Source organism: Pseudomonas sp. NA-150 (assembly GCF_044336365.1).
Lineage (GTDB): Bacteria > Pseudomonadota > Gammaproteobacteria > Pseudomonadales > Pseudomonadaceae > Aquipseudomonas.
In genome coordinates this window covers 3,982,128-4,038,636 of sequence record NZ_CP172305.1, presented here as the reverse complement: position 1 = coordinate 4,038,636, position 56,509 = coordinate 3,982,128, and the positions used below count along the sequence as shown (strand labels likewise).

Here is a 56,509-nt window from a genome sequence, read left to right as displayed (position 1 = left end):
GGGTTTTGCACCGGGAATGGCTGGGCTGGTGGCTGTTGTGCTCATGGCGCAGTCGATCCCTTGGCAGCAACGGCAACGGCAACGGCAGGGGCCTTGGACTCGGTGGCGTGGTCACGTTGGGTATCAACTTCAGCGATCACCGACAGACCTGGGCGCAAATCACCCAACGAGCTGTCCGCTGGGTCGAGGTGGACGCGAACCGGCACCCGCTGCACGACTTTGGTGAAGTTGCCGGTGGCGTTTTCCGGTGGCAACACGCTGAACTGCGAACCGGTGGCCGGCGCCAGGCTGTCCAGATGACCATGAAATTCACGACCCGGCAGCACGTCAGCTTTGATGCTTACCGCTTGACCTGGCCGCATGTGCTGCAACTGATCTTCCTTGAAGTTGGCATCGACCCACAAACCAGTCGCCGGCACCACCGCCAACAGTTGCGAGCCAGCGGACGCATAGGCGCCGACCCGTGCCCGACGGTTGCCGATCACGCCATCCACCGGCGCGCGCAGTTCGGTATAACCCACGTTCAATTTCGCCAGGTCGCGCTCGGCCTTGGCCTGTTGCAGGGCGGCGCGGGCTTGCAGTTTCTGGGTGTCGATCACCGCGATTTGCCGTTGGGTGGCGAGCATCGATGCTTGGGCCTTGGCGCCGTTGGCCTGGGCGGTCTTGAAGGTGGCATCGGCGCGTTGAGCGCTTTCCACCGACACCGCTTGCTGGCCCACCAGCTTCTGATAACGCGCCTGATCATCACGGGAGCGCACGGTTTCGGCGCTGGTCGCGTCGATGGCCGCCTTGGCCTGGCCGATCACCGCGTATTGCAGTTGCTCGGTGGCGTCGAGGTTGGCCAGCAAGGCTTCCTGCGCGGCAACCGAACCTTCGGCTTTATTCAGGGCGGCCACGTAATCCCGATCATCGATCTTCACCAGCAGATCGCCGGCATGCACCACCTGGTTGTCGGTGACGTTCAGTTGGGTAATATAGCCCGCCACTTTCGGCCCGATCACCGTGACATCGCCGCCCACATAGGCATCGTCAGTGGATTCAATGAAGCGCCGGACGGTCCACCAATGCATGGCGAACATCGCGGCCAACACCAGGGCTACGGCAATGACCACCAGCAGCAACAAACGCTTCAGTCCACTTTTCTTCTGGGCGACGGCGGTGTTGGTTTCGCCGATGTCGATTGAGCTATTCATTGCTGGAGTACCCGTTGCATACAGTGGAAGTGGAGGTCGATTCGCGCTCGACCAAAAGGCGCTGGCGGCCTTGTTCCAGGCGCCGACGCATGTTTTCAGTGGCCGCTTCACCGGCCTGGACCGCGTGTTCTTCGCGATTGATGAACTTGCCGGTGTTGGCGTCCACTAACCGCAGGTCCACCGCCTCACCGGTGTTCTCGTCGGCGAGAAAAACCTGAGTGCCTTCGGGGGAGAAGTGCTTGTTGCCCCAGTTCATCAAGGTCAGCAACACGGGGCGGAAATCGCGACCGCGCTGGGTCAGCACGTAGTCGTAACGCGGTGGTTTTTCGCTGTAGAGCCGACGTTCGAACAAACCACCGTCTACCAGATCGTTCAGGCGGCGGGTCAGTGTGGTCGGGGTAATGCCCAGGCTTTTCTGGAACTCATCGAAGCGGGTCAGGCCGTAATAGGCGTCACGCAGGATCAGGATGTTCCACCACTCGCCGACATGCTCAAGGCTGCGAGCAATCGGGCACGGCATGGTTTCAAAGCTTTTTCTCTTCATGACCGTCGCCTCCACAAGGCAGGGCTCATTAAATGATGATCACAATATAAAGGAGTGACTTGCATGATGCAAGTCACTCGAACAGCCATCGGTCAGCGAGGAAAAAAGGGCGCAGGGCCGAGCGAGAGGACTTGAAAGCCAGCGCTGGCAGCGAGGATGATGCGAAGGCGTTTACGGCGTCGATGATCGGCGCACCACCCTGCGAGGAAAGTGACATGAGCATGACCACGGAGTACGCCACCAGCGAACCGACGCGTGAGGCGGTGGATGCACTGCAAGGTCCGGTGTTGATCGAGTTCGGCACCTCGTGGTGCGGGCACTGCGCGGCGGCGCAACCGCTGTTGGCGAAAATCATGGCGGACTACCCTCAGGTCCAGCACCTGAAAATCGAAGACGCGGCGGGGCGCAGGCTGGGTCGCTCGTTTCAGGTCAAGCTGTGGCCGACCCTGATCTTCTCCCGTGATGGCAAAACCTTATCGCGCCTGGTACGGCCAACCAGCATCAGTGAACTGGAAGAGGCGTTTGAGCAATTGACCGGCGAGTGCTGATCTGCCCGGCTTTGCGCTGCCTCCTCCAGCCGGGCCTGCCCCGGCTTTTTTCCGCCCGCACCGATTGTTATCAAAAAAGCAGACAGTCTTTGTCGCAGTTGGGTCTGTAACCGGCGACGGGGTCGGCTTATTATTCTTCCGTCAACCAAGTTAACCCCGGCAAACAACTGATCTTTCCGTACCTGCACACGACTGTGCGACGGACTCGGCTGCTTATTAAATCTTAAGTAAGAGGAATATCAAAATGAAAGTTTCATTGTTAGTGTTGTTGATGGGCATGGGCGTATCGTCACTGAGCATGGCCGGTGAGATGCAACAACAAGGCGCGGAACAAAGTGCTGCTGCAGAACAAAGTGCAGCCACTGCCAATGTCGAACATTACAGCTACGGCGCGCCGATGGACGTGTCCAAAGTTATCTCGGTCACTGACGTTAGCGCTGTCTGTGGTACTACCCCGGTTAAAATGAATTACCTGGACTCGGCCGGTCAATCGCACACGGTTGAATACCTTGTAGTCGGCGGTGGCTGTGCTCAAGGTTAAAACTGAATGAGAAGAGAGGTTTTAATTGCGAGCAATTAAAATAATACCGATCAAAGGCCCTGTCATGCAGGGCCTTTTTTTATGCCTGTGATTTACGCAGACAATTCGCTTGAACGCTGGCTGCACGCGTCGTCAAAGGCCACGTACAAACGTTCGGCGATCTGGCTCTTGATGGTCTTGCCACTTTCCAGCCCCAGCACAAACCCTTCGGCCTTGCCGCCGGCGCGGTTCAATTCATCGGCGGTACCCGCCTGGGTGATGGCGTCCAGCAGTTTCTCGGCGTCCGGGCCGACGCCCTTGGGCAGCACGATTCCGTCGAGGCTCATTGTGCAACCCCTGTGAGTGAAGGCATGCGGTGTTGATGGGTCATGGTCAGTTCCTATAAACGGCTCGGCACTGCGTTAAGCCACAGACCGGGGGGCGATGGTAGGCCAGGTGGTAGCGTCCTGTCTTGAAAAACAGGGTCTCATTTTACCAGCACCTATGACTGTGAGGCGGCGTTGCTGCGCCTTGCCATTGCGCAGAAAAGCCTTGGATCGATTGTTACCAAAAAAGCAGACAGTCTTTGTCCGAACAGTGGCTGTTTGTAGAGACGGTCGTCTCTTAATATTCATTTCACCCACTCAAACAACGCCGACCCACAGATAAACAGTCAAGCGTGCAAGAAACTTGCGATGAATTCGGCTGCTTATTAAGTCTCTCGAAACAGGAATACTGAAATGAAAACATCACTGCTGTTAATCCTCTTAGGCGTGTCTGCCGTCAGCATGGCCAGTGAACGTCCAGAACACACTTCGGCGCTTGAGCAATACAGTTATTCAATGAAACTGGATATCGCTAAAGTCACCTCGATGACGGATACCTCGGCGGTGTGCGGTGTCACTCCGGTGAGAATGGACTATCTCGATTCAGCGGGTAAACCGCATTCGCTTGAGTACCTGGTTGTCGGTGGCGGTTGTTCCAACGGATAAGGCAGGAGGTTTTATTGCGAGCCATAAACTGGATACCTTGAAAAGACCCTCAATGAAAGAGGGTCTTTTTTTTGCTGTACGAATCCTGGATCTCGGGAGTGTTTTCTCCACCGCCTTCGCCAACAAATTGGCCCACAGGACCGCGCCAGACTCAAATTTGTAGGAGCTGCCGAAGGCTGCGATCAATTGATTTCGCGAAGGCCGTTCCGGCCTTATCGCAGCCTGCGGCAGCTCCTACAGTGGTTATGTGGATTGCTTGAAGACATAGAATCTTCCACAGGTTCCAGGTGGGCCATAGATGATGAATTCACCAAAACGCGCGCAGATAATTAATCGGCGAATGATCCGCCCATTCCCGCAAAAACACGTTGCGCTCATCCACGGCATAGCGGGTCAGGTAATCAAACCGGGCCTTCTGCTGATCCTGATGTATCGAATGCGCCGAAAAAGCTTCCTGGCGATTGCCATAACGATCGATGTAGCCCAAGCCGTGAACATGCTCGAAACCCAGATTGGCCGGCACCAATTCCGTGACCACGTCACAGCAATCCACCAGCCGCATCACCCGCAGGTGCTGGTTGGCGCGCAAGTGCTCGCTGAAGTCCGGATCACCGACCCGGGGTGAACCCACTGCCACCAGAAAGTCAGCGTTGGCCGGCTCTGCCAACAAGGTGGCGATGGCCGCGCCGAGGCTGTGCCCGGTGATGGTCAGCGAAGTGCGCCGGTGGGCGGTGCTATTCAGCCAATGTTCAATCGACGGCCACAATCCCAGCGCCGCCTTGGCAAAGCCGCAGTGGACCTTGCCGTGGCCCAGTGGCCAGCGCATGCGCACCACTTGGGTTTCGCTAATCACGTCCTTGATATGGTTGATCTGCGACCCGCGCAAGGCCAGCAGCGCACTGCCATCCTGACGCAAGGTGCCAAAGCCGGCGCTGTCGGTAGGCGCATGGCGAAACAAGGTCGGCGCAGCAAATCCCTGGACCGCCAGTAATGAGGCCAGGGTCGGCTTGCCAGGTTGCAGATCATCGAAACGCAGGTAGGCCAGCCGGGCCGCCTCGACGGCCAACGTCAGCTCATCATGGGTTGGTACGGCACCAAACAGCGAAGGTTGTGTTTCCGGGTGGAAGAGGGCAGCTTGCGAGGGATCATAATCGAGGGCCATGGCAGGCACTCCTGGCTGAACTCAGGCAGGTCTGCCAGGTTCAACTTCTTGTACAGCGGGTACTTCGGGTGAGGCGCGACAGCAAAACGGGCCAACTCTTGGGCGTTCGAGGCTGAGGTCACACGAACGCCTACTCAAATTAGCCTCAATTGAAAAAAAAGCTACCGGCACGGTGGAAAATGTCATCGATTGGAGGGGTTAAAAACACCGCTGTTTCACGCAGTGAACACATTGCGCACTCACTGCGTGGTTTTCCGCGGACTAACCGCCATCAGTGTTGATATCCGAGTCGGTTTCAATGCCTTGTTCACGACGTTGACGCGCGCGTTCCTCCTCGCTGTCGGCGGCCGGAATGGCATCCGGGGAGAACGGGTTCTCGGCCGCTGCGTGCAATTTATCGAGTTCCAGCTGGGCCTTGTCGGCTGCCAGTGGGGCGTCTTCATTGAATTTCGCGCCGTCATCCAGATCCTCGTCGACACCATCGGGATCAATGGCCGGGTCGTTTCGATTCAGGGTTTTTTGATCAATAGCCATAGGCACCTCTCAACAGGTTCTTGGGATCACCCTGTTTCGAGGACGGGCCATTGGCGACGTTCGATCAATCTGCCGACCGGCTGTCCGTCAGCTGTCGCGGTGCGCACCATTGACCGGCAGGCGGCTGCCCAGGCGGTAGCGCGAAGAAGGGTGGATCAGGCGCACGTAGGTGACGATCTTGCTGTCGCTCCAGGTGCGGCGCATCAACACCAGGCAGGGTTCGTTGCTGTCGATCTGCATGTGCCGGCTTTCATCGATGCTGGGGTGGCTGGCTTCGACGATGTGTTCCATTTCGTCGGGGCGGATCACGTCGAGCAGGTATTTGGCCGGTTGCAGCTGTTCGCCGAACGGCTGCTGGAGGAACTCGGGCACCAGTTCGGGATTGACGTAGCGGTCTTCCAGTTGCACCGGCACGCCTTCTTCACAATGCACACACAGCAGATGAAACACCGAGGTGCCGGTGGGCAAGGCCAGCGCGGAGGCGACCGCCATCGAGGCCGCTTCCCGACCCATGTGCAACACCTCGCAGGAATAGCGATGGCCACGGGCGATGATCTCGTCGGAGATCGCCGTGATGCGCAGCAGGTTGGATTGCGGCTTACTCTCGGCGACAAAGGTGCCGACCCCCGACACCCGCACCAGATGACCTTCCTCGGTGAGCTCGCGCAAGGCCCGGTTGACGGTCATGCGCGACATGCTCAGCTCCTGCACCAAGCGGTTTTCCGAGGGGATCAAGTCGCCGGGCTTCCATTCGCCGGAACGCAGCTTGCCTTGCACAAAGTCCTTCGCTCGCCGGTACAGGGCTTGCGGTGCGGGTGTGATCATCAGGCGCTCCGCGTCTGTTGCGTGGCGAGGGCGTTCGCCAGCGCTTCGAGGAACAGGTCATTGTCTGAGGCGCTGCCCACCGACACCCGCAAATAATCGGTGTAGCCAGCTTCGCGCCAGGGCTTGAGGATTACTCCCTGACGCAACAATGCCTGGTTGATCGCCTCGGCATTGAATGGCGTCGAGAAGAACAGGAAGTTGGCCATCGACGGCACGCAGTGGATGTCCATCGCCTGCAATGCCGCAGCCATGCGTTGTCGTTCGCCGGCGACGTGTTCGAGGGTCGCGTGCAGGTGCGCCTCGTCGGCCAGCGCGGCGACAGCGGCGGCCTGGGCCACTCGGTTGACGTTGAACGGTGTGCGCAGGCGGTCGATCAGGTCGGCCAGCAGCGGGTCGCTGACGATGCCATAACCGATGCGCAGACCGGCCAGCGAATAAGCCTTGGAAAAGGTCCGCAACAAAATGAATGGCCGGCCGCTGGCCTGGATCAGGCTCAGGCAGTCCGGGTAGCCGGCTTCGAACTGGGCGTACTCGTAATAGGCTTCGTCGAACACCATCAAGCAGTGCGCGGGCAAGGCGTCGAGCAGTTGCTGCAAGCCCTCGGCGCCGAGGGTGGTGCCCACTGGGTTGGACGGCGAGGAGAACATCAACAGCCGGGTGCGCGGTGTCAGGGCGGCGATCATCGCCGGGACATCGAACTCGCCGGCGGCGGTCATGGGCACGCCAATCACCTGCGCGCCAGCGGCCAGCGGGTAGATGAAGTGCAGGCCAAAGGACGGCACCACGGTGACCACCTGATCGTCGTGGTCGAGAAACACCCGGCTGATGATGCTCAGCAAATCTTCCGAGCCGTTGCCGAACACCAGGTGCTCAGCCGGCACGCCCAGTTTGGCCGACAGCGCCGCGCGCAGGGTTTGGCAGCTGGCATCCGGGTACAGCGCGATTTCGCTGCACGCTTGAGCCATGGCCGCGGCTACTGCGGGGGCCGGGCCCAGCGGGTTTTCGTTGCTGCCGAGCTTGGCGATGCGGGTCAGGCCAAAACGCTTGCGCACGGCTTCAGAACTGAGGCCGGCATTGTAGCTGGCGAGGTCGCGCACTTCGGCGCGCGCCAGCAGTTGCAGATCGGACGTCTTCATGCCGGGCTGACCTCTTGTTTGTTGTCTTGCCAGAACGCATTGCGGTCCAGGTAGTTCTGCAGAAACTGCTGCAGGCGCGGGTGCTGGGCGTTGTGGAAAATCTCGTGAGGCGTGCCTTGGGCGACGACTTGCCCCTGATCGAGGAACACCACCGAATTCGCCACCTGCGCGGCGAAACCCATTTCGTGGGTGACCACCACCATGGTCATGCCTTCTTTGGCCAGGGTCTTCATCACCTGCAATACCTCGCCGACCAGCTCCGGGTCGAGGGCTGAGGTGGGTTCGTCGAACAGCATGATGTGCGGTTCCATGGCCAATGCGCGGGCGATTGCCACCCGCTGTTGCTGACCACCGGACAGCTGCGCCGGGTAAGAATCACCTTTATGCGCCAGGCCGACTTTATCGAGCATCGCCATCGCCCGTTTGCGCGCTTCGTCGCCGGACAGCTTGCGCACCCGCAGCAGCGCTTCGCAGACGTTGCCCAATGCCGTCATGTGTGGCCACAGGTTGAATTGCTGGAACACCATGCCGACGTTGCTGCGCACTTTGTTGATCTGCGATTGCGCTGCGCGTTTGCGGCCTTTGCCATTGTCCGGCATGAAACCCAGCAACTGGCCTTCGATATAGACCTCGCCTTCGTCGTACTCCTCGAGGAACGCCATGCTCCGCAACAGGGTACTTTTACCGGAGCCGGACGGGCCGATCAGGCACACCACTTCGGAGTGATTGACCTGCAAGTCGATGCCTTTGAGCACGCGCAGGGTGCCGAAGCTTTTGCCGACGCTTTTCAGTTTGAGCATCGGTTCGAGGTTGTTGGAAAGTGCCTCGGGCGTCTTCATCGGTTCACCTGTTTCTTGTGATGCGTGTAAGGGCTGAGCGGAGTGTGGCGCGACCATTGGCGTCCGTACGGCGGGCCTGGAGCGTGGGTCTACATCGGGAAGCAGGAAATTATTCATCGTGGTTGCTTCTGCATGAAACGGCCGACACGCACTTCAAGCAGCATACCCAGACGCGAGCTGGCTTCCACCAGGATCAGGTAACCGATGCACAGCATCGACAGGGTCTCGACGAAGGCGAAGGTTTCCGAGCCGATGCCGGTCACCACCATGGTCAGTTCGGGGATGGTAATGATCGACAGCACGGCGGTTTCCTTGCACAGCACGCTGACCAGATTGACCAGCGCCGGCAGGATGATCACCAGCATTTGCGGGATCTGGATACGCAGGATGCATTGCAGACGGGTGATGCCCAGGCAATCGGCGGCTTCCAGTTGGCCACGACTGACCGATTCGAAACCGCTGCGGAAGATCTCGGCGAAGTACACGCTGCCATAAATGCCCAGTCCGAGAATCCCGGCCGGGATCGGATCGAGACTGAGGCCGAACGACGGGCCGCCGTAATACACCAGGAACAGCTGCACCAGAAACGGCGTACTGCGGATGATTTCGATGAACACCCGCAGGGGCGCGCGCAGCAGGTTATTGCCGAACAATTGCGCGACGGCAATCAACAGGCCGAGAAACAGCCCGAGTACCACGCCGGAGGACCAGGTGCCCAGGGTGACCAAGAAGCCAGAGCCGATATCACCCAGGTGGTCGGTGATGATCTTGGGATCGAAAATCATGCCGCGCGCTCCTTCAGATGGCGTTCCAGCAGGCCGCCGAGGAACGCCAGCGGAATGTTGATCAGGCAGTAGAAACCGGCCAGCATCAGGTAGTCCTGAACGAACATGTAGTCACTGGCGGCGATGTTCTGCGCAGTGCGGGTCAGGTCGGCGAGACCGACCACCGACACCAGCGACGAGGCCTTGATCAACAGGATCATTTCGTTGACCAGCCCCGGCAGGGTCAGGCGCACGGCTTGCGGCACGCGGATGCGCACCAGCATGTGCGTCGAACTCAAGCCGAGCATGCTGCCGGCTTCCAGTTGGCCGCCGGGAATCGCGAGGAAGCCACCGCGCATGATTTCCGCGATGTACGCGCCGGCCGCCAACGACAGCCCGGTGATCGCCGCCGCCGTGGGCGAAACGTTAGGCAGGCCGATACGCGGCAGGAAGTAATAGATGAACAGCAATTGCACCAGCAGCGGAATGCCGCGGAACACAAAAATATAGGCGCCCCCCAGGCGCTTGAGCGCGGGGATGGGCGACAGCCGACAGCTGCCGATGATCACGCCGATGACAAAGCCGATGCACAGCGAGGCAGTGGACACTTCGAGGGTGACCAGCAGGCTGTCGAGCAACAGCGGCAGGTTTTGCAGCAATAGGGGCCAATCGAACATCGTGTCACTCCACCTTGATAGTCGCCGGCTCCGGGGAGCCGGCGATTGTCACAACCAACGGCTTACCAGGTAGGGTCGAAGTCAGCCTGTGGCACGTCCATTTCGGCACCCAGCCATTTTTTCTGCAGGGCAGCGAGTCGGCCGTCCTGGTGCATTTTCAGCATGGCGGCGTCGAGGGCGGCGATCAGGCTGTCAGCGTCGGCATCCTTACGACCCAAGAAGGCGAAGTAGGACTTTTTGCCGAACGGAGGCATGACCACTTTGTAGAGGTTCTTTTTCTCTGCGGCGACATACGAGATGTTCGGCAGGGAGTTGGCCACGGCGACAATACGTTTGGCCGCCAGGTCGGCGTAGGCCTGGTTGTTGTCGACGTATTCGCGGATGGTGACTTTTTCCGGCAGGGTCGCGGCGAAGGTTTTCAGTTCTTCGAGCTGTGCCGAGCCTTTGCCAGCGCCGACAGTTTTGCCGGAGATGTCTTCAGGCTTTTTGATGGTGTCGTCTTTGGCGCCGATCATCAATGCAACGGTCGCTTCGGCAATCGGCATCACGAAGTGATAACGCTCTTTACGCGCCTTGGTGACGATGATCGGGCCGGCAACCATGTCGAACTTCTTCGCTTCCAGCCCTGGCAATACCGACGGCCATGGCAGGTCGAGGAACTTGACCTTCACCCCCAGTTCTTTACCCAGTTGCTCGAACAGCTCGGAGTTCATGCCCTTCTGCTTACCGTTGTCGGTGAAGTCGAAAGGAGCGAACTGCAGTTCGGTGCCCACAACCAGTTCACCGGCTTTCTTCACATCGGCCAGTTGGTCGGCATGGGCCGCCATTGGGACGATGGCCAGAGCGATCGCAGCGCAGAGGCCGCTAAATGTCTTACTGAACAGAGAATCGAGTTGCATGGGGTAACTCCTTCATCAGATGCAGTGAACGCTGGTGGTTTGTTGTGTTGGTTCTTTTTATCCTGGGATGTCGCAAAAGCTACACCCTGTGGCGCCTTTTAGACTGCAGTTAGCGTGCCATACTCGTATATACAACCCTTTATCACTTGCCTCAGAGAATCTTGCCCGGATTGAGAATACCTTTGGGGTCAAAGCTGTTCTTGAGTTGCTGCATCGCCAGACGCGCTTCGGCGCTCACTGAATGGTGCAGAAACTCGCGCTTGAGCAGGCCGATACCATGCTCGGCCGACACCGATCCGCCCAGTTCCCCTACTGCGGTATAGACCAGTTCTTCGATCTCAAGGATTGGCGCCGGCTGAGGCAACGAATTGCAATCCACCGTCAGGTGCAGATTGCTGTCACCGATGTGGCCGAAATACACGCTGTGGTTACCGGGCCAGCGTTGATCGAGGCGCTGACGACACAATTCGGCGAACTCGCCGATCTGACCGATGGGCAAACTGACGTCGAAATTCAGTGGGCTCAAGCGCAGCGGGAACTCGCCGGTGGCCTCGCGAATCTTCCACAGCGCGCGGGCCTGAGTGTGCGAGCTGGCCATGATTGCATCGAGCACTTCACCGGCTTCAATGGCCGCCTCCAGGGTCTGCTCCAGCAGCTCGCGAGGGCCGGCGGACTCGAACAACACATACAGCGGATGCTCGTCCGACATCGGCGCCACCGGGTTCTCCAGCCAGGACACTCCGAGGCGAAAGAAGTCCTGCCACATCAACTCGTAGGCTTGTGGCGTGCCAGCGCTGCGCTGCACCCGACGCAGCAAATTGACCGCGCTGCTGTAGTCGGGCAAGGCGCAGAGCAGGGTGGTGGTTTCACCAGGCTGAGGTGCGAGCTTCAAAATGGCGCGGGTGATCACGCCAAGGGTGCCTTCGCTGCCGATGAAGCACTGTTTTAGGTCATAACCGCAGTTGTTCTTGATCATCTTGTTCAGCAGATCGAGCACCCGGCCGTCGGCCAACACCACTTCGAGGCCGAGCACCAGATCGCGGGTCATGCCGTAACGAATCACCGCATTGCCGCCGGCGTTGGTCGCGATATTGCCGCCGATCTGGCACGAGCCACGCGCGCCCAGATCCAGTGGAAACAGAAACCCGGCGTCGAGCGCGGCCTGCTGAATGTCCTGCAACGTCGTGCCGGCCCAGACGCTGATCGTCGCCGCCGCCGCGTCGATTTCCTCGATGCCGCGCATGCGCTCCAGCGACAAGGCAATGTCAGTGGTGCGCGGCACGGCACCACCGGCCAGACCGGTCATGCCGCCTTGAGGCACCACGGATTGCCCTGCGTCATTGCAGATGCGCAACGCATCGGCCACCTGTTCGGTGGTGCGCGGCAACAGCACCGCTGGCGGGGCAGGCCGGAGCGTGGCCGGTCCAGTCGCTGTAGTGGCGCTGGTTGATCGCGGCGCCGGTAATCACGGCACTGTCACCCAAAGCGGCGCGCAGTTGGTCGAGGGTCTGTTGCAGATCGTTCATCGTTCAGCTCACGGTCAAAGGTGAAGAGGTGGTCAGGAGCACGCCATGACGGTCGAGTTGGCTCAAGTCGGGTTGTCCGAGCAAGGACAGGGCCAGACGCAGCTCCTGAGCGAGAAGATCCAGCGCGTGCCCGGCGCCTTGCTGGCCGCCGACCGCGACGCCATACAAGGTCGCGCGGCCGAGCAGCACCGTATCGGCGCCCAGCGCGCAGGCCTTGAGAATATCGGTGCCATGGCGCACGCCGCTGTCGAGCAGGATCGACAGCTTACCCTTGGCCACGGCGGCAATCGCCGGCAGGCAATCGATGCTGGCGGGCACGCCGTCGAGTTGGCGTCCGCCGTGGTTGCTGACGACGATGCCGTCCAGCCCGAAGGCGATGGCTTTCTCCGCGTCGGCCGGGTGCAGTACACCTTTGAGGATCAGTTGGTGCGGCCATTTTTCGCGCAAACGGGCCAGGGCCTGCCAGTCGAGGCCAGTGTCCATTTGTGAACCAATAAAGTGCGCGGCGCCGGCAATGGTGCGCTGTCCTTCGGGCAAATAGCGCTCGACGTTGCCAAGAATCGGCAGGCCATTGGGCCACAGTGCTTGTTGCATCCAGCGCGGATGGCGCAGGACGTCGAGTTTGTTGCGCAGGCTCAGTTGTCTGGGGCGGACGAAATTGCGTTTGTCCCATTCGCGATTGCCCAACAACACGGCATCACTGGTCAACAACAGGGTTTTGCAGCCGACGGCCTTGGCCCGTTGCAGCAGATCGTGCTGCACCGCCGGGTCGCGCAGGCAATACAACTGGAACCACAGATTGACCTCGGGCACGGCGGCGACCACCTGCTCAAGCGAGCTGGTGGACACGGTGCTGAGGGTGAACGGCAGGCCGCGCTCGGTGGCAGCCTTGGCCAGATGAAGGTCGGCATCGCGGTAGAGCATGCCGTTATAGCCGGTGGGGCCGATGGCGATCGGCAACGGTAACTCGGTGCCGAACAGTGAGCGCTGGGTATGGGTTTTCAGGCAAGACACCAGCGTCCGCGGTAACAGGCCGATATCGGAAAATCCCTGGCGATTGCGCGCGAGGGTCAATTCCTCTTCGGCGCCACCTTCCAGGTACTCCCAGGCGAAGTGCGGCAAGCGTCGACGGGCCATTGCAGCCAGTTCAGCAATGCTGTGGGCGCGACGAAAATCAGTGCCGGAGTGATAGCGACGCATAGGATTCCTAGAGTTGCAAAAAAACGTGAAGCAACCATAGGCGTTCGCCGGGCGAAATGCCCAGCGAACGCGACACGCTTAGCCGTGCAGGCGTTGGAACGGCAACCACTGGCCAAACACACCGTCTTCAACCCAGGCGCGGGCGGCAGCGATGTCGGGGGCAAAGTAACGGTCTTCGTCGTAGTGCGGCACTTCTTCACGCACCATCGCCATCACTTCGGTGAGTTTTTCCGAGGTCTTCAGCGGGGTCAGCAAATCGATGCCCTGAGCGGCGGCCAGTACTTCAATGGCGACCACGGCGCTGCTGTTGCCGGCCATGTCCAGCAGACGGCGCGCGGCGAAAGTGGCCATCGACACGTGGTCTTCCTGGTTGGCGGACGTCGGCAGGCTGTCGACCGAGGCCGGGTGCGCCAACGTTTTGTTTTCCGAGGCGAGGGCTGCGGCGGTGACCTGGGCGATCATAAAGCCGGAGTTCAGGCCGCCTTCGAGTACCAGGAACGCTGGCAGACCGGATAGGGCAGGGTCGACCAGTTGTGCAATGCGACGCTCGGACAGCGCGCCGATTTCCGAGATTGCCAAGGCCAGTACGTCAGAGGCCATCGCCACCGGTTCGGCGTGGAAGTTGCCACCGGACAGCACGTCGCCGTCTGCGCTGAACACCAGCGGGTTGTCGGAGACCGCGTTGGCTTCGCGCAGGAATACGTTGGCGGCGAAGCGCATGTGATCGAGGCAGGCGCCCATCACCTGTGGCTGGCAGCGCAGCGAGTACGGGTCCTGGACGCGGGCGCAATCGCGATGGGATTCGCGGATTTCACTGTGCGCCAGCAGCTCGCGGTAGAACACGGCGACGTCGATTTGTCCCGGTTGGCCGCGTACTGCCTGGATGCGCGCATCGAAGGGAACGTCGGAGCCTTTCAGCGCTTCAACGCTCAGGCTACCGGCGACGACGGCGGCGCTGAACAGTTTTTCGGTGGCGAACAAACCGCGCAAGGCGAGGGCGGTCGACACCTGGGTGCCGTTGATCAATGCCAGGCCTTCTTTCGGGCCAAGTACCATCGGCTCCAGGCCGGCCAGGGCCAGGCCTTCGACCGCGTCCATTTCGCGGCCTTGATGACGCACACGACCGATACCGATCAGCACCGCCGACATGTGCGCCAACGGCGCGAGGTCACCGGACGCGCCCACCGAACCTTGCGACGGAATGCACGGGTAAACCTTGGCGGCGTAGAGTTTGCTCAGCGCCTGAATCACTTCCCAGCGAATCCCGGAGAAACCACGGGCCAGCGAACCGACCTTGAGCGCCATGATCAGGCCGACGCTGGCGTCGTCCAGCAGCGGGCCAGTGCCGGTGCAGTGCGACAGCAGCAAGTTGCGTTGCAGCTTGGCCAGCGACTCAGTCGGAATCGAGGTGCGCGCCAGCAAGCCGAAACCGGTGTTGATGCCATACACGGTGCGTTCGTTGGCGATGATTTCATTGACTGTACGGGTGCTGGCGTCCACTGCCTCACGCGCGGCAGGGTCGAGTTCAAACGGCGCCTGTTGTTGATAAACCACGCGCAATTGTTCGAGGGTGAATTGGCCGGGGGTGAGTTGCAGAGTCGCTTGCATGGGATCGGTCCTGGTGTAGTGATCGTGGATTCGTCGAAAACAGGTAGGCATATAAGCCTGTATATACAGGTAAGGCAAGATGCAGGCCAATTAATCGACGAGAGGCGGTAAACAGCGGGATTGAGCCTGTCTGTCAGGTTCGCCGGGGTCGGGCGGTCGACACTGCTACCGATGCCTGTCACCGAAAGTTGCACCGATTGGGGTCGTGCTGCCCACTGCTGGGGCAAAGGGAAACCCCGTGACAGCGGGGGTGAAGGCTCGGTACAAGGTCGCCAATCCTCCCGACAGGCTTTGGCCCAAAGCTTTTCAGCAGGTGCCGGGCTCGGCGGCACAGTAAATGCTAATGCCTGTATATACCGGTTCGTCAGCCTGTCGCCCGAACCTTCATTTCGCCCGCTGTAATGACCGCAAACAGGAGTGAGCATGACCGCTAGCGCCAATCTCCCCTTGATCGATATGTCCGGTGTTCGTGAAGGTGACCCGGCGAGCATTCGTCGCGCCGGTGAAGCGATTCGCCAAGCCTGCGTCGATATCGGCTTCTTCTATATCGTCAATCACGGTGTGCCCCAGCCGGTAATCGACCGCGCCATGGCCGCTGCCGCGCAGTTCTTTGCCTATCCGGCCGAGACCAAGCGCCAGGTGGCGGTCAACAAACGTCACCGTGGCTGGCACGCCTTGGGTGGCGCGACCATGTATGAGGCGACCAAGCCGGATTTCAAAGAGTTCTTCAGCATGGGCCTGGAACTGCCGGAAGACGATCCCTCAGTGCTGGCCGGTGAAGCCCTGCGCGGGCCGAATCAGTGGCCAGACTTCATGCCGGAAATGCGCGAAGCGCTGGCGGAGTACTACACGGAAATCGGCAAGGCGGGTGCGGACCTGCTCAAAGCGGTGGCAGTCGGGTTGGGGATCGACGTCGATTTCTTCAGCAGCAAATACCAGAAAACCCTGCAGCGCACGCAGATGGTCTATTACCCACCGCACCCGCCGATGGCCGAGGCTGATCAATTCGGCGTAGCGCCGCACACCGATTACGGCTGCATCACCTTGCTCTATCAGGACAACAGCGGTGGTTTACAGGTGCGGGAATTGAGCAGCAATAGCTGGATCGATGCGACGCCGATTGCCGGCAGTCTGGTGGTCAATGTCGGGGATTTGCTGGCGCACTGGTCCAACAACCGTTTCCGCTCGACCTTGCACCGGGTGATCAATAAATCAGGGCACGAACGCTATTCCATCGCGACCTTTTTTGATCCGACCTACAGCGCGGTGGTGGACCCGTGTGATCTGGGGATCGATGCAGCGACCAGTCGGTATCAACCGGTGGCGGCGGGGGATTACATCTTGAAGCGGATCGATGATTCGATGGCGTATCGCAAGAAGGCGCAATAACAGACAGACACAACACTTGTAGGAGCTGCCGAAGGCTGCGAAAACTTTAAATCGCGAAGGTCGTTCCGACCTTATCGCAGCCTCCGGCAGCTCCTACAGGGATGTATGAATAACCGATCAGATCACCTGAACAATCGCCTTGGTCACCACATCGATGTTGCTGTTATTCAACGCAGCCACACAGATACGGCCAGTGTCGAGGGCATAGATGCCGAACTCGCTGCGCAGACGCACGGCTTGCTCTTTGGTCAGGCCCGAGTAGGAGAACATGCCGACCTGACGCCCGACGAAGCTGAAGTCCTGGGTAGTCAGCGCCGCCAGTTTTTCAACCATGGCCACGCGCATGCCACGAATCCGCAGGCGCATTTCCGCCAGTTCCTGCTCCCACACCGCGCGCAGTTCCGGGCTGTTCAGCACCGCAGCGACGATGGTTGCGCCGTGGGTTGGCGGGTTGGAGTAGTTGGTGCGGATTACGCGTTTGACTTGCGACAGTACGCGGGAGGTTTCTTCTTTCGATTCGGTGACGATCGACAGTGCGCCCACGCGTTCGCCGTACAGCGAGAACGACTTGGAGAACGAGCTGGAAGCGAAGAAGTTCAGGCCCGACTCGGCGAACAGGCGCACAGCGGCCGCGTCTTCGTCGATACCGTCGCCGAAACCCTGGTACGCCATGTCGAGGAACGGCACGTGACCTTTGGCTTTCAGGACTTCGAGGACTTTTTTCCAGTCGTCTAGGGTCAGATCAACGCCGGTCGGGTTGTGGCAGCAGGCGTGCAGGACGATGATCGAGCCGTCCGGCAGGTTTTGCAGGTCTTCCAGCATGCCCACGCGGTTCACGTCATGGGTGGCGGCGTCGTAGTAGCGGTAGTTTTGCACCGGGAAGCCGGCGGTTTCGAACAGCGCGCGGTGGTTTTCCCAGCTCGGGTCGCTGATGGCAACCACGGCGCCTGGCTTGAGTTGCTTGAGGAAGTCGGCACCCAGTTTCAGCGCGCCCGTACCGCCCACGGCTTGTACGGTCAGTACGCGACCGGCAGCGATCAGCGGCGACTCGGCGCCGAACAGCAGTTTTTGCACGGCCAGGTCATAAGCGGCGATCCCGTCGATGGGCAGGTAGCCACGCGCGGCATGTTGAGCGACGCGAATGGTCTCGGCTTCGACAACGGCACGCAGGAGTGGAATTCGCCCCTCTTCGTTGCAGTAAACCCCTACACCCAGGTTAACTTTGTCAGTTCGGGTATCGGCATTGAATGCTTCGTTGAGGCCCAGGATAGGATCGCGTGGTGCCATTTCGACAGCGGAGAACAGGCTCATTTTTGCGGGGGCTCTGATAGGGAGGACTGATGGGGTACAACGCTCCGGCCGAATGCACTAGAGCGGTGCACAAACGGGGAGTTAGTATAGAGAGCATCGTTCAGAGCTGCGATAGGTTGTTACGGGTTTTTACAGGATTTCTGTATATTTTTTCGAACACCCTTAAAAAATATCGATCAGTGCCTCCTGACTTGTAGGATTGAGCGCTTGAAAGGTGGCGTTCGCGACTCCATCTGTAGTCTTTCGTCGACTGTTTCGGTCGTTCGTGGTTTTCTCGTGACGGCAGCGTCCTGCATGTCGGAACGAACCCAGAGGTAGCTTATGTCCGAGTTTCAGCTCGTCACCCGTTTCCAGCCTGCCGGCGACCAGCCGGAAGCCATTCGCCTGATGGTCGAGGGGATTGAAGCCGGGTTGGCGCATCAGACATTGCTAGGCGTGACCGGTTCGGGCAAGACCTTCAGCATCGCCAACGTGATCGCGCAAGTGCAGCGCCCGACCCTGGTGCTGGCGCCAAACAAGACCCTGGCGGCGCAGTTGTACGGCGAGTTCAAGGCCTTCTTCCCGAACAACGCTGTGGAATATTTCGTCTCGTATTACGACTACTACCAGCCGGAAGCCTACGTGCCGTCGTCGGACACCTTCATCGAGAAGGACGCCTCGATCAACGACCACATCGAACAGATGCGGTTGTCGGCGACCAAGGCCCTGCTGGAGCGCAAGGACGCGATCATCGTCACCACCGTGTCGTGCATCTACGGTCTGGGCAGCCCCGAGACGTACCTGAAAATGGTGCTGCATGTCGACCGTGGCGACAAGCTGGACCAGCGCGCACTGCTGCGTCGTCTGGCCGACCTGCAATACACCCGCAACGACATGGATTTCGCCCGCGCCACCTTCCGTGTGCGCGGCGACGTGATCGATATCTACCCGGCGGAATCCGATCTGGAAGCGATCCGCATCGAGCTGTTCGACGATGAAGTGGAAAGCCTGTCGGCGTTCGATCCGTTGACCGGCGAAGTGATTCGCAAGCTGCCGCGTTTCACCTTTTACCCCAAGAGCCACTACGTCACCCCGCGTGAAACCCTGCTGGATGCCATCGAGCACATCAAGGTCGAGTTGCAGGAACGCCTGGAATACCTGCGCAGCAACAACAAGCTGGTGGAGGCGCAACGACTGGAACAGCGCACCCGTTTCGACCTGGAGATGATCCTCGAACTGGGTTACTGCAACGGCATCGAAAACTACTCGCGCTACTTGTCGGGGCGACCTGCCGGGGCGGCACCACCGACTTTGTACGACTACCTGCCGGCCGATGCGCTGCTGGTGATCGACGAATCCCACGTCAGCGTGCCGCAAGTGGGCGCGATGTATAAGGGCGACCGTTCGCGTAAAGAGACCCTGGTTGAATACGGTTTCCGTCTGCCATCGGCGCTGGACAATCGGCCGATGCGTTTCGATGAGTGGGAAGGCGTCAGCCCGCAAACCATTTTTGTCTCGGCCACGCCGGGCAACTACGAAGCTGAACATGCCGGGCGAGTGATTGAGCAATTGGTTCGCCCGACCGGCCTGGTGGACCCACAGATTGAGATTCGTCCGGCACTGACCCAGGTCGACGACCTGCTGTCCGAGATCGGCAAGCGCGCGGCGTTGGGTGAGCGGGTGTTGGTGACCACCCTGACCAAGCGCATGTCTGAAGACTTGACCGACTACCTGGCCGACCACGGTGTGCGCGTGCGTTATTTGCACTCGGACATCGATACCGTGGAGCGGGTCGAAATCATCCGCGACCTGCGTCTGGGCGTGTTCGATGTGCTGGTCGGGATCAACCTGCTGCGCGAAGGCCTGGACATGCCCGAGGTGTCGCTGGTGGCGATTCTCGATGCCGACAAGGAAGGCTTCCTGCGCTCCGAGCGCTCGCTGATCCAGACCATCGGCCGTGCGGCACGTAACCTCAACGGTCGGGCGATTCTGTATGCGGATCGCATCACCGGCTCCATGGAACGGGCGATTGGCGAAACCGAACGCCGTCGCGACAAGCAGATCGCGCACAACCTGGCGAACGGGATTACCCCCAGGGGGGTGGTCAAGGACGTCGCCGACATCATGGAAGGCGCCACCGTGCCAGGTTCGCGCAGCAAAAAGCGCAAGGGCATGGCCAAGGCCGCCGAAGAGAACGCCAAGTACGAAGCCGAACTGCGCTCACCGAGCGAGATCACCAAGCGCATTCGTCAGTTGGAAGAGAAGATGTACCAACTGGCCCGCGACCTGGAGTTCGAAGCCGCGGCGCAGATGCGCGACGAGATTGGCAAGCTGCGGGAGCGGTTGTTGGCGTTGTGAATGACGGCATGAATCCTTGTAGGTGACGGGGCAGACAACCAATCAATGCGCAGCCCCGGCCTTCGCCCCCATCGGCAAGGCCTTGGTCAGCAACACCGCAATCATGCTCACCCCCAGCGCAATTCCGACAAAATGGAACGCATCGTTGTAGGCCATGATGATCGCCTGCTGATGGGCGATTTCACTGAGCTTGCCCAGCGCCGCCGTTTCATTGCCCAGCTTGTCGGTGAGCAGCGCCATGCGCTCGGCCACTTGCGGATTGCTCGGCACAATCGACTCGCGCAGGTAATCGAAATAGACCTTGGTCCGCGCATCCAGCAGGGTCGAGAGCAGGGCGATGCCGATCGCACCGCCTAGGTTGCGCAGGATGTTAAACAGGCTCGACGCCGAACCGGCGTCCTTGGGCTGGATATACACCGTGGCAATCAACGAAATGGTGACCATGATCATCGGCTGCCCCAGCGCGCGGACGATCTGGATCTGATTGAACTGCGGTCCGGCAAAGTCGAGGTTGAGCACGCCGGAGGCAAAGCTGGCGAAACCAAACAGCCCGAAGCCCAGCGCGCACAACAGCTTGGGCGGCATCACCTTCATCAACTGCGGCACCAGCGGAATCAGGAACAGCTGCGGGATGCCCATCCACATGATCACTTCGCCAATTTGCTGCGAGTTGTAACCCTGAATCTGCGCCAGATACAGCGGCAGCAGGTAGATCGAGCCGTACAAACCCACGCCCATGCCGACGCTGGAAATACTCGACAGGCCGAAATTGCGTTCGCCAAGGATTCGCAGGTTGATCAGCGGCTCGGGCTTGGAGAGCTGGATGATGACAAAGGTCAGCAGACTGACCAGAGCAATGCTGCCCAGGCTGACAATCAGCGACGATTCAAGCCAGTCTTCGCGATGACCCTCCTCAAGGAACACCTGCAAACAGCCCAGCCCGACCGCCAGGGTGACGATGCCGGCGTAGTCGGTGCTTTTCAGCAATTCCCAATGCGAGTCCTTTTTCTCCAGCCCATACAGCAGCCCGGCGATCATGATCAGGCCCGGCGGGATGTTGATGTAGAAAATGTATTCCCAGCCGTAGTTCTCGGTCAGCCAACCGCCGAGGGTCGGGCCGATGGAAGGGGCGAAGGTGGCGGTCATGGCGAACAAGGCCATGCCCTTGGCGCGATGGTGGTCGGGCAGCTTGATCAGGGTCAAGGTGAACGCCAGTGGGATCAGCGCGCCGCCGGTGAAGCCTTGCAGGGCGCGGAACACGATCATGCTGTTCAGGCTCCAGGCCATCGAACAGAGCATCGAGGCAATCAAAAAGCCGCACGACACCCACACCGCCAGACGCCGCGCCGAGAGCAATTGCACCAGCCACGCGGTAAGCGGAATCATGATGATTTCCGCGACCAGATACGAGGTGGAAATCCACGAGCCTTCTTCCAGCGTCGCCGACAGCGCGCCTTGAATGTCCTTGAGCGACGAGTTGGTGATCTGGATATCCAGCACCGCCATGAACGCGCCGAGCATCACGCTCATGACCGCGATCCAGTCCCGTCGGCTGGGCTCGCCGACGGGGCGGATCAGTTGATCACCGGCCACTGCTGTCGCCGTCGGCTTTGATGTGGACTTTCACGGTCACCGACATCCCGGGGCGGATCTTGCCGTGCAGCGGGTTGTCGGCAGCGAAGGTCAGCTTGACCGGAATCCGTTGCACCACTTTGGTGAAGTTGCCGGTGGCGTTGTCTGGCGGTAGCAGGCTGAACTGCGCGCCAGACGCGGCGAACAGGCTCTCGACCCTGGCGTTGATCGGTGTGTCGGCAAAGCTGTCGAAGGTCAGCTCGGCGTTTTGTCCCGGCTGCATATGGCCAATCTGGGTTTCTTTAAAGTTGGCCTGGACCCAGATGTCTTCATCCGGCACCACCGACAATAAGTAGGCACCGACCTGCACGTACTGACCATTGCGCGCGCCACGCAGGCCGATGGTGCCGCTGATCGGTGCGTGGATCTCGCTGCGTTGCAGGTTGAGTTCGGCTTGCGCGAGGTCGGTGCGAGCGTTGGCGATCTGCGCGTCAAGGCGTTTGGTTTCCGCCACCAGTGCGACCACTTGTTGCTTCTGCGCCTGGGCGTCGGCTTGCGCCTTGGTCACCTGCGAGCGGGCGATGTGGCTGTCGGCGGAGAGGGTGGTCACCCGTTCTTCGGAGATGAACCCGGGTTTGCGCAGAGTTTCGGCGCGGGTCAGGTCGATCTGGGTGCGACCCAGCGTGGCTTGGGTGGACGCCACTTGTGCTTCGGCCGAAGCGATCATGCTGCCTTGCTGAGTCAACTTGCTCTGGGCCTGCACCCGTTCGGCTTCGTGGGTGGCGAGCATCGCTTTGGCGCGGTCAACAGCCATCTGGAAGTCGGCCGCGTCGAGCTTGATCAGCAACTGGCCTTTTTCCACGTGCTGGTTGTCCTGCACCAACACTTCTTCAACCCGCGCGCCCAATTGGCTGGAGAGGCGGGTAATTTCGCCCTGCACATAGGCGTTGTCGGTGGTCTCGTAAAAACGCCCCTTGAAATACCACTGCGCAAAGAAGGCGAGGGCGATCAGCAGGACGATCGCGAAGAACACAAACAGGCGGCGTTTAAGTTGGGCGGGCATGGGTAGTCTGAATGAGTAGAGATGTCCGCAAATTTAACAGGTGATGGACTCTGGCAACTAGCCAGCGTCGGAATAATGACCGCAGTTGATGTTTGGGTATTCATTTAGTCCGTTATGCCCTGTATCTGGCGACGGCGTGTTGTTTGTCCCCGCGCTGGAGCCGCAGGGGGTGCGCCTGTTAAGATTCGCCGCTTGTTCGACCTATTCGAGATCTTCCATGACCACCGTTCGCACCCGAATCGCGCCATCGCCGACTGGCGACCCTCACGTTGGCACGGCGTACATCGCTTTGTTCAACTACTGCTTTGCCAAGCAACACGGCGGCGAGTTCATCTTGCGTATCGAAGACACCGATCAACTGCGTTCGACCCGTGAGTCGGAACAGCAGATTTTCGATTCTCTGCGCTGGCTGGGTATCGAGTGGAGCGAAGGCCCGGATGTTGGCGGCCCGCATGGCCCGTACCGGCAGAGCGAGCGGGGCGAGATCTACCAGCAATACGTCAAGCAACTGGTGGACATGGGCCACGCCTTCCCGTGCTTCTGCACTGCCGAAGAGCTGGACCAGATGCGCGCCGAGCAAATGGCCAACGGCGAAACCCCGCGCTACGATGGCCGCGCGCTATTGCTGTCGAAAGAAGAAGTCGCGCGTCGCCTGGCTGCCGGCGAGCCCCACGTGATCCGCATGAAAGTGCCAAGCGAAGGCGTCTGCGTGGTGCCAGACATGCTGCGTGGCGAGGTCGAGATCCCGTGGGATCGCATGGACATGCAAGTGTTGATGAAGACCGACGGCCTGCCGACCTACTTCCTGGCCAACGTGGTCGATGACCACCTGATGGGCATCACCCACGTGCTGCGCGGCGAAGAGTGGCTACCCTCGGCACCGAAACTGATCCTGCTCTACGAATACTTCGGCTGGGAAAAACCGGCGCTGTGCTACATGCCGCTGCTGCGTAACCCGGACAAGAGCAAGCTGTCCAAGCGCAAGAACCCGACGTCGGTGACCTTCTACGAGCGCATGGGCTTCATGCCGGAAGCCATGCTCAACTACCTGGGGCGCATGGGCTGGTCGATGCCGGACGAGCGCGAGAAGTTCTCGCTGCAGGAAATGGTCGACAACTTCGACCTTTCCCGCGTCTCTCTCGGTGGGCCGATTTTCGACATCGAGAAACTGTCGTGGCTCAACGGCCAATGGCTGCGTGAGCTGCCGGTGAACGAGTTCGCCAGCCGCCTGCAGACCTGGGCACTGAACCCTGAGTACATGATGAAGATCGCGCCCCACGTTCAAGGGCGTGTCGAAACCTTCAGCCAGGTCGCACCGCTGGCCAGCTTCTTCTTCGCCGGTGGGGTGAACCCGGACGTCAAACTGTTCGAAAGCAAAAAGCTGTCGCCGGATCAAGTGCGGCAGGTAATGCAATTGATCCTGTGGAAGCTCGAAGGCCTGCGTCAGTGGGAGAAAGACACCATCACCGCCAGCATCCAGGCCGTGGTGGAACACCTGGAACTGAAGCTGCGTGATGCCATGCCGCTGATGTTCGCCTCGATCACCGGGCACGCCAGCTCGGTGTCAGTGACCGATGCGATGGAAATCCTCGGCCCGGACCTGACCCGCTTCCGCCTGCGCCAGGCCCTCGACCTGCTCGGTGGCGTGTCGAAGAAAGAAAACAAGGAATGGGAAAAGCTGCTGGGCGCGATTGGCTGAAACGGAAGGTAGATGGATTGATGGCCATTGTGTGTCCTCATTAGAGGGCGCACAGTAGCCATCCAACCCCCGAATTTACGGGGGTTGGACGGTAAGTGATTGTTATGCCGACGAAAAAGTTTAAAAAAAGTCGAAAATAAATTTGACAGCTTAGTCACTCGGCCTTAACATGCGCCCCGTCCACTGATGTGGGGCTATAGCTCAGCTGGGAGAGCGCTTGCATGGCATGCAAGAGGTCAACGGTTCGATCCCGTTTAGCTCCACCAAATTGTAGAGTTCAAGGTCTGGCCACACTGGCCTTGAATTGATCAGGTTAAGCCCGATCACGTTGTCTAGAAGGTTTGTGTCCCCTTCGTCTAGTGGCCTAGGACACCGCCCTTTCACGGCGGTAACAGGGGTTCGAGTCCCCTAGGGGACGCCAGTTTCAAGAAGTAACGCTTTAACAGGTTGCTCCGCCGCGAGGCGATAAATCTGGGGCTATAGCTCAGCTGGGAGAGCGCTTGCATGGCATGCAAGAGGTCAACGGTTCGATCCCGTTTAGCTCCACCAATTTAGTACAGTTCAAAGTCTGGCCACACAGACCTGAACCGATCAGACTCAGCCTGATCACGTTGTACAGAAGGTTTGCGTCCCCTTCGTCTAGTGGCCTAGGACACCGCCCTTTCACGGCGGTAACAGGGGTTCGAGTCCCCTAGGGGACGCCACGATTACCCGTTCTACGGGACCAAGGGTCATTCAATTATTGAATGGCCCTTTTGTTTTTTTGGCGTACTGATTTTTCCTTCCTGTCTCATACCCTTCTGATCAAACCCCCAACTACCTTGCTGCCTCCGCAGCCCGGCTTGCCGGCGTCAGCGATTTCACCAGCGCCATCTCCGGCAAGCCGGACTGGGGGATGTGTGCAGCGTTCTTGATCTTGATCTTGATCTTTACGATCCAGCTGACGAAACCCACTATCGCCCCGTTCCCAGCAGGCCGAACGCCGGTCCTGTTCCGGGGGATGCTCGACATGGATGTCGAGCAAGCCGCGACCCCCGCCAGGGATGGCGGGTCGCGGCGCGCCCCCGGAACAGGACCGGAGTGAGGACAGTCCGAGCCTAAGCGAGGACCCGTATGGCGGGGCAAGGACCTTTTGCTTACTTTTGGGTGGTCCGGCATTCCGGCTGTTTGCAAAAAGTGAGCCGCCGTAAGGGCGGAACCATACTAAAAGGCCCACACAAACAATGGATATAAACACCAACCCAAGCTCCCGAAGAAACAGCGTCAGCCAATCGTACAGCCGCCATCGCCGGCAAGCCGAACTGCTACGGATCTAAGTCCTGACTAGCGGCGCAAACTTTCGCTTGCGTATCCTTATTGTGAGGATAATATTATTCCCATAATATTGGGAGACTGTCATGAACGACAAAAAAGCGTTAACCCGCGAACGGATTCTCCAGGCCGCCAGTTCCGCATTAATCGCCCGTGGGCCAGTCGAACCCAGCGTCAATGACGTGATGGGCGCTGCCGGGCTGACTGTCGGCGGCTTCTACGCACACTTCGACAGCAAAGACGCCTTAATGCTCGAAGCCTTCAAGGCGCTGCTGACGCGCCGTCGTCAGGCGTTGGAGGACCTCGGCACCGAGCTGCCGGGCCAGGAGCGCCGCGCCCTACTGGCAGCGTTCTACCTGTCACGCAAGCACCGCGACGTTGAAATCCAGGCCTGCCCGATACCGTCCACGGTGGGCGAGTTGTCGCGCCTGCCAGAACCGTTTCGTGAGGCATTGGCCGAACACATCGAACTGATGACCGCACAGTTGTCCGCCAGCCCGGAGGAGGCCGATATCGCCCTGGCTGATCTGGCGCTAATGCTCGGCGGCCTGGCGCTGGCGAGAGCCTTGGGCCCGAGCGATTTGTCCGACCGTGTGTTGCGTGCCGCAAAAAGAGCGGTGCGTTGACTGAATACACCCTTTGCACCCGGCCATTCAGGCTGGCAGGAGATAAGCGATGAGCAGTTTAGGCTGGGTTCGCGGTGTCAATGGCACGCTGGGTCGGATAGCACCCAGCACCGTGGCGGCAAAAATGCGTCTGGTGTTCACCACGCCGCGTACTCTGCCACCCCGTGAGTGGGAATTGCCGCTGCTGGGGCGTGCTGAGCGCGTTACCTTGCGTTTCGGTTTGTCGGCGCTGCGCTGGGGCTCGGGCCCGACCGTGCTGTTGATGCACGGCTGGGAAGGGCGGCCGACGCAATTCGCCAGCCTGATCGACGCGTTGGTGGCGGCCGGCTACAGCGTTGTGGCGCTGGATGGCCCCGGCCACGGTCGTTCGCCGGGCCATGAAGCGCACGTGGTGCTGTTTGCCAGAGCGCTGCTGGAAGCCTCAGCCGAGCTGCCGCCGCTGCGGGCGGTTATCGGTCATTCCATGGGCGGCGCCAGCGCACTGCTGGCGACGCAAATGGGTCTGCGGTGCGAGACCCTGGTCAGTATTGCCGCGCCCAGCCGGATCATCGGCGTGCTACGGGGCTTTGCCCGGATGGTGGGGTTACCGCCGCTGGCGCGCTCTTCGTTTATTCGTCAGTTCGAGGAAAAAGTCGGCATGGCCGCCTCGGCGCTGGACGTCAGTCGTTACGAGTTGAACATGCCAGGGCTGATCGTCCACGCCGAAGACGACACCATGGTGCCGTTCAGCGAGTCGGAGCTGATTCACGAGGCGTGGTTCGACAGTCGTCTGCTGCGCCTCAAAGAGGGCGGCCATCAGCGCGTGCTGGCCGATCCGAAGCTGATCGACGGGGTGTTGGCGTTGCTCGCCGGGAGTGAGCACGCGCGGCGCCAATCAGCCTGATATTTGGTTACACTGCTCGCGAAACGACTTCCATGAAGGAGCGAGCATGAGCTGGGATCTGGCAACGCCATTTGTGATGGACCTGATCGTCACGGCGGACGATATCGATGGACTGGGGCACGCCAACAACGCGGTCTATGTTACCTGGCTCGAGCGCTGCGCCTGGCGGCATTCGCAGCAGCTCGGCCTGGACCTGACCGAATATCGGCGCATCGACCGCGCCATGGCGGTGGTGCGCAACGAGATCGATTACCTGGCCAGCGCCTGAAGATGACGCGCCGCTTTCAAATCAAACGCCCCAGCGACGGCCTGACCCTGCTGCGCGCGCAGACCACTTTCTGCTGCATCGAACTGTCCACCGGCAAGCCCAAGCGCATGCCCGTCGAGTTCATCGAAGGCTATGGCCCGGCGCTGCACAGCCAGCCGGCGTGATGCCAAACAGCGCATAAGCGTTCCCAATCCGGCAGTACCCCAGTAAACTGCCGGACTTTTTTTCGAGTGTGACCCATGCAAATTGCCTTGGCGCCCATGGAGGGGTTGGTCGACGACATCCTGCGCGATGTGCTGACTCAGGTTGGCGGCATCGACTGGTGTGTGACCGAATTCATCCGGGTGTCCGAGCGGTTGATTCCGGCGCACTATTTCTACAAGTACGCCTCGGAACTGCACCAGGGCGCGAAAACCGACGCCGGCGTGCCGTTGCGCGTGCAACTGCTGGGTTCCGACCCGGTGTGCCTGGCCGAGAATGCGGCGTTCGCCTGCGAACTGGGTGCGCCGGTGATGGACCTGAACTTTGGCTGCCCGGCCAAGACTGTCAACCGCTCGCGAGGCGGTGCGATCCTGCTCAAAGAGCCTGAACTGCTGCATCGGATTGTCGAGCAGGTGCGGCGTGGCGTTCCGGCGCACATTCCGGTGACGGCGAAGATGCGCCTGGGCTACGAAAGCCCGGAGGGCGCGCTCGATTGCGCACGTGCGCTGGCTGACGGCGGGGCCGAGCAGATTGTGGTGCACGCGCGGACCAAGGTCGACGGCTACAAGCCGCCAGCCCATTGGGAATGGATTGCGCGAATTCAGGAAGTGGTCAAGGTGCCGGTGGTGGCCAACGGCGAGATCTGGACCGTCGACGACTGGCGCCGCTGCAAGGAAATCTGCGGCGCGCGCGACATCATGATCGGCCGTGGCCTGGTGGCCCGTCCCGACCTGGCGCGACAAATCGCGGCGGCCGAGGCGGGGGAAGAAGTCGTGGAAATGACCTGGGCCGAACTGCAACCGATGCTGCAGGTGTTCTGGCAGATGGCGCTGGACAAAATGACCCTGGTCCAGGCACCGGGTCGCTTGAAGCAATGGTTGGCATTGCTGACCAAGAGCTATCCGGAAGCGACCTTGCTGTTCAATGAATTGCGTCGTGAGACAGATTGCGACCGCATCGGTCACTTGCTGGGCCTGCGTCAGAGCGAAGCGGCGTAGGCCAATTACGGTAGGTCGGCGTCTGGCGCAGGGTGGCGGATTACACAAATCCTGTGGGAGCAGGCTTGCCTGCGAATGGAACGACGCGGTGTGGCAGGCAGGACGCCATCGCGGGCAAGCCCGCTCCTACAGTTTTGATCTTGGGATACCCTTTTTGCTCTGCCTCAATCCTCTTTCTCCTGCCTCAACAACTGCACAAACGCCTCCAACGGCAATGGCTCGCTGAACAAATACCCCTGATACAAATGGCAGTCCAACTGTTGAAGAAAACGCAGTTGCTCAGGTTTTTCCACGCCTTCGGCCAGTACCGAGAGGTTCAGGCTGTAGGCCATGGCCACGATGGCGCGGATGATTTCGGCGTCGTTGGGGTCGGTGGTGGCGTCGCGGACGAAGGATTGGTCGATCTTCAGCGCGTCCACCGGCAGTCTTTTCAGGTAGGTCAGCGACGAATAGCCGGTGCCGAAATCGTCCATGGCAAAGCTGATGCCCATTTTTTTCAGGCGACGCATCTTGGCGATGGTGTCGTCGAGGTTCTGGATCACGATGCCTTCGGTGATTTCCAGCTTCAACAGGCGCGCCGGCAGGTGGTGCGTGTGCAGGCTGCGTTCGACACGCTCGACGAAGTCGTTCTGGCGAAATTGCCGGGGGCTGATGTTGACGCACATGTTGAAGTCGTCGGGGTCGATCAAGCCGTCATGCAGTAACTGGCCGCCGACTTTGCAGGCTTCGTCGAGAATCCAGCTGCCGACCTCCAGAATCATTCCGCTTTCTTCCAGAATCTGGATGAACTGACTCGGTGCCAGCGCGCCAACTTGCGGGTGTTGCCAGCGCAGCAGTGCCTCGGCACCGACAATACGATCATCCCGTGCGTCCACCTGTGGCTGGTAATGCAGGCTGAATTCGCCACGGACCAGGGCCAGGCGCAGATCGTTTTCCAGGCGTAGGCGTTCGCTGGCAGCCTTTTGCATGGTGTTGTGAAATAACTGGGTGGTATTGCGTCCGGAATCCTTGGCTCGGTAGAGGGCGATGTCGGCGCGCTTGAGCAAGTCGGTCGGGGTCGAGCCGTGGTCGGGAATCAGCGCCACGCCGATACTCGGGGTTACTTGCAGGCGTTGACCGTCGAGGAACATCGGCTCGGCCAGCAGTTCGCGCAGGGTGTCGGCCAGGCTGCGGACCTGATGCGTGACCTCGGCGCGCGAGCCTTCCAGGCCGCTGATCAATACGACGAACTCATCGCCGCCGAGACGGGCCACGGTGTCTTCCATGCGCACGCTGGCTTCGAGGCGGGCAGTGATGATCTTCAGCACGCTGTCGCCCACCGGATGACCGAGGGAGTCGTTGATGTGTTTGAAGTGGTCGAGGTCGAGAAACAGTAACGCGCCGCGCAAGTTGTGCCGCTTGAGCAGGGCGATCTGTTGACTCAGGCGATCCATCAGCAGGGCGCGGTTGGGCAGGTCGGTCAGTGGGTCGTGATACGCCAGGTGCTGGATCTGCGCCTGGGCGTTTTTCAACTGGCTGACATCCCGCGCGGTCAACAGCAGGCAGTCGGTCTCATTGAGGGTGATGGGCTCGACCGAGACATCCACTGTGATGATTTTTCCGTCCTTGTGCCGCCCCAGCAGCTCTCGGTGGTGGACCCGACCGTTTTCCTGCAGGTCACTGATGATCACGTCGCGCTGTTTGGTGTCGGCCCAGATGCCGATTTCGTAGACCGTCTTGCCCAATACCTCGTCGCTGGTATAACCGGTCAGGCGGCAGAAGCCGTCGTTGACCTCCAGGTAGCGACCCGAATCGCGCTCGGTGATGGTGATGGCGTCGGGGCTGGAGTGAAAGGCCTTGGCAAACTTTTCCTCGCTGGCCTTGAGCGCGGCTTCGGCGCGTTGTTGCTGGGTGATGTCGCGCAGGGTGCTGACCAGGCAAGGTTGCTCGTCGACCACGATCAGGCGGCTGGAGATGACGCAGGTCAGTTGTTCGCCGGCCTTGTTCTGCAAATAGACCTCGTGGCCGTCGAAGCCTTTCTCGGCGGTGATCTTTTCTTCGCGCTCATCCCGTTGTTGGGTGTCGGCCCAGAAGTGAATGTCATCGGCGTTGCAACCGATGATGTCCTCGGCCAGCCAGCCGAAGGTCTGGGTGAAGCTGGGGTTGATCTCGATAAACTGACCGGTTTCGAAGTGGGTCACGCACACGGGGTCGGGGCTGGCCTGGAACAGGCTGGCGAATTTCTCCTCGGAGCTGATCAGGCGTTGTTCGCGCTCGACCTGCTCGGTGATGTCGAGCAAGGTGCCGGCCATGCGCAGCGGCTCGCCGTTGGCGTCGCGGTAGAGGCGGGCGCGGCTTTCGAGGAAGCGCGAGGTGCCGTTTTCCAGCTGGATGCGGTAGGTGACCTGGTAATTGCCTTCGGGGCCTTCGCGCAGGCTGCGGTAAGCCTGGCGCATGTTGTCGCGTTCTTCGCCCAGTACACCCTCGAAAAAAGCGTCGAAAGATTCATGGAAGGGTTCCGGTTGCATGCCGTGCAGTTGTGCGGCCCGGGCCGAGCCGTAGAGCATGCCGGAAGGAATGTGCCAGTCCCAGGTGCCAAGTTGCGCCGAGTCCAGTGCCAGATCGAGCCGCTCCTGGCTTTCCTTGAGCGCCTGCTCGGCGCGTTTGTGTTCGGTGTTGTCGAGAAAGGTGCTGAGGATGTAGGCGCAGCCTTCCAGCTCGATTTTTTGCGCGCAGAGAATGCCGTCGTGGGCGCGGCCGCAGTTGGCGTTCAACTGGACTTCGAGGCTGACCGGCTTGGGATCGCCCTTGATCAGGTCCAGCACTTGCTCGCGCTGCGTCGGGTCGGTCCACAGGCCGATTTCCACCGTAGTACGCCCGAGCACTTCCTCTATCGGCCAGCCCAACAGGCTTTCGAAATAGCGGTTGGCTTCGCAGATCAGACCGTCTTCCAGCCGGGTCAGCAGCACAACGTTGGGGCACAGGTTGTACAGCGTCGCAAAGCGCTGCTCAGATCCGCTCAAATCGGCGGCCGGTCGCAGGGCAAGTAACGGCGGTCTGTCAGCGGTTTTCTGCATCGCTCCACAAGCCTCGAATGAATGGGTGCTCAGGGAACCTTTTTAGCACTTCCGAGGACAGTCAGTGCTGAATTATCTGTGCATCGAGCAAGCTCATGAAAGCGCGGGCGGCGTTGGACAGGGTGCGTTCGGTGTGCACGATGTAACCTAGCTGGCGTGTCAGCTGAATGCCCGGCAATGGGATGCGGGTGACTTGCTCATCGAGCATGGTGCGCGGCAGTACGCTCCAGGCAAGGCCAATGGACACCATCATTTTGATGGTTTCCATATAGTTAGTGCTCATGGCGATGTTTGGCTTGAGGCCCTGGGCTTCGCACAGGCGGCTGACAATGTGGTGGGTAAAGGTGTTTTCGCCGGGAAATACCGCCGGATAACGCGCAATATCGGTGAGATTGACGGCGCCGCTATTGACCAGCGGATGTTCCGGGGCCGCGACGAAATCCAGTGGGTCATCCCAGACCAGCACGGCCTTGACCAGCGTGTGAGGCTGCGGGGCGAGGGTGATCACCGCCAGTTCGGCGCGGCCGTGGAGAATTTCGTCGTAGGCCACTTCCGAATCGAGGAACTGAATATCCAGCGCAACCTGTGGGTAGCGTCGCGTGTACTCCCTTAATAGCGGGGGCAGGCGGTGCAGGCCAATGTGGTGACTGGTGGCCAGCGTCAGCCGTCCACTGACCTCGCCGGTGAGGTTGACCAGCGCGCGCCGGGTGTCATCCAGCACGCTGAGAATCTGGTAAGCCCTGGGCAGCAAGGCCCGGCCAGCCTCGGTCAGGCTGACTTCACGGCCCAAACGGTCGAATAATCTGACCGCCAGTTGCTGCTCCAGCCCGGCGATTCGTTTGCTGACTGCGGGTTGGGTCAAGTGCAGCCGTTCGGCGGCCGCAGAGAAGCTACCGGTCTCGGCAATCGCGATAAATGCGTTGAGGTTGGCCAAATCCATTGTGGTATTCCAGTCGGTTATCCAAAGCATAAAAATTATGAATTTGAGTTATTTAATCATAACTCATAGGATTCACCTCACAAGCCGAGAGGTTATCGAGCTAACCGGGTGCAAAACCGGGGCATCGCTAACCGGCATAGAAACACGCTGATGAGGAAACGTCTGATGGCCGGCAAAACGCTCTACGACAAGCTTTGGGATTCGCACGTGGTGAAACAGCGCGACGATGGGTCGGCGCTGATCTACATCGACCGTCACATCATTCACGAAGTGACCTCGCCACAAGCCTTTGAAGGCCTGCGTCTGGCCAAGCGCAAGCCATGGCGGATCGATGCCAATATCGCGACCCCAGACCATAACGTACCGACCACCCCGGAGCGCAAGGGCGGCATCGAAGCCATTGTCGATCAGGTCTCGCGTCTGCAAGTGCAGACCCTGGATGACAACTGCGACGAATACGGCATCACCGAATTCAAGATGAATGACCCGCGTCAGGGCATCGTTCACGTGATCGGCCCCGAGCAGGGCGCGACCTTGCCCGGCATGAGCGTGGTCTGCGGCGATTCGCACACCTCGACCCACGGTGCCTTCGGTGCGTTGGCCCATGGCATTGGTACGTCGGAAGTCGAGCACGTGCTCGCTACCCAGTGCCTGGTCGCCAAGAAAATGAAGAACATGCTGGTGTCGGTCGAAGGCAAACTGCCGTTCGGCGTCACCGCGAAAGACATCGTGCTCGCGGTGATTGGCAAGATCGGCACCGCTGGCGGTAACGGTCACGCCATTGAATTCGCTGGCAGCGCGATTCGCGATCTGTCGGTCGAAGGCCGCATGACCATCTGCAACATGTCCATCGAAGCGGGCGCGCGCGTCGGCATGGTGGCCACCGATGAGAAGACCGTTGCCTACGTCAAGGGTCGTCCATTCGCACCGAAGGGCGCGGAATGGGAGTTGGCGGTCGAAGCCTGGAAAGACCTGGTGTCCGATGCCGACGCGGTGTTCGATACCGTGGTCAAGCTCGACGCTACCCAGATCAAGCCGCAAGTCAGCTGGGGCACATCCCCGGAAATGGTGTTGGCGGTTGATCAAAATGTGCCGGACCCGGCTAAGGAAGCTGATCTGGTCAAGCGTGGCTCGATTGAGCGCGCGCTCAAGTACATGGGCTTGAAAGCCAATCAGGCAATCACCGATATCCAGTTGGACCGCGTGTTCATCGGTTCCTGCACCAACTCGCGTATCGAAGATTTGCGTGCGGCGGCGGATATCGCCAAGGGCCGTAAAGTCGCCTCGACGATCAAGCAGGCGATCGTGGTGCCGGGCTCGGGTCTGGTGAAGGCGCAGGCGGAAAAAGAAGGGTTGGACAAAATCTTCATCGAAGCCGGTTTTGAATGGCGCGAACCAGGCTGCTCCATGTGCCTGGCGATGAACCCGGACCGTTTGGAGAGTGGCGAGCATTGCGCGTCCACCTCCAACCGTAACTTCGAAGGTCGTCAAGGTGCCGGTGGTCGTACGCACCTGGTCAGCCCGGCGATGGCGGCTGCGGCAGCGGTCAACGGTCGATTCGTTGACGTCCGTGACATGATCCAACACTAAGGAGCCCAGCATGAAAGCATTTACCCAGCACACCGGCCTTGTCGCTCCTTTGGATCGTGCCAACGTTGACACCGATCAGATCATTCCCAAGCAATTTTTGAAGTCGATTAAGCGCACCGGTTTCGGCCCGAACCTGTTCGACGAGTGGCGTTACCTGGACGTGGGTCAGCCGTACCAGGACAACTCCAAGCGTCCGCTGAACAAGGACTTCGTGCTCAACCACGAGCGTTATCAAGGCGCCAGTGTGTTGCTGGCCCGTGAGAACTTCGGTTGTGGTTCCAGCCGTGAACACGCCCCATGGGCGCTGGAAGAGTACGGTTTCTGCGCGGTGATCGCGCCGAGCTACGCCGACATCTTCTTCAACAACAGCTTCAAGAACGGCCTGTTGCCGATTATCCTCAGCGACGCTGAAGTCGATGAGTTGTTCAAGCAAACCGAGGCCAACCCTGGCTATCAGTTGAGTGTCGATCTGGCGGCGCAGACCGTGACCCGTCCCGACGGCAAGGTGCTGTCGTTCGACGTCGACGAGTTCCGCAAACACTGCCTGCTCAACGGTCTCGACGACATCGGCCTGACCTTAATGGACCGCGATGCGATTGGCAGCTTCGAAGCCAAACACCGCGCCAGCCAGCCGTGGTTGTTTCGCGACGCGTAACACGATTTACCCTGTAGGAGCTGCCGGAGGCTGCGATTGCGGTGTGTCATATAAACCGCATCGCAGCCTACGGCAGCTCCTGCAAGTAACCGCATAAACAGAAACGAGGGTGTTATGAGCAAGCAGATCCTGATTCTCCCAGGTGACGGTATCGGTCCGGAAATCATGGCCGAAGCGGTCAAGGTGCTGGAACTGGCCAACGAGAAGTACCACCTGGACTTCGAACTGAGCCACGACCTGATCGGCGGCGCGGCCATCGACAAGCATGGCGTACCGCTGGCTGATGAGACGCTGGAGCGCGCCCGTGCCGCTGACGCCGTGCTGCTCGGCGCGGTGGGCGGCCCGAAATGGGACGCCATCGAGCGTGACATCCGTCCTGAGCGCGGTCTGCTGAAAATTCGTTCGCAGCTGGGTCTTTTTGGCAACTTGCGTCCGGCGATTCTCTACCCGCAGCTGGCCGAGGCGTCGAGCCTGAAGCCCGAGATCGTTTCCGGTCTGGACATCCTGATCGTGCGCGAACTGACCGGCGGCATTTACTTCGGTGCGCCACGCGGTACTCGGGTGTTGGATAATGGCGAACGCCAGGCCTACGACACACTGCCGTACAGCGAAAGCGAAATTCGCCGTATTGCCCGTGTCGGTTTCGACATGGCGCGCGTGCGTGGCAAGAAGCTGTGCTCGGTGGACAAGGCCAACGTGCTGGCCTCCAGCCAACTGTGGCGTGAAGTGGTCATCGAAGTGTCCAAGGATTACCCGGACGTCGAACTGAGCCACATGTACGTCGACAACGCCGCCATGCAACTGGTGCGGACACCGAAGCAGTTCGACGTGATCGTTACCGACAACATGTTCGGCGACATCCTGTCTGACCAGGCGTCGATGCTCACCGGCTCCATTGGCATGCTGCCGTCGGCGTCGCTGGATACCGCGAACAAGGGCATGTACGAGCCTTGCCACGGTTCGGCCCCGGACATCGCCGGTCAAGGCATTGCCAACCCGTTGGCGACTATTCTGTCGGTGTCGATGATGCTGCGTTACAGCTTCAACCTGACCGTTGCCGCAGACGCCATTGAACAGGCCGTGAGCCTGGTGCTGGATCAAGGTTTGCGTACCGGCGACATCTGGTCGGCAGGTCATGCCAAAGTCGGTACACAAGAAATGGGCGACGCAGTAGTCGCAGCGCTGCGGAATCTGTAATCTCTCGGGCCCGTTGTCTCATTCCTTTTGGAGATAACGGTCCCACTTTTTGTATAGGGTGTAGTTGCGATGAAACGTGTAGGTCTGATCGGTTGGCGCGGTATGGTCGGTTCCGTGCTCATGCAGCGGATGCTGGAAGAGCAGGATTTTGATCTTATCGAGCCGGTATTCTTCACCACGTCCAACGTGGGTGGCCAGGGTCCGGCTATCGGTAAGGACACCGCGCCCCTGAAGGATGCATACAACATTGAGGATCTCAAGACCCTCGATGTGGTGCTGACCTGCCAGGGTGGCGACTACACCAACGAGGTGTTCCCGAAACTGCGTGAAGCCGGTTGGCAGGGTTACTGGATCGACGCCGCTTCGTCCCTGCGCATGCAGGATGACGCAGTGATCGTGCTGGACCCGGTGAACCGCAAGGTCATCGACCAGCAGCTCGATGCCGGGACCAAGAACTACATCGGTGGCAACTGCACCGTCAGCCTGATGCTGATGGGCCTGGGCGGCTTGTTCGAAGCCGGTCTGGTGGAGTGGATGAACGTCATGACGTATCAGGCCGCTTCCGGTGCTGGCGCGCAGAACATGCGTGAGCTGATCAAGCAAATGGGCGCTACCCACGCCGCTGTCGCGGAAGAACTGGCCAACCCGGCCAGCGCGATCCTCGACATCGACCGCAAGGTCGCTGAGGCCATGCGCAGCGAAAGCTACCCGACCGAGAACTTCGGTGTGCCATTGGCCGGCAGCCTGATCCCGTGGATCGACAAGGAATTGCCCAACGGCCAAAGCCGCGAGGAGTGGAAAGGCCAGGCCGAGACCAACAAGATTCTCGGTCGCTTCAAGAGCGCAATTCCGGTGGATGGCATTTGCGTGCGCATCGGCGCCATGCGTTGCCACAGCCAGGCGCTGACCATCAAGCTGAACAAAGACGTACCGATTGCCGATATCGAAGGCATGATCAGCCAGCACAACCCTTGGGTGAAACTGGTGCCGAACCATCGTGAAGCCAGCATGCACGAGCTGAGCCCAACCTCGGTGACCGGCACGCTGAACATTCCTGTCGGTCGTCTGCGCAAGCTGAACATGGGTTCGCAATACCTGGGCGCCTTCACCGTCGGCGACCAACTGCTGTGGGGCGCGGCCGAACCGCTGCGTCGCATGCTGCGGATACTGCTAGAGCGTTAATTCGCTGGTCGTACTCGAAAGCCCGCTTCTCCTTCCGAGACGCGGGCTTTTTTATGCCCGGAATGCGGTCCTTCGGCAGCGCCTACAGGGAGGTTGTTTCAGGCATGAATGAGTTCCACCTCCTGCCCAGCGCAACCCCCGGCCGTTCGACATAACGGTATGTGAACATTGAAACAGCTAAAACCACGACTATCTCAGCGGCGACCAACAGGTTATCGAACAGCGCACTGCCCAGGCTGATCGTGCGAACGCCGGAAACATCCACCATCAGCGGCAGCCCGGTCGCCTTGCCCACGATCATCACGCCAATCATCGTCACGAACAGCACCGCGGCGTGGGTCATATAGATCGAGAACCAGCGCTTGCCCAGCCAGACAAACGCACGCTTGCGCAGCAGCCGCGACACCACGCCGGCCTCGAAGGCAAATATCCCGATAGCCACGCAGAACAGCACACTCAATAGGGCGTCCTGTGCGCTATAGCGCATAACGCCATACACCAGTGCCAGCACCAGCACCTCCAGCACGCTGCCGAGCCAGAAGCCTAGGCGCAGGCCTTGCAGGCGCTCATAGAGCCGATAGGTCACACCACCGGCAAAGAAACAGCCCACGCCGCGCAAAACGTTATCGCTCAATGGCGAGCCGCCCAGAGCCAGCGCCAGCAGGGCACACACGGCGATGACGATGAACACTTTGTTGGCCTGGGCGGGCAAGGCGAGGGCGATCAGGCCGAACAGCAGGTAGACGTAATACTCGACGCTGACATACCACGACGGGTAGTTGAACGACAGCGGGTTGGCGCCGGGCCACCAGGCCTGAATCAACAGCAGGTTGGGCAGGATCTCGCCCGGCGCCCGATCGCCGCTGAAGCTGGCGTTATTCAGCATGATCCCGCGACGTTCGAGGATCAGCTTCACGGCCTCGAAGCCGACAAACACCAGCAGCATCAACAGGTGCAACGGGTACACCCGGCAGGTACGGCTGATCATGAACTGTCGCAGCTGTTGAGTGCAGGTCAGGGCGTTGGCGTAGCGCGGGCACAGCACGAAGCCACTGTAGGCGAAGAACAGCAGCACCAGATAATGCACGCTCTTGAAAAACGCCAGTTCGGTCACGCTGTGCAAAACATGCGAGTGGTGAACCACAAACGCCAAGGCAAACAGCCCCCGAACACTGTAGAGCACTTGAAATGATCTCATCGCTGTCGTCCATGCCGGTGGGTGAGGCCTGGGCCAAATCATGCCAGCGGCGGGCGGGCTATCGGTTTATATATCCCACTATATGGGATAGTAATTTACATATTGAGATATCCCTGATTTCGGGTTTATAGTCAACGCCTGTTCAACCTCTTATAAAAAGAACCTGGGTGAAACGATGCAAGCGCAATTGATCGCGCTCGATTGGGGGACCACCTCTCTTCGTGCCTACCGACTTGGCGAAAACGGCCAGGTGCTGCAACAACGCTCACTCAGCAGCGGGATCATGCAGTTGCCCACCACGCCACGGCTGATTGCCGGGGTGATGTGCAGCGATGGCTTCGAACTGGCGTTCGACGAGGCTTGCGGTGACTGGCTCGACGCACAGCCAGGGCTGCCGGTGATCGCCTGTGGCATGGTCGGCAGCGCGCAGGGCTGGTGCGAGGCGGTGTACCGCGAGACACCGGCTGACGTCGCCGGGCTCAGCGCCGCGCTGCAAGTGGTGCGCAGTCTGCGTGGGGTCGACGTGCACATCGTGCCGGGCGTGCTCCAGCGTTCAGTGCTGCCGAATGTGATGCGTGGCGAAGAAACCCAGGTGCTGGGCATTCTGGCCACCCTTGGCGCTGAAACACCGCAGCAATCGCTGTTGATCGGCCTGCCGGGCAGCCATTCGAAATGGGTGCAGGTGGCCGAGGGCTGCATCGTCCATTTCGATACGTTCATGACCGGCGAGGTGTACGCCGCGCTCAGTGCCCACACCATCCTCGGCCGCACCCTGCAGTTCAGCGAAACCTTTGATGCCGAGGCGTTTGATCGTGGCGTCGCTGTCGCGTTGTCTGCCGACGGCGCGGCTGGGCCGTTGTCGACTATTTTCAGTTGCCGAACCCTCGGCCTGACCGGGCAGCTTGGCCCTCGGGCACAATCTGATTACCTGTCCGGTCTATTGATCGGTCACGAATTGGCGGCACTGACGGCCTTGCAACGGCAACGTCAGCCCGCCGGCGAACAGCTTCCTCCTATCATCCTGATTGGCAACGCGCACCTGTGCGCTCGCTATTGCCGTGCGCTAGCGGCCTGTGGCTTTGCCCAGGTCAGCGTCGCCGAACAGGCCACCGAACGCGGTTTGTGGCAATTGGCGGTACAGGCCAATTTGCTCAACTCGACTTTTGCAGAGGTTTGACATGCTTAAACAAGCACTGGCTAAAAACGGCTTGATCGCCATTCTTCGCGGCCTGCGCCCGGAAGAAGCTGCGGCTATCGGCGAGGTGTTGTATCAGGCGGGTTTTCGGGTCATCGAAGTACCGCTCAATTCGCCCCAGCCATACGACAGCATCCGCATCCTGCGCGAGACGCTGCCGGCCGACTGTTTGATCGGCGCCGGGACGGTGCTGACCCCGGAGCAAGTCAATCTGGTGAAAGAGGCGGGCGGTCAGGTGATCGTCATGCCGCATAGCGATCCCAAGGTCCTGCGCGCTGCCAAGGCGGCCGGGATGTTCCTGTCACCGGGTGTGGCGACGCCGACTGAAGCCTTCGCTGCGCTGGCGGAAGGTGCTGACGTGCTCAAGCTGTTCCCGGCCGAGCAAATCGGCCCGGCGGTGGTCAAGGCGTTCCTCGCAGTCTTGCCGGCGGGCACGCTGTTGCTCCCGGTGGGCGGGATTACGCCGGACAACATGCAGGTATTTTTCGACGCCGGCGTCTCCGGTTTCGGTCTCGGCTCTGGCTTGTTCAAACCGGGCATGAGCGCGGCAGACGTGGCCGAACGGGCCAAGGCCTACGTCTCGGCGTGGAACGCCCTGAATTGATCTGATCGATGCCTGCGGGCATCGCACCCAATAAGAGAATGCACAGATGAAAATCACCAAACTCACGACCTTTATCGTCCCGCCACGCTGGTGTTTCCTCAAGGTCGAAACCGACCAGGGCGTGACTGGCTGGGGCGAACCGGTGGTCGAAGGTCGCGCGCATACCGTGGCGGCTGCCGTCGAAGAACTCTCCGACTACTTGATCGGTAAAGACCCACGCAACATCGAAGACATCTGGACCGTGCTCTACCGGGGCGGTTTCTATCGCGGCGGGGCGATCCACATGAGCGCCCTGGCCGGTATCGACCAGGCGCTGTGGGACATCAAGGGCAAGCACCTCGGTGTGTCGGTCAGCGATTTACTCGGTGGTCAGGTGCGCGACAAGATTCGCGTTTACTCGTGGATCGGTGGCGACCGTCCGGCGGACACTGCGCGCGCGGCCAAGGAAGCGGTGGAGCGTGGTTTCACTGCGGTGAAAATGAACGGCACCGAAGAGCTGCAATTCCTCGACACCTTCGACAAGGTCGAGCTGGCGCTGGCCAACGTCGCAGCCGTGCGTGATGCGGTGGGGCCGAACGTCGGCATCGGCGTCGACTTCCACGGCCGGGTGCACAAGCCGATGGCCAAGGTGCTGATGAAGGAGCTGGATCAATTCAAGCTGATGTTCATCGAAGAGCCGGTGCTCAGCGAGAACTACGAAGCGCTGAAGGAGCTGGCGCCGCTGACCAGCACGCCGATTGCCCTGGGTGAGCGGTTGTTCTCGCGCTGGGACTTCAAGCGTGTGCTGAGCGAAGGCTACGTCGACATCATCCAGCCGGATGCGTCGCACGCCGGTGGCATCACCGAAACCCGCAAAATCGCCAACATGGCCGAGGCCTACGACGTGGCGCTGGCGCTGCATTGCCCGCTGGGACCGATCGCCCTGGCGGCGTGCCTGCAACTGGATGCGGTGTGCTACAACGCGTTCATCCAGGAGCAAAGCCTGGGCATCCACTACAACGAAAGCAACGACCTGCTGGACTACATCAAGAACCCGAACGTGTTCGATTACGACAAGGGCATGGTGAAGATCCCTAACGGTCCGGGCCTGGGCATCGAGATCAACGAGGAATACGTCAAGGAGCGCGCCGCCATCGGCCACCGCTGGCGCAACCCGATCTGGCGCCACGCCGACGGCAGTTTTGCCGAGTGGTAAGTTGGACAGTTAATTCGTAGGAGCGGGCTTGCCCGCGATAGCGGTTTACCAGGCAGACCACCGCATCAGACCCAATCGCGGGCAAGCCCGCTCCTACAGTTCATCCGCTCACTCAAATACGTCCTCAATAACCATAAAAACGAGGCACCCCCCATGCAGCCGCAATCCTTCACTGGAAAAGCATCGCTGGTGACGCCCAGTCGCAAGCGTTTTTTCATCATGGTGCTGTTGTTCATCACCGTGGTCATCAACTACCTCGATCGCAGCAACCTGTCGATCGCCGCACCGGCACTGACCACCGAGCTGGGCATTGATCCGATCCACGTCGGGCTGATTTTCTCGGCCTTTGGCTGGACCTATGCTGCGATGCAAATCCCTGGTGGCTGGCTGGTGGACCGGGTGCCGCCACGCATTCTGTATACCGTCGCACTGCTGCTGTGGTCACTGGCGACCGTCTGCCTGGGCTTCGCCGGCAGCTTCGTTGCCTTGTTCGTTTTGCGCATGGCCGTGGGCGCGCTGGAAGCGCCGGCGTACCCGATCAACAGCCGAGTGGTGACCAGTTGGTTTCCCGAGCGTGAACGGGCGACGGCGATCGGTTTCTACACCTCGGGGCAGTTCGTTGGTCTGGCGTTTCTGACCCCGGTGCTGGCCTGGTTGCAGGTGAGCTTCGGCTGGCACATGGTGTTTGTCTGCACCGGCGCCGTAGGGGTGATCTGGGCGCTGATCTGGTTTTGTGTGTATCGCGAGCCGCGTGACTTCAAGGGGGTGAATCAGGCGGAAATCGACTTGATTCAAGCAGGCGGCGGGCTGGTGGATATCCAGGCCAACAACGAGAAGTCAACGCGCGGTTTCAGCTGGCCGGACCTTGGCATCGTGCTCAGCAAACGCAAGCTGTGGGGGATCTATCTGGGCCAGTTTTGCCTGAACTCTACGTTGTGGTTCTTCCTCACCTGGTTCCCGACCTACTTGGTGAAGTACCGCGGCATGGACTTCATTAAGTCCGGCTTGCTGGCATCGCTACCTTTTCTGGCGGCCTTCGTCGGGGTGTTGTGCTCGGGTTTTTTCTCCGACTGGCTGATCCGTCGCGGGCATAGCGTGGGCTTTGCGCGCAAGTTGCCGATCATTGGCGGGCTGTTGATTTCCACCTCGATCATCGGCGCCAACTTTGTTGAATCGACGCCGCTGGTAATCGCGTTTCTAGCCCTGGCGTTCTTCGGCAACGGCCTGGCCTCGATCACCTGGTCCTTGGTCTCGACCCTGGCCCCGGCACGTCTACTGGGCCTGACCGGCGGCACCTTTAACTTCATCGGCAACCTGGCGGCGATTGCTACACCGATGGTGATTGGTTATCTGGTGTCAGGCGATTCCTTCGCCCCGGCCATTACCTACATCGCCGTGCTGGCGTTGCTGGGGGCGCTGTCCTACATCTTGCTGGTGGGCAAGGTGGAACGCATCGAGTTGTAACCGCACTTCGCTGGCGACGATAATGCCGCCAGCTTTTTGATGGAATAAGGCGTGCCATGCACCACGATATAAACGAACCGGCGAACACCGTCAGCAAAGATGCGCCACCGACAGGTACGCAGACGCTTCTGCGCGGTCTGGGCGTGGTGCAGGCGGTGGCCAGTGGCGCGCGCGATCTGAAGGAGATTGCGCGGATCATCGGCACCACCCGCAGCACCACCCACCGGCTGGTCAGTTGCCTGGTGGAGGAGCGTTACCTGCGGGTGCTGCCACAGGTCGGTTATCTATTGGGGCCGAAGCTGATCGAACTGGGCTTTCAGGCCCGCGAGGAAGTGCCGCTGGCGATGCTGGCGCGCCCGTACCTTGACGAGCTGTCGGTGCTGACCGGTGACACCGTGCATCTGGCGATTCGTGAAGGTGATGAGGTGTTGTACCTGCATAAAAATCCGGGGCGCAACGGCCCGGAAATGCGCTCGCGAGTTGGCCATCGGATGCCCTTGGCGCGCACCGGGATCGGCAAGGCGCTGATCATCGATTGCACGCAGGAAGAGTGGTTGCGTCTGTATGAAGTAAGCCGACCCGTGGACGGCAAATCGGCGTTGTGGCCGCAGCATCCCGAACAGTCATGGGAGCAATTTCTGCAACGGATGCGTGATTATCTGGCGGGTGGTTACGCGTTCGATCTGGAGGACAACGAACCGTCGATTCGTTGCGTGGCCGCGCCGGTACGGGATGCCGGCAACGCTATCGTCGCCGGCATCAGCATTGCCAGTACCGTGCCGTATATGCCTTTGGGGAAGATGGCCGAGTTGATCCCGCTGATCAAACAGGCTGCAGCGCGACTCTCGGCCGAGTTGGGTTCGAAAGCCTGATCAGGCCTTCAAGGTCGCCATATCGATCACGAAACGGTACTTCACGTCGCCTTTGACCACGCGTTCAAAGGCTTCGTTGATGTTGCGGATGTCGAGCATTTCGATGTCGCAGGTGATGCTGTGCTCGGCACAGAAATCCAGCACTTCCTGGGTTTCCACCAGACCGCCAATCATCGAGCCGGCGATCACCCGACGCTTGGCCACCAGGTTGAACGCATGCACCGGTGGTTCCATGTGTTCGATCAGACCTACCAGAATATGCACGCCATCAAAGGTCAGGGTTTGCAGGTAGGGGTTGAGGTCGTGCTGCACCGGAATGGTGTCCAGCAGGAAGTTGAAACGGCCTGCCGCAGCCTTCATTTGCTTGGCGTCGGTGGACACGATCACGTGGTCCGCGCCTTGACGACGGGCTTCTTCGGCCTTGGCTTCGGAACGGGTGAACAAGGTCACTTCTGCGCCCATGGCTTTGGCGAACTTGATGCCCATGTGGCCCAAACCGCCCATGCCGAGTACACCGACTTTATCGCCTTTTTTCACCCCGAAATGCTTCAGCGGCGAGTAGGTGGTGATCCCGGCGCAAAGGATCGGCGCAGCGCTGGCAAGATCCAGTGTTGCCGGAATGCTCAGCACGAAGCGTTCGCTGACCACGATGCTGCTGGAGTATCCGCCCATGGTCAGGGTGCCGTCGATGCGGTCTTTCGAGGCGTAGGTTTGGGTCGGGCCTTCAACGCAGTATTGCTCGAGGTTGGATTCGCAGGCTTCGCAATGACGGCAGGAGTCCACCAGACAGCCGACGCCGACCATATCGCCGACCTTGTAGCGGTTGACGTCAGCACCGACTGAGGTGACCTTGCCGACGATTTCATGGCCGGGCATCAGTGGATAGGAGGCAAAACCCCATTCGTTGCGGGCCTGGTGGATATCGGAGTGACAGACGCCACAAAACAGCACTTCGATGGCGACGTCGTCGGCTCGTGGGGTGCGGCGTTCGAAGTTCATGGGCGCAAGGGGAGCGGTTGACGTTTGGGCGGCGTAACCGATGGCTTTGATCATGTTGAACCTCGCAAGAGACGGGTGGGATACAGCGGACCATTTTCGCTGGGCAGGGCGCAGTCGACCATGACTATTCCTCTGAGTGATATGCCTAATCCTGCAAGGCGGGCACAAAAAAGGCTCCCGAAGGAGCCTTTTTATACCTGACTGTCTCGTCCTGAATAAGGTTTACACCTTCTGACCTATCTTCAGGAGGATGTAATGGAATCAGGCAAAAGGCGGAGCCAGCGTGACTACACGCTAGCCTTTAAATTATCGGTCGTAGACCAAGTCGAAAAAGGCGAGTTGGGTTATAAAGAAGCCCAACGGCGCTATGGCATCCAAGGCCGGTCCACGGTGCTGGTCTGGTTACGCAAGCATGGTCGGCAGGACTGGAGCCTAGGCGCATCAATTCGAGAGCCGAGGAACAGGTCCATGACCGAACCAAACCTCCCGTTGACGCCCGAGCAACGGATCAAAGAGCTTGAAGAACAGTTGGCGCTAAGCAACCAGAAAGCGCAGTTCTTTGAAGCTGTCGTGAACGTTCTGAAAAACGACTACGGTGTTTGCGTCGTAAAAAAGCGATCCGGCAAGTCCTCACCCAAGGGCAAATCAAAGACCTGAGCATTTCCAGGGCTTGCCAGTTCATGGGCATTTCCCGACAGGCATATTACAAACGTAACCGAGCGTTTGACGCGCGCGCGAAGAGCGCCCAAACCGTAATGGGCTTCGTTCTTGAGACGCGCCTTCAGTTGCCTCGGTTAGGTACTCGCAAGCTGCATAGTCTGATGCACTCAGAGCCCGACGAGGCCCTGAAGGTCGGTCGAGACCGGCTGTTTGATATCTTGCGTGACCGCCGTCAGCTGGTTCAGCGCAAGCGTGCCTATCACAAGACAACTGACAGCCATCATCGCTTTCGCCGACACCCCAACCTGCTCAAACCTGGCCCTAATCAGGCTGTGGCTACAGGTCCCGAGCAGGTTTGGGTCGCAGATATCACCTACTTGCCTACGCAGCAAAGTGTCGTTTATCTGAGCTTGGTGACGGACGCTTACTCTCGCAAGATTGTCGGCTATCACGTGCATGAAAGCCTGCACACGGCATCAGTCATCCAGGCAATGAGTAAAGCGCTGCGACAAAGGAAAACCGATCAGCTACTGGTTCATCACTCGGATAGAGGTGCCCAGTATTGCTCTGATCTTTACCAAAGGCTGCACGCCAAGCATGGCGTCAGGTGTTCGATGACCGATGGCTATGACTGCTATCAGAACGCGCTCGCAGAGCGTGTGAACGGCATTTTGAAAACAGAATTCTTGCTGCACCGCCCCAAGGACTTGGCTGATGCGACCCACATGGTTGGAGAGTCTGTAAGGATCTACAACGAGAAGCGGCCCCACCTAGCCTTGAAATACAAAACGCCCGATGCGGTGCATCGGGCGTTTTTGAAGTGAAACAGGTGTAAACCTATTTCAGGACTAGACAGACCACACAGGGATCGCATTTTCCGTGCGACCGGCGATCCGCGCTTACATGTTCGGGTAAGTCGGACCACCTGCACCTTCTGGGGCGACCCAGGTGATGTTCTGCGACGGATCCTTGATGTCGCACGTCTTGCAGTGCACGCAGTTCTGCGCGTTGATCTGGAAGCGCTTCTCGCCGTCTTCCTTGGTGATCACTTCATACACGCCGGCCGGGCAGTAGCGCTGCGCCGGTTCGTCATACAACGGCAGGTTGGTGCCGATCGGGATGCTCGGGTCGGTCAACTTCAAGTGGCACGGTTGTTCTTCTTCATGGTTGGTGCTGGAGAGGAACACCGAGCTGAGCTTGTCGAAGCTGAGTTTTCCGTCTGGCTTCGGGTAGTTGATCTTCGTCGAGTCGGCGGCCAGCTTCATGCAAGCGTAGTCCGGCTTGGTGTCGTGCAGAGTGAACGGGATCTTGCCGCCGAACAGGTTCTGGTCAACGAAGTTGAACGCGCCGCCGAGGATCGGGCCGAACTTGTGCAGGGCAGGGCCGAAGTTACGGCTGGCGAACAGTTCTTCGTACAGCCAGCTGCCTTTAAATGCGTCGACGTAGGTGGTCAGCTCATCACCACCTTCCTTGCCGGCGAACAGCGCATCGGCCACGGCGTCGGCGGCGAGCATGCCGGACTTCATCGCGGTATGGCTGCCTTTGATCTTGGCGAAGTTCAGGGTGCCGAGGTCGCACCCGATCAGTGCGCCGCCCGGGAAGACCATTTTCGGCAGGGAGTTCAGGCCGCCTTTGCAGATCGCCCGCGCGCCGTAGCTGATGCGCTTGCCGCCTTCCAGGTACTGGCTGATCACCGGGTGGTGCTTGAGGCGCTGGAACTCATCGAACGGCGACAGGAAGGCGTTGCCGTAGGACAGGTCGACGATCAGGCCGACCACCACCTGGTTGTTTTCCAGGTGATACAGGAAGGAGCCACCGGTGTTCTCGGTGCCCATCACGTCCAGCGGCCAGCCAGCGGTGTGGACCACCAGGCCTTGTTCGTGTTTGGCCGGATCGACTTCCCAGATTTCTTTCAGGCCGATGCCGTAGTGCTGGGCGTCGGCTTCGCTGTCGAGGTTGAAGCGCTTGAGCAGTTGCTTGCCAATGTGGCCACGGCAACCTTCGGCGAACAGCGTGTACTTGCCGCGCAGTTCCATGCCGGGGGTATACAGGCCTTCTTTAGGGTGGCCTTCGCGGTCGACGCCCAGATCACCAGTGATGATCCCGCGGACCACGCCGTTTTCGTCGAACAGCGCTTCCTGGGCGGCGAAGCCAGGGTAGATCTCGACGCCCAGGTTCTCGGCCTGCTGCGCCAGCCAGCGGCACAGGTTGCCCAGCGAGATAATATAGTTGCCTTCGTTGTGCATGGTCTTGGGCACGAACATACCCGGCACTTTGCTGGCGCTGTCGGCACTCTTGAGTACGAAGATGTCGTCGCGTTTGACTGGGGTGTTCAGCGGGGCGCCGAGCTCTTTCCAGTCAGGGAACAGCTCATTCAGGGCGCGCGGTTCGAACACGGCACCGGACAGAATGTGGGCGCCGACTTCGGAACCTTTTTCCACCACGCAGACGCTGATTTCCTTACCGGCTTCGGCGGCCTTTTGCTTCAGGCGGCATGCGGCGGACAGCCCGGCAGGGCCTGCACCGACGATGACTACGTCGAATTCCATGTATTCGCGTTCCACAGGCTATCTCCTACTCAAGGCTCAACAGTATTTTTTTATATGCATCAGGTGCAGCGCCGCGCAGGGGATATTGGTTACCATGTCGCGTCGTAATCGCGCGCATTATATCTACACCACCGCGCAGGTCCAATACAAACGTTTGTTTGAATTTGTAGCGCGTTCTAGAATTGGCTACATGTTCGTCTTGTGACTGGCCATTTTGCCGTATTGACCAGAAATGACGTTCCGGTCAAGATACGGTCGGTTTTGCGCTCGTCGTAGGCTAAGCGTTGGTTTCAAGGGCACCTCTAAAAGCGTTGCTACAGTTTTTTTAGAGGTGCCCTTCTTGCCGCCGCGTATCAATCGCCAGGTTCCACCCGGCGACTTTCTTTTCATCGGAGAGTAACGAGGAATCCATGAAGGTTCTTGTAGCTGTCAAACGAGTGGTCGACTACAACGTCAAGGTTCGCGTCAAAGCGGACAACTCTGGCGTCGATCTCGCCAACGTCAAAATGTCGATGAACCCCTTCTGCGAAATTGCCGTGGAAGAAGCCGTGCGCCTGAAGGAAAAAGGTGTTGCGACCGAGATCGTCGTGGTGTCCGTTGGCCCGAGCACTGCTCAGGAACAACTGCGTACCGCGCTGGCTCTGGGGGCTGACCGCGCTATCCTCGTCGAATGCGCTGACGACCTGAATTCCCTGGCTGTGGCCAAGTTGCTCAAGGCCGTGGTCGACAAAGAACAACCGCAGTTGGTGATCCTGGGCAAACAGGCCATCGACAGCGACAACAACCAGACTGGCCAGATGCTGGCGGCGTTGAGCGGTTACGCTCAAGGCACCTTCGCATCCAAGGTCGAAGTGTCTGGCGACAAAGTCAGCGTCACTCGTGAAGTCGACGCCGGCCTGCAGACTGTTTCCCTGAGCCTGCCTGCGATCGTGACCACAGACCTGCGTCTGAACGAGCCACGTTACGCCTCCCTGCCGAACATCATGAAAGCCAAGAAGAAGCCGCTTGAAGTGGTGACTCCGGATGCTTTGGGCGTTTCCACCGCCTCCACCAACAAAACCCTGAAAGTCGAAGCGCCTGCTACCCGCAGTGCTGGCATCAAGGTCAAGTCGGTGGCTGAACTGGTCGAGAAACTGAAAAACGAAGCGAAGGTAATCTAAATGACTATCTTGGTTATTGCTGAATACGAAAATGGCCACGTTGCACCGGCCACTCTGAATACTGTGGCTGCTGCTGTAAAAATCGGCGGCGACATCCACGTTTTGGTTGCTGGCGCCGGTGTTGGCGCGGTGGCTGAAGCCGCAGCGAAAATCGCTGGCGTGGCGAAAGTGCTGGTCGCGGACAACGCTGCCTACGCTCACCAGTTGCCAGAAAACGTTGCGCCACTGGTCGTAGAACTGAGCACGTCCTACAGCCACATTCTGGCTGCAGCCACGTCCAACGGTAAAAATATCCTGCCGCGCGTTGCCGCGCAGCTGGACGTTGATCAGATCTCCGAGATCATTACCGTAGAGAGCGCTGACACCTTCAAGCGTCCGATCTATGCCGGTAACGCGATTGCCACCGTGCAGTCGTCGGCTGCGATCAAAGTGATCACCGTGCGTGCCACCGGTTTTGACCCGGTTGCTGCTGAAGGTGGTTCGGCGTCGGTTGAAGCTGTCTCGGCTGCTCACGACGCGGGCAAATCGTCCTTCGTTGGCGAAGAACTGGCCAAGTCCGATCGTCCAGAACTGACCGCTGCCAAAATCGTCGTTTCGGGCGGTCGTGGCATGCAGAACGGTGATAACTTCAAACACCTGTACGCGCTGGCTGACAAGCTGGGCGCTGCGGTGGGTGCTTCGCGTGCTGCGGTCGATGCCGGTTTCGTACCGAACGACATGCAGGTCGGTCAGACCGGCAAAATCGTCGCGCCACAGCTGTACATTGCGGTCGGTATCTCCGGCGCGATCCAGCATTTGGCGGGTATGAAGGACTCCAAAGTGATCGTGGCGATCAACAAGGACGAAGACGCTCCAATCTTCCAGGTGGCTGATTACGGCCTGGTGGCGGACTTGTTCGAAGCAATTCCCGAGTTTGAGAAGCTGGTTTAATCCAGCGTCTTAACTTATAAAGAGACCCGTTCATTTCGGGCAGTAAAGTTCGCCATCGTGTGCAGACTTTTACTGTTTGGAATGAACGGGTTTTTTATTGCCTGGCGTTTTTCTCGCGTTGAAAAAGGGATTTATTCATGAGCGCCCTCCGGCTGCTGTTGCCATTGATCTTGTCCGGGCTGTTCGTGTTGCCGTTGTCTGCCTTTGCCGCGGGCAGATGTGAGCGACTGATTGTGACCGGCAGTCCCGATACGCCGCCTTACTTATGGCGTGATCCGCAGGACCCAGGCCATTTGATCGGTGCCAACGCTGATCTGTTCAAGCAGGCAGTGCACGCCATCGGTTTGAAAGTCGAGGTGCTGTACGCCGGTAAACGCAGCCAGGCGATGGACGAAGTGCATGCCGGGCGCATGGACATGCTGATCGACGCACCACTGAGCCTGTCTGAACTGGATTCGGTGGATTACGTTTATCCGGCGTTGATCCCCGGTGAACTCATGACCCGAATTCCGTCTCTCGACGCCGCCGGACAATCAGCCGCGCCGGATAAAAGCGGGCTGTTCCTCGCGCTGTCGTTCAATTCCGTCTGTAATGACCCGTGGTTGCGCGGACAGTTGGCGAAAAAAATGACAGAATTCGCCACCTCTGGCCTGGCCAGTGATGCATTGCAACGCAATCTAGAGCGGTGGAAGGCACATTCGTCACTGCCGGCCAGCGTCCCAAATCAGTAGGAATGTTTTTGTGAGTATTCGACCTTTATTCGTTGTTGCGACCTTTGCTGCATTGGTCGGCTGTGCCAGCGACCCGGCACCGATCGAACAGTTGCGGTTGACTGACCGGGCCGTCGAACAAGCCAAGGCCGTGGGGGCCACTGATGACGTGGCGGAAATGGCCTTGGCGCAAAGCAAGCTGGTAGAGGCCCACGCCGACATGGCTAACAGCGCCTTCAAGCAGGCGCGGATGCAGGCCGAACAGGCAGAGTTGGACGCGCGTCTCGCTGAAGCGAAGGTGCTGACGGAAAAAAGCCAGGAGCAATTGAGTCAGGTCGACATCCGGGTCACTCGTCTGCGCAAGCAAGTGAGGGATGCGCAATGAACCGCCTTCCTCGTGTGATCAGTGTGGTGATGTTGCTCGGTTCGGCGGGACTGTACGGTTGTGCCGGGCATCAAGACAGTGAGCGGGCGCTGCAACAGGCCGGCAGCGACTTTCAAAAAGTCAAAGAAGACCCCAATGTGCTGCGCGGTGCGCCCAAGGATGTGATTCGCGCCGGGGAATCGTTGGCGCGAGCTGACCGGTTATCCAATTATTGGGGCAGTGGCGCGGACGTGATTCATTACGCCTACCTCAGTCGTCGCTACAGTGAAATCGCCCGCGAACATACGCAATTGATGCTCAATCAGGAGCAATTGGCCAAGGCCGAAATGGAGCGTCAGCGCCTGCAGTTGGCGTTGCGCGAGGCCAAGTTGTCCAGCGTTCAGCAGCAGGGCAAGTACCTGGAAGAACAGATGGTCGCTCTGGCGACGCAGACTGATCGCGGGCTGGTCATGACCCTGGGCGATGTGTTGTTCGACACCGGCGAAGCAGAGCTGAATAACTCGGCGAATCGTGCGGTGCTGAAACTGGTGCAGTTTCTGCAGTTCAACCCCAAGCGCACGATCCGTGTCGAGGGCTACACCGATAACACCGGCGACAAGCAGGAAAACCTGAAGCTGTCACACGCCCGCGCACAATCGGTGGCGGATGTGTTGGCGGATCTGGGAATCGACGAATCGCGCGTTCAGGTGGAAGGCTACGGCGATGAATTTCCCATTGAAGCCAACGCATCGGAGCGGGGCAGGGCGAAGAATCGTCGGGTTGAAATCGTGTTTTCTGATGAGAAAGGTCAGTTAGGCGCTACCCGCTAAGAAAAAAGATGAAAAAAACCTGGCGGCCGAAAGGTGCCGGGTTTTTTATTGTCCATTAAATGCTGATCATTGGCTGTTATGCCGTGTTAAATCTTTATTCAGCGCAGAGAAGTACTATCCTTAGGGGAAACTGTCCCAGTACACTTCACAACTGTTACGGTAGGCGTCCGTCTTAAAAGCCATATAAAAACGAGATGTCAGCAGTATCCGAGGGCCGTGTCATGACCAATCTTTTGCTTTATCAACGTATCGCTCAGCAACTGGCTGAGGATATTCGTCGTGGCGTTTATCAGCCGGGTGAGCGCGTACCTTCGGTACGCAAGATGAGTTCGCAGCTCAATGTCAGTCATGCGACTGTCTTGCAGGCGTATGCGAACCTCGAAGATCAGGGCTTGATCCGGGCACGGCCGCAATCCGGTTACTACGTCCACCAGACGCCTGCGCTGACCGCGCAGACCCCGGATATCGCCCGGGTTGAGCGTCCAGGGCTGGTCACGCGCAGCAGCATCATCCAGCAGGTATTGGTTGAGTCCCGCCGTGAAGGGGTGTTTCCGCTGGGGGCAGCAGTGCCTTCGGTTGATTACTTGCCGGTGCGCGCGCTGCATCAACAGATCGCCAAAGTGACGCGTTTTCAAAGCCCGCGGGCGTTCAGCTATATGTTCAGCCCTGGTTTTGAGCCGTTGCGGCGCCAAGTGGCGATTCGGATGCGCGACGCCGGGGTGGTGGTCGACCAATCCGAAGTGGTAATTACCCACGGTTGTGTCGATGCGCTGCAAATGTCATTGCGCGTATTGACCCGCCCGGGCGATCTGATTGCAGCCGAGTCGCCGACGTATTACGGCCTGTTGCAGCTGGCGGACTTGTTGGGCCTCAAGGTCATCGAGATTCCCAGCGATCCCGCCACCGGGATCAGCCTCGAAGCCTTGCAGTTGGCGGCCAACCAATGGTCGATCAAGGCGTTGGTGATGACCTCGCGGCTGAGCAATCCCTTGGGCGGTACGGTGCCCGAAGAGCGGCAGAAGCAGTTGCTGCGCCTGGCCACCGACTTCGATATCCAGATTGTCGAAGACGACATTTATGGCGAGCTGATGTTCGAACTGGGTCGAACCAAGGCCTTGAAAGCCTTCGATCGGCTGGGGCATGTGATTTATTGCTCAAGCTTCTCCAAGACCTTGTCGCCCGGCGTGCGCATCGGTTGGATGATTGCGGGGAAATACCAGGCAGAAATTCAGCGTTTGCAGACCTTCAGCACCCATTCCGCCTGCAGTGTGACGCAGATGGGAGTTGCCGCTTATCTGGAAAATGGCGGTTACGACCGACATTTGCGCTTTATTCGCCAGGAATACCGCAAGAACCTCAGCGCGTTTCAGTTGGCGGTGCAGCAATATTTTCCCGAAGGCACGCAAATGAGTCGCCCCACCGGCGGATTTATCCTGTGGGTGAGCTTGCCGGGGCGGGTTAATACGCAGGAATTGCATGTGCGGGCGCTGGAGCAGGGGATCAGCATCGCGCCAGGGCTGATTTTCAGCAATACAGAGCAGTTCAATCACTGCATTCGACTGAACTGTGGGATTCCGTGGAATCGCGAGGCGGATCGTGCGCTCATGACCCTTGGCATGCTGGCCAAACAGCTGTGTCTGGAAGCTGCCCCCGCTTATTAGCGGCATTCGGCGGAGGAAAACACCTCCGTCGAGGGTAATATCAAGGTAAATTTCCTTCCATTTGCTTGTCATGTCGGGTGCAACAGGCGAGCATATGGCTTATTGATCATCTTCTGCCTGTGTCTATGAACTCCTTTCGTTATGTCGGGTTGTTACTGGTTGTGCTGCTAAGCGCCTGTGACGCTCAAAATACTGCTGCGCCTGCACCTAAAGTAACCGCCGTACCCCCAACTGTTGTGCCTGCTGAGGCAACTGCGAAACCTGCCGCAGAGGCTGTGCTGGCGCCTATCGTTGAGCCTGCACCCTTTAAGGAGCTGGCGCGTGAGCCGGTGCATGAGCTCGCCCCGAGTGTGCCGGTGGTGCCCGTGGTGGTGACAACGACGTCCTTCCTGGAGAAAAGATCGACAGTAGGCAAAGCCGACAAGCCGGCCCGCGAGAAAGGTAAGTCCGAAGTGGCACCGACGCCCGTCAAAGACCGAGCGTCAGTGGCCAGTAAATCGAAGCCGGCGGCGCAGATGGTCCAGCAAACTCATCTTCCTCGGGTGCCTCTGGATTTGAGCCTGCCCAGCAGCATGGCCGAGGGCGTACAGCCTGTCGGTAAAGTCGAACCCATCGTGCGCAAATCAGTGTTGCCGCAACTGCTGGGCGAGAAAAAAACCACCAAAGACAGCCCGTTTCAGCTCAATGGCCGCCTGTTGAGCAATGAAATGCAGCTGCAACTGCGTAACGAAGCACGTCAGAGCCAGATTGACGGCGCCGCCCTCGAGTTTGAGTTCAAACAGTAACGCCCTCTCTTGTCCGTCAATGACCGGATTTCAAACGGTCGTTTAAGCGGGTACTATCTCGGTTGATCAAGCTCGGTTAATCAACCGCCGCCTTTTGCAAGGATATTCGTCATGGACTGCCGTCCGGATTGTGGGGCCTGCTGCATTGCGCCCTCCATCAGTTCGCCCATTCCAGGTATGCCCAACGGTAAACCTGCTGGAGAACGCTGCCTGCATCTGTCTGTCGAACTGCTGTGTGATTTGTTCGGTCAGCCGGAGCGTCCTTCGGTGTGCAGTGCTTTTGCGCCCAATGAAGACAGTTGTGGCTCCAGTCAGGCCGAGGCCATTCGGTTGATTGGCTGGTGGGAGCAGGCGACGGCGGTGGCGTAAACACAGTTGGCTGATAGTTGCCGACTGGCCGGAATTGATTGACCGTAAACCGATAGACCGGAACTTTGAAAATAAGGAATACAACAATGGGTTCGTTGCATCGGATGGCTGCTGTAGGGGGTTTGGTTGTATTGATGGCGGGCGTTGCGCACGCGGATGACTGGCAGGTGGCCAAAGATGAGGCGGGGATCAAAGTCTCCCTGAGCGAAGTCGCTGGCTCGCAGTACAAGGCTTATCGCGGCGTGACCACGATCAAGGCCAGTGTGGCCAAGTTGCGCGGTCTTCTGGAAGATGCGCCGGGCTCCTGTGCCTGGATTCATGAATGCAAATCGCAGAAAGTGCTCAAGCTTGAGGGTGCCAAGAGCTGGACCTATAGCCAATTCAACACGCCGTGGCCCGTGACTCCGCGTGACTCGGTGATGCTGGTGACGACCGAGGAGGGCGCTGACGGCAGCCTGACCCGCAAGTTGCAGGGGCAGCCGACCTACATCCCTGAAGAGAAGGGTTTTGTACGGGTCGCGCAAGTCGAGGGTTTCTGGAAGTTCGTGCCCAAGGGCGCCAACCAGACCGAGGTGACCTATCAGGTGCACACTGAGCCGGGCGGTAGCGTGCCGTCGTGGCTGGCCAACAAGTTCGTGGTAGAAGCGCCGTTCAATACCTTGAAGGGGTTGAAGGACAGGGCTGAGCAGAACTGACACTTCACTCTGTAGGAGCGAACTTGTTCGCGAGACGGTAGGGCTGGCACACCGAGTCGAGCCTCTCGCCAACAAGTTGGCTCCTACAAAAAGCATTCTGCGTCAGGAATAAAAAAGGGCTGCCAATCGGCAGCCCTTTTTTGTGTCCGACGCTAAGGTCGACGCTTACTTGCGGTCTTCCAGTGGAACGATGTCGCGCGGCGTATAGCCGGTGTACAGCTGGCGTGGACGGCCAATCTTGTACGGGCTGGAGAGCATTTCTTTCCAGTGCGAGATCCAGCCGACAGTCCGCGCCAGGGCGAAGATTACGGTGAACATGCTGGTCGGAATGCCGATCGCCTTGAGGATGATGCCCGAATAGAAGTCTACGTTCGGGTACAGCGAGCGCTCGATGAAGTACGGATCGGTCAGCGCGATCTCTTCGAGACGCATGGCCAGCTCCAGTTGCGGGTCGTTGGTGATACCCAACTCGCGCAGCACTTCGTCGCAGGTCTGCTTCATCACAGTGGCGCGCGGGTCGCGGTTTTTGTAGACGCGGTGACCGAAGCCCATCAACTTGAATGGATCGTTCTTGTCTTTGGCCTTGGCGATGAACTTGTCGATGTTGGACACATCTCCGATTTCATCGAGCATCGACAGTACCGCTTCGTTGGCGCCGCCGTGTGCCGGGCCCCAAAGAGCCGCGATGCCGGCTGCGATACAGGCGAACGGGTTGGCACCCGAGGAGCCTGCCATGCGCACGGTGGACGTCGAAGCGTTCTGCTCGTGATCGGCGTGCAGGATAAAGATCTTGTCCATCGCCTTGGCCAACACCGGGCTGATCGGTTTGATCTCGCACGGGGTGTTGAACATCATGTGCAGGAAGTTTTCGGCGTAGTTCAGGTCGTTACGCGGGTACATCATGGGTTGGCCCATGGAGTACTTGTAAACCATCGCCGCCAGGGTTGGCATCTTGGCAACCAGGCGGACCGCGGAAATTTCGCGGTGCTGCGGGTTATTGATGTCCAGGGAGTCGTGATAGAAC

Annotated in this window: 52 protein-coding genes, 4 tRNA genes and 2 pseudogenes (2 of these 58 only partly in view); 33 read left to right on the top strand and 25 right to left on the bottom strand. The window is 59.5% G+C overall.

The annotated features are described in order from the left end of the window. The 3 genes in view from ACF0H7_RS19140 to ACF0H7_RS19130 are tightly spaced (each overlapping or abutting the next) and all read right to left on the bottom strand, a layout consistent with a single transcriptional unit that may run on beyond the window. Window positions 1-45: the start of a DHA2 family efflux MFS transporter permease subunit gene (locus ACF0H7_RS19140; protein WP_397448457.1), read on the bottom strand. The gene continues 1,569 nt to the left of window position 1, outside the view; the window shows 45 of its 1,614 coding nt (coding positions 1-45); it begins with the start codon at window positions 43-45; its stop codon lies off the left edge, out of view. Then, window positions 42-1,193: an HlyD family secretion protein gene (locus ACF0H7_RS19135; RefSeq protein WP_397448456.1), complete on the bottom strand. Its 1,152-nt coding sequence runs from the start codon at window positions 1,191-1,193 to the stop codon at window positions 42-44. The genes ACF0H7_RS19140 and ACF0H7_RS19135 overlap by 4 nt, the downstream gene beginning before the upstream one ends. Continuing rightward, the gene (locus tag ACF0H7_RS19130) at window positions 1,186-1,737 is read right to left on the bottom strand and encodes a winged helix-turn-helix transcriptional regulator (protein WP_397448455.1); all 552 of its coding nucleotides are present in this window, start codon (window positions 1,735-1,737) and stop codon (window positions 1,186-1,188) included. Before ACF0H7_RS19130 ends, ACF0H7_RS19135 begins: the two co-directional genes overlap by 8 nt. Window positions 1,738-1,958: 221 nt before the next feature. Here ACF0H7_RS19130 and ACF0H7_RS19125 point away from each other — a divergent pair, with 221 nt between their 5' ends. Beyond that, entirely contained in the window at window positions 1,959-2,285 is a 327-nt protein-coding gene (locus ACF0H7_RS19125) for a thioredoxin family protein (RefSeq protein WP_397453951.1), read from the top strand. A gap of 244 nt (window positions 2,286-2,529) precedes the next feature. Next, the gene (locus ACF0H7_RS19120; RefSeq protein ID WP_397448454.1) at window positions 2,530-2,826 is read left to right on the top strand and encodes a DUF2790 domain-containing protein; all 297 of its coding nucleotides are present in this window, start codon (window positions 2,530-2,532) and stop codon (window positions 2,824-2,826) included. A 92-nt stretch (window positions 2,827-2,918) separates the two neighbouring features. Here ACF0H7_RS19120 and ACF0H7_RS19115 read toward each other — a convergent pair whose 3' ends face one another. Next, window positions 2,919-3,152, bottom strand: a complete 234-nt coding sequence (locus tag ACF0H7_RS19115) for a hypothetical protein (protein ID WP_397448453.1) — start codon at window positions 3,150-3,152, stop codon at window positions 2,919-2,921. Between the two features lie 393 nt (window positions 3,153-3,545). Here ACF0H7_RS19115 and ACF0H7_RS19110 point away from each other — a divergent pair, with 393 nt between their 5' ends. After that, window positions 3,546-3,797, top strand: a complete 252-nt coding sequence (locus ACF0H7_RS19110; RefSeq protein WP_397448452.1) for a DUF2790 domain-containing protein — start codon at window positions 3,546-3,548, stop codon at window positions 3,795-3,797. 307 nt (window positions 3,798-4,104) lie between these two features. On the opposite strand, the gene ACF0H7_RS19105 is transcribed toward ACF0H7_RS19110, so the two are convergent. From ACF0H7_RS19105 to hutH, 12 genes are all read right to left on the bottom strand, one after another. After that, the gene (locus ACF0H7_RS19105) at window positions 4,105-4,959 is read right to left on the bottom strand and encodes a lipase family protein (RefSeq protein WP_397448451.1); all 855 of its coding nucleotides are present in this window, start codon (window positions 4,957-4,959) and stop codon (window positions 4,105-4,107) included. 261 nt (window positions 4,960-5,220) lie between these two features. Then, on the bottom strand, window positions 5,221-5,493 hold the full coding sequence (locus ACF0H7_RS19100; RefSeq protein WP_397448450.1) for a hypothetical protein: 273 nt from the start codon (window positions 5,491-5,493) through the stop codon (window positions 5,221-5,223). A gap of 87 nt (window positions 5,494-5,580) precedes the next feature. Then, on the bottom strand, window positions 5,581-6,318 hold the full coding sequence (gene hutC / locus ACF0H7_RS19095) for a histidine utilization repressor (RefSeq protein WP_397448449.1): 738 nt from the start codon (window positions 6,316-6,318) through the stop codon (window positions 5,581-5,583). Then, the gene (gene hisC / locus ACF0H7_RS19090) at window positions 6,318-7,454 is read right to left on the bottom strand and encodes a histidinol-phosphate transaminase (RefSeq protein WP_397448448.1); all 1,137 of its coding nucleotides are present in this window, start codon (window positions 7,452-7,454) and stop codon (window positions 6,318-6,320) included. The genes hutC and hisC overlap by 1 nt, the downstream gene beginning before the upstream one ends. Further along, on the bottom strand, window positions 7,451-8,254 hold the full coding sequence (locus ACF0H7_RS19085) for an amino acid ABC transporter ATP-binding protein (protein ID WP_397453949.1): 804 nt from the start codon (window positions 8,252-8,254) through the stop codon (window positions 7,451-7,453). The genes hisC and ACF0H7_RS19085 overlap by 4 nt, the downstream gene beginning before the upstream one ends. 152 nt (window positions 8,255-8,406) lie before the next feature. Continuing rightward, window positions 8,407-9,078 carry an amino acid ABC transporter permease gene (locus ACF0H7_RS19080; protein WP_397448447.1) on the bottom strand — a complete coding sequence of 224 codons (672 nt, stop codon included), beginning with the start codon at window positions 9,076-9,078 and terminating at the stop codon, window positions 8,407-8,409. Further along, the gene (locus tag ACF0H7_RS19075; protein WP_397448446.1) at window positions 9,075-9,734 is read right to left on the bottom strand and encodes an amino acid ABC transporter permease; all 660 of its coding nucleotides are present in this window, start codon (window positions 9,732-9,734) and stop codon (window positions 9,075-9,077) included. The genes ACF0H7_RS19080 and ACF0H7_RS19075 overlap by 4 nt, the downstream gene beginning before the upstream one ends. 62 nt (window positions 9,735-9,796) lie before the next feature. After that, window positions 9,797-10,633, bottom strand: a complete 837-nt coding sequence (locus ACF0H7_RS19070) for a transporter substrate-binding domain-containing protein (protein ID WP_397448445.1) — start codon at window positions 10,631-10,633, stop codon at window positions 9,797-9,799. 151 nt (window positions 10,634-10,784) lie between these two features. After that, entirely contained in the window at window positions 10,785-12,020 is a 1,236-nt protein-coding gene (locus tag ACF0H7_RS19065; RefSeq protein ID WP_397448444.1) for an FAD-binding oxidoreductase, read from the bottom strand. Next, window positions 11,971-12,159: a hypothetical protein gene (locus ACF0H7_RS19060; protein ID WP_397448443.1), complete on the bottom strand. Its 189-nt coding sequence runs from the start codon at window positions 12,157-12,159 to the stop codon at window positions 11,971-11,973. Before ACF0H7_RS19060 ends, ACF0H7_RS19065 begins: the two co-directional genes overlap by 50 nt. A gap of 3 nt (window positions 12,160-12,162) precedes the next feature. After that, on the bottom strand, window positions 12,163-13,359 hold the full coding sequence (locus ACF0H7_RS19055; protein WP_397448442.1) for an alpha-hydroxy acid oxidase: 1,197 nt from the start codon (window positions 13,357-13,359) through the stop codon (window positions 12,163-12,165). Window positions 13,360-13,437: 78 nt separating this feature from the next. Further along, the gene (gene hutH, locus ACF0H7_RS19050) at window positions 13,438-14,967 is read right to left on the bottom strand and encodes a histidine ammonia-lyase (RefSeq protein ID WP_397448441.1); all 1,530 of its coding nucleotides are present in this window, start codon (window positions 14,965-14,967) and stop codon (window positions 13,438-13,440) included. Between the two features lie 423 nt (window positions 14,968-15,390). On the opposite strand from hutH, the gene ACF0H7_RS19045 reads away from it, so the two are divergent. Continuing rightward, window positions 15,391-16,356: an isopenicillin N synthase family dioxygenase gene (locus tag ACF0H7_RS19045; RefSeq protein WP_397448440.1), complete on the top strand. Its 966-nt coding sequence runs from the start codon at window positions 15,391-15,393 to the stop codon at window positions 16,354-16,356. Window positions 16,357-16,473: 117 nt separating this feature from the next. On the opposite strand, the gene ACF0H7_RS19040 is transcribed toward ACF0H7_RS19045, so the two are convergent. Further along, window positions 16,474-17,667 carry an amino acid aminotransferase gene (locus tag ACF0H7_RS19040; RefSeq protein WP_397448439.1) on the bottom strand — a complete coding sequence of 398 codons (1,194 nt, stop codon included), beginning with the start codon at window positions 17,665-17,667 and terminating at the stop codon, window positions 16,474-16,476. A gap of 321 nt (window positions 17,668-17,988) precedes the next feature. On the opposite strand from ACF0H7_RS19040, the gene uvrB reads away from it, so the two are divergent. Continuing rightward, entirely contained in the window at window positions 17,989-20,004 is a 2,016-nt protein-coding gene (uvrB, locus tag ACF0H7_RS19035; RefSeq protein ID WP_397448438.1) for an excinuclease ABC subunit UvrB, read from the top strand. Window positions 20,005-20,046: 42 nt separating this feature from the next. On the opposite strand, the gene ACF0H7_RS19030 is transcribed toward uvrB, so the two are convergent. Both ACF0H7_RS19030 and ACF0H7_RS19025 read right to left on the bottom strand, forming a co-directional pair. After that, a complete protein-coding gene (locus tag ACF0H7_RS19030; RefSeq protein ID WP_397453947.1) occupies window positions 20,047-21,534 on the bottom strand; it encodes an MDR family MFS transporter in 1,488 nt (495 codons plus the stop codon). 52 nt (window positions 21,535-21,586) lie between these two features. After that, window positions 21,587-22,639: an HlyD family secretion protein gene (locus ACF0H7_RS19025; protein WP_397448437.1), complete on the bottom strand. Its 1,053-nt coding sequence runs from the start codon at window positions 22,637-22,639 to the stop codon at window positions 21,587-21,589. A gap of 217 nt (window positions 22,640-22,856) precedes the next feature. Between ACF0H7_RS19025 and gltX the strand changes: the two genes are divergently transcribed. The 9 genes and pseudogenes from gltX (at window position 22,857) to ACF0H7_RS18980 (ending at window position 28,625) form a co-directional block, all read left to right on the top strand. Further along, a complete protein-coding gene (gene gltX / locus ACF0H7_RS19020) occupies window positions 22,857-24,338 on the top strand; it encodes a glutamate--tRNA ligase (RefSeq protein ID WP_397448436.1) in 1,482 nt (493 codons plus the stop codon). Window positions 24,339-24,528: 190 nt separating this feature from the next. Then, window positions 24,529-24,604: transfer RNA gene (locus tag ACF0H7_RS19015), tRNA-Ala, on the top strand. 79 nt (window positions 24,605-24,683) lie between these two features. Further along, window positions 24,684-24,759 (top strand) — tRNA-Glu (locus ACF0H7_RS19010). Window positions 24,760-24,811: 52 nt separating this feature from the next. Beyond that, window positions 24,812-24,887: transfer RNA gene (locus ACF0H7_RS19005), tRNA-Ala, on the top strand. Between the two features lie 79 nt (window positions 24,888-24,966). After that, window positions 24,967-25,042, top strand: a tRNA-Glu gene (locus ACF0H7_RS19000). Between the two features lie 693 nt (window positions 25,043-25,735). After that, complete coding sequence (locus ACF0H7_RS18995; protein WP_397448435.1) at window positions 25,736-26,275, top strand: TetR/AcrR family transcriptional regulator; 540 nt, start codon at window positions 25,736-25,738, stop codon at window positions 26,273-26,275. Window positions 26,276-26,324: 49 nt separating this feature from the next. Further along, window positions 26,325-27,158: an alpha/beta fold hydrolase gene (locus ACF0H7_RS18990; RefSeq protein WP_397448434.1), complete on the top strand. Its 834-nt coding sequence runs from the start codon at window positions 26,325-26,327 to the stop codon at window positions 27,156-27,158. Between the two features lie 46 nt (window positions 27,159-27,204). After that, window positions 27,205-27,590, top strand: a pseudogene (locus ACF0H7_RS18985) (acyl-CoA thioesterase). A 75-nt stretch (window positions 27,591-27,665) separates the two neighbouring features. Next, window positions 27,666-28,625 (top strand): tRNA dihydrouridine synthase, encoded by a 960-nt coding sequence (locus tag ACF0H7_RS18980; RefSeq protein WP_397448433.1) that lies wholly within the window; start codon window positions 27,666-27,668, stop codon window positions 28,623-28,625. Between the two features lie 164 nt (window positions 28,626-28,789). On the opposite strand, the pseudogene ACF0H7_RS18975 reads toward ACF0H7_RS18980, so the two are convergent. Continuing rightward, window positions 28,790-31,627, bottom strand: a pseudogene (locus tag ACF0H7_RS18975) (EAL domain-containing protein); the annotation flags it as partial. A 115-nt stretch (window positions 31,628-31,742) separates the two neighbouring features. Next, window positions 31,743-32,621 (bottom strand): LysR family transcriptional regulator, encoded by an 879-nt coding sequence (locus tag ACF0H7_RS18970; RefSeq protein WP_397448432.1) that lies wholly within the window; start codon window positions 32,619-32,621, stop codon window positions 31,743-31,745. A 165-nt stretch (window positions 32,622-32,786) separates the two neighbouring features. On the opposite strand from ACF0H7_RS18970, the gene leuC reads away from it, so the two are divergent. From leuC to asd, 4 genes are all read left to right on the top strand, one after another. Further along, window positions 32,787-34,211 (top strand): 3-isopropylmalate dehydratase large subunit, encoded by a 1,425-nt coding sequence (leuC, locus tag ACF0H7_RS18965; protein WP_397448431.1) that lies wholly within the window; start codon window positions 32,787-32,789, stop codon window positions 34,209-34,211. Between the two features lie 10 nt (window positions 34,212-34,221). After that, window positions 34,222-34,866, top strand: coding sequence for a 3-isopropylmalate dehydratase small subunit (gene leuD, locus ACF0H7_RS18960; protein ID WP_397448430.1), 645 nt, complete (start codon window positions 34,222-34,224; stop codon window positions 34,864-34,866). Between the two features lie 114 nt (window positions 34,867-34,980). Next, complete coding sequence (gene leuB, locus ACF0H7_RS18955; RefSeq protein WP_397448429.1) at window positions 34,981-36,063, top strand: 3-isopropylmalate dehydrogenase; 1,083 nt, start codon at window positions 34,981-34,983, stop codon at window positions 36,061-36,063. Between the two features lie 69 nt (window positions 36,064-36,132). Continuing rightward, window positions 36,133-37,245: an aspartate-semialdehyde dehydrogenase gene (gene asd, locus ACF0H7_RS18950; protein WP_397448428.1), complete on the top strand. Its 1,113-nt coding sequence runs from the start codon at window positions 36,133-36,135 to the stop codon at window positions 37,243-37,245. A gap of 82 nt (window positions 37,246-37,327) precedes the next feature. Here asd and ACF0H7_RS18945 read toward each other — a convergent pair whose 3' ends face one another. Next, entirely contained in the window at window positions 37,328-38,443 is a 1,116-nt protein-coding gene (locus ACF0H7_RS18945; RefSeq protein ID WP_397448427.1) for an acyltransferase family protein, read from the bottom strand. Window positions 38,444-38,618: 175 nt separating this feature from the next. Here ACF0H7_RS18945 and ACF0H7_RS18940 point away from each other — a divergent pair, with 175 nt between their 5' ends. From ACF0H7_RS18940 to ACF0H7_RS18920, 5 genes are all read left to right on the top strand, one after another. Continuing rightward, complete coding sequence (locus tag ACF0H7_RS18940; protein WP_397448426.1) at window positions 38,619-39,620, top strand: 2-dehydro-3-deoxygalactonokinase; 1,002 nt, start codon at window positions 38,619-38,621, stop codon at window positions 39,618-39,620. A 1-nt stretch (window position 39,621) separates the two neighbouring features. Further along, window positions 39,622-40,242, top strand: coding sequence for a 2-dehydro-3-deoxy-6-phosphogalactonate aldolase (locus tag ACF0H7_RS18935; RefSeq protein ID WP_397448425.1), 621 nt, complete (start codon window positions 39,622-39,624; stop codon window positions 40,240-40,242). Between the two features lie 46 nt (window positions 40,243-40,288). Then, window positions 40,289-41,437 (top strand): galactonate dehydratase, encoded by a 1,149-nt coding sequence (gene dgoD, locus ACF0H7_RS18930; RefSeq protein WP_397448424.1) that lies wholly within the window; start codon window positions 40,289-40,291, stop codon window positions 41,435-41,437. A 153-nt stretch (window positions 41,438-41,590) separates the two neighbouring features. Beyond that, the gene (locus ACF0H7_RS18925) at window positions 41,591-42,901 is read left to right on the top strand and encodes an MFS transporter (RefSeq protein WP_397448423.1); all 1,311 of its coding nucleotides are present in this window, start codon (window positions 41,591-41,593) and stop codon (window positions 42,899-42,901) included. Between the two features lie 68 nt (window positions 42,902-42,969). Further along, complete coding sequence (locus tag ACF0H7_RS18920) at window positions 42,970-43,773, top strand: IclR family transcriptional regulator (RefSeq protein ID WP_397453946.1); 804 nt, start codon at window positions 42,970-42,972, stop codon at window positions 43,771-43,773. Here ACF0H7_RS18920 and ACF0H7_RS18915 read toward each other — a convergent pair whose 3' ends face one another. Further along, window positions 43,774-44,826: an NAD(P)-dependent alcohol dehydrogenase gene (locus ACF0H7_RS18915; RefSeq protein WP_397448422.1), complete on the bottom strand. Its 1,053-nt coding sequence runs from the start codon at window positions 44,824-44,826 to the stop codon at window positions 43,774-43,776. 201 nt (window positions 44,827-45,027) lie between these two features. On the opposite strand from ACF0H7_RS18915, the gene ACF0H7_RS18910 reads away from it, so the two are divergent. After that, window positions 45,028-46,256, top strand: a protein-coding gene (locus ACF0H7_RS18910; RefSeq protein ID WP_397448421.1) for an IS3 family transposase whose coding sequence is annotated in 2 segments (ribosomal slippage) — window positions 45,028-45,379 and window positions 45,379-46,256 — 1,230 coding nt in all. Because the reading frame shifts where the segments join, the coding sequence is not laid out codon by codon here. Window positions 46,257-46,331: 75 nt separating this feature from the next. On the opposite strand, the gene ACF0H7_RS18905 is transcribed toward ACF0H7_RS18910, so the two are convergent. Then, the gene (locus ACF0H7_RS18905; protein ID WP_397448420.1) at window positions 46,332-47,996 is read right to left on the bottom strand and encodes an electron transfer flavoprotein-ubiquinone oxidoreductase; all 1,665 of its coding nucleotides are present in this window, start codon (window positions 47,994-47,996) and stop codon (window positions 46,332-46,334) included. A 395-nt stretch (window positions 47,997-48,391) separates the two neighbouring features. Between ACF0H7_RS18905 and ACF0H7_RS18900 the strand changes: the two genes are divergently transcribed. The 9 genes from ACF0H7_RS18900 (at window position 48,392) to ACF0H7_RS18860 (ending at window position 55,485) form a co-directional block, all read left to right on the top strand. Beyond that, on the top strand, window positions 48,392-49,141 hold the full coding sequence (locus ACF0H7_RS18900; RefSeq protein ID WP_397448419.1) for an electron transfer flavoprotein subunit beta/FixA family protein: 750 nt from the start codon (window positions 48,392-48,394) through the stop codon (window positions 49,139-49,141). Beyond that, entirely contained in the window at window positions 49,142-50,071 is a 930-nt protein-coding gene (locus tag ACF0H7_RS18895; RefSeq protein WP_397448418.1) for an electron transfer flavoprotein subunit alpha/FixB family protein, read from the top strand. A gap of 137 nt (window positions 50,072-50,208) precedes the next feature. Then, entirely contained in the window at window positions 50,209-50,802 is a 594-nt protein-coding gene (locus tag ACF0H7_RS18890) for a hypothetical protein (RefSeq protein ID WP_397448417.1), read from the top strand. A gap of 10 nt (window positions 50,803-50,812) precedes the next feature. Beyond that, complete coding sequence (locus ACF0H7_RS18885; RefSeq protein ID WP_397448416.1) at window positions 50,813-51,166, top strand: DUF4398 domain-containing protein; 354 nt, start codon at window positions 50,813-50,815, stop codon at window positions 51,164-51,166. Further along, on the top strand, window positions 51,163-51,975 hold the full coding sequence (locus ACF0H7_RS18880; RefSeq protein WP_397448415.1) for an OmpA family protein: 813 nt from the start codon (window positions 51,163-51,165) through the stop codon (window positions 51,973-51,975). The genes ACF0H7_RS18885 and ACF0H7_RS18880 overlap by 4 nt, the downstream gene beginning before the upstream one ends. Window positions 51,976-52,196: 221 nt before the next feature. Next, window positions 52,197-53,636: a PLP-dependent aminotransferase family protein gene (locus ACF0H7_RS18875; protein ID WP_397448414.1), complete on the top strand. Its 1,440-nt coding sequence runs from the start codon at window positions 52,197-52,199 to the stop codon at window positions 53,634-53,636. 275 nt (window positions 53,637-53,911) lie between these two features. Continuing rightward, window positions 53,912-54,421, top strand: coding sequence for a translation initiation factor 2 (locus ACF0H7_RS18870; protein ID WP_397448413.1), 510 nt, complete (start codon window positions 53,912-53,914; stop codon window positions 54,419-54,421). Window positions 54,422-54,532: 111 nt separating this feature from the next. Further along, window positions 54,533-54,790: a YkgJ family cysteine cluster protein gene (locus tag ACF0H7_RS18865; RefSeq protein ID WP_397448412.1), complete on the top strand. Its 258-nt coding sequence runs from the start codon at window positions 54,533-54,535 to the stop codon at window positions 54,788-54,790. 86 nt (window positions 54,791-54,876) lie between these two features. After that, on the top strand, window positions 54,877-55,485 hold the full coding sequence (locus ACF0H7_RS18860) for an START domain-containing protein (RefSeq protein WP_397448411.1): 609 nt from the start codon (window positions 54,877-54,879) through the stop codon (window positions 55,483-55,485). 165 nt (window positions 55,486-55,650) lie between these two features. Here the strand turns inward: ACF0H7_RS18860 and gltA are convergent, their stop codons facing one another. Beyond that, on the bottom strand, window positions 55,651-56,509 hold the 3' portion of the coding sequence (gene gltA, locus ACF0H7_RS18855) for a citrate synthase (protein WP_397448410.1). 431 nt of this gene lie beyond the right edge of the window; 859 of the gene's 1,290 nt are visible here — the last part of the coding sequence; its start codon lies beyond the right edge, outside the window; it ends in the stop codon at window positions 55,651-55,653.

Coding starts and splice junctions, on each gene's coding strand:
- ACF0H7_RS19135 (WP_397448456.1), bottom strand. CDS start 1,193: ATGAATAGCTCAATCGACATCGGCGAAACCAACACCGCCGTCGCCCAG.
- ACF0H7_RS19130 (WP_397448455.1), bottom strand. CDS start 1,737: ATGAAGAGAAAAAGCTTTGAAACCATGCCGTGCCCGATTGCTCGCAGC.
- ACF0H7_RS19125 (WP_397453951.1), top strand. CDS start 1,959: ATGACCACGGAGTACGCCACCAGCGAACCGACGCGTGAGGCGGTGGAT.
- ACF0H7_RS19120 (WP_397448454.1), top strand. CDS start 2,530: ATGAAAGTTTCATTGTTAGTGTTGTTGATGGGCATGGGCGTATCGTCA.
- ACF0H7_RS19115 (WP_397448453.1), bottom strand. CDS start 3,152: ATGAGCCTCGACGGAATCGTGCTGCCCAAGGGCGTCGGCCCGGACGCC.
- ACF0H7_RS19110 (WP_397448452.1), top strand. CDS start 3,546: ATGAAAACATCACTGCTGTTAATCCTCTTAGGCGTGTCTGCCGTCAGC.
- ACF0H7_RS19105 (WP_397448451.1), bottom strand. CDS start 4,959: ATGGCCCTCGATTATGATCCCTCGCAAGCTGCCCTCTTCCACCCGGAA.
- ACF0H7_RS19100 (WP_397448450.1), bottom strand. CDS start 5,493: ATGGCTATTGATCAAAAAACCCTGAATCGAAACGACCCGGCCATTGAT.
- hutC (WP_397448449.1), bottom strand. CDS start 6,318: ATGATCACACCCGCACCGCAAGCCCTGTACCGGCGAGCGAAGGACTTT.
- hisC (WP_397448448.1), bottom strand. CDS start 7,454: ATGAAGACGTCCGATCTGCAACTGCTGGCGCGCGCCGAAGTGCGCGAC.
- ACF0H7_RS19085 (WP_397453949.1), bottom strand. CDS start 8,254: ATGCTCAAACTGAAAAGCGTCGGCAAAAGCTTCGGCACCCTGCGCGTG.
- ACF0H7_RS19080 (WP_397448447.1), bottom strand. CDS start 9,078: ATGATTTTCGATCCCAAGATCATCACCGACCACCTGGGTGATATCGGC.
- ACF0H7_RS19075 (WP_397448446.1), bottom strand. CDS start 9,734: ATGTTCGATTGGCCCCTATTGCTGCAAAACCTGCCGCTGTTGCTCGAC.
- ACF0H7_RS19070 (WP_397448445.1), bottom strand. CDS start 10,633: ATGCAACTCGATTCTCTGTTCAGTAAGACATTTAGCGGCCTCTGCGCT.
- ACF0H7_RS19060 (WP_397448443.1), bottom strand. CDS start 12,159: ATGAACGATCTGCAACAGACCCTCGACCAACTGCGCGCCGCTTTGGGT.
- ACF0H7_RS19055 (WP_397448442.1), bottom strand. CDS start 13,359: ATGCGTCGCTATCACTCCGGCACTGATTTTCGTCGCGCCCACAGCATT.
- hutH (WP_397448441.1), bottom strand. CDS start 14,967: ATGCAAGCGACTCTGCAACTCACCCCCGGCCAATTCACCCTCGAACAA.
- ACF0H7_RS19045 (WP_397448440.1), top strand. CDS start 15,391: ATGACCGCTAGCGCCAATCTCCCCTTGATCGATATGTCCGGTGTTCGT.
- ACF0H7_RS19040 (WP_397448439.1), bottom strand. CDS start 17,667: ATGAGCCTGTTCTCCGCTGTCGAAATGGCACCACGCGATCCTATCCTG.
- uvrB (WP_397448438.1), top strand. CDS start 17,989: ATGTCCGAGTTTCAGCTCGTCACCCGTTTCCAGCCTGCCGGCGACCAG.
- ACF0H7_RS19030 (WP_397453947.1), bottom strand. CDS start 21,534: ATGAGCGTGATGCTCGGCGCGTTCATGGCGGTGCTGGATATCCAGATC.
- ACF0H7_RS19025 (WP_397448437.1), bottom strand. CDS start 22,639: ATGCCCGCCCAACTTAAACGCCGCCTGTTTGTGTTCTTCGCGATCGTC.
- gltX (WP_397448436.1), top strand. CDS start 22,857: ATGACCACCGTTCGCACCCGAATCGCGCCATCGCCGACTGGCGACCCT.
- ACF0H7_RS18995 (WP_397448435.1), top strand. CDS start 25,736: ATGAACGACAAAAAAGCGTTAACCCGCGAACGGATTCTCCAGGCCGCC.
- ACF0H7_RS18990 (WP_397448434.1), top strand. CDS start 26,325: ATGAGCAGTTTAGGCTGGGTTCGCGGTGTCAATGGCACGCTGGGTCGG.
- ACF0H7_RS18980 (WP_397448433.1), top strand. CDS start 27,666: ATGCAAATTGCCTTGGCGCCCATGGAGGGGTTGGTCGACGACATCCTG.
- ACF0H7_RS18970 (WP_397448432.1), bottom strand. CDS start 32,621: ATGGATTTGGCCAACCTCAACGCATTTATCGCGATTGCCGAGACCGGT.
- leuC (WP_397448431.1), top strand. CDS start 32,787: ATGGCCGGCAAAACGCTCTACGACAAGCTTTGGGATTCGCACGTGGTG.
- leuD (WP_397448430.1), top strand. CDS start 34,222: ATGAAAGCATTTACCCAGCACACCGGCCTTGTCGCTCCTTTGGATCGT.
- leuB (WP_397448429.1), top strand. CDS start 34,981: ATGAGCAAGCAGATCCTGATTCTCCCAGGTGACGGTATCGGTCCGGAA.
- asd (WP_397448428.1), top strand. CDS start 36,133: ATGAAACGTGTAGGTCTGATCGGTTGGCGCGGTATGGTCGGTTCCGTG.
- ACF0H7_RS18945 (WP_397448427.1), bottom strand. CDS start 38,443: ATGAGATCATTTCAAGTGCTCTACAGTGTTCGGGGGCTGTTTGCCTTG.
- ACF0H7_RS18940 (WP_397448426.1), top strand. CDS start 38,619: ATGCAAGCGCAATTGATCGCGCTCGATTGGGGGACCACCTCTCTTCGT.
- ACF0H7_RS18935 (WP_397448425.1), top strand. CDS start 39,622: ATGCTTAAACAAGCACTGGCTAAAAACGGCTTGATCGCCATTCTTCGC.
- dgoD (WP_397448424.1), top strand. CDS start 40,289: ATGAAAATCACCAAACTCACGACCTTTATCGTCCCGCCACGCTGGTGT.
- ACF0H7_RS18925 (WP_397448423.1), top strand. CDS start 41,591: ATGCAGCCGCAATCCTTCACTGGAAAAGCATCGCTGGTGACGCCCAGT.
- ACF0H7_RS18915 (WP_397448422.1), bottom strand. CDS start 44,826: ATGATCAAAGCCATCGGTTACGCCGCCCAAACGTCAACCGCTCCCCTT.
- ACF0H7_RS18900 (WP_397448419.1), top strand. CDS start 48,392: ATGAAGGTTCTTGTAGCTGTCAAACGAGTGGTCGACTACAACGTCAAG.
- ACF0H7_RS18895 (WP_397448418.1), top strand. CDS start 49,142: ATGACTATCTTGGTTATTGCTGAATACGAAAATGGCCACGTTGCACCG.
- ACF0H7_RS18890 (WP_397448417.1), top strand. CDS start 50,209: ATGAGCGCCCTCCGGCTGCTGTTGCCATTGATCTTGTCCGGGCTGTTC.
- ACF0H7_RS18880 (WP_397448415.1), top strand. CDS start 51,163: ATGAACCGCCTTCCTCGTGTGATCAGTGTGGTGATGTTGCTCGGTTCG.
- ACF0H7_RS18875 (WP_397448414.1), top strand. CDS start 52,197: ATGACCAATCTTTTGCTTTATCAACGTATCGCTCAGCAACTGGCTGAG.
- ACF0H7_RS18865 (WP_397448412.1), top strand. CDS start 54,533: ATGGACTGCCGTCCGGATTGTGGGGCCTGCTGCATTGCGCCCTCCATC.
- ACF0H7_RS18860 (WP_397448411.1), top strand. CDS start 54,877: ATGGGTTCGTTGCATCGGATGGCTGCTGTAGGGGGTTTGGTTGTATTG.